The sequence below is a fragment of the Streptomyces sp. NPDC014733 genome (assembly GCF_043083385.1).
In the GTDB taxonomy this organism is placed as follows: Bacteria; Actinomycetota; Actinomycetes; order Streptomycetales; family Streptomycetaceae; genus Streptomyces.
This window is the reverse complement of sequence record NZ_JBIBYO010000007.1, coordinates 280,581-335,953: the sequence shown is the minus strand read 5'-3', so window position 1 is coordinate 335,953 and position 55,373 is coordinate 280,581. Positions and strand designations below refer to the sequence as shown.

55 protein-coding genes (2 of these 55 cut by a window edge) are annotated in these 55,373 nt (G+C 71.8%); 36 read left to right on the top strand and 19 right to left on the bottom strand.

Going from position 1 to position 55,373, the window contains the following annotated elements:
- Positions 1–652: the 3' portion of an NAD(P)H-dependent flavin oxidoreductase gene (locus tag ACF1BH_RS19220; RefSeq protein WP_391643635.1), read on the top strand. Its footprint begins 383 nt before the window's first position; only the last 652 of its 1,035 coding nucleotides appear in the window; its start codon lies off the left edge, out of view; its stop codon occupies positions 650–652.
- A gap of 394 nt (positions 653–1,046) precedes the next feature.
- Positions 1,047–3,020 carry an FAD/NAD(P)-binding protein gene (locus tag ACF1BH_RS19215; RefSeq protein WP_391643634.1) on the top strand — a complete coding sequence of 658 codons (1,974 nt, stop codon included), beginning with the start codon at positions 1,047–1,049 and terminating at the stop codon, positions 3,018–3,020.
- Positions 3,021–3,074: 54 nt separating this feature from the next.
- On the opposite strand, the gene ACF1BH_RS19210 is transcribed toward ACF1BH_RS19215, so the two are convergent.
- Positions 3,075–4,214 carry a YeiH family protein gene (locus ACF1BH_RS19210; RefSeq protein ID WP_391643633.1) on the bottom strand — a complete coding sequence of 380 codons (1,140 nt, stop codon included), beginning with the start codon at positions 4,212–4,214 and terminating at the stop codon, positions 3,075–3,077.
- Between the two features lie 70 nt (positions 4,215–4,284).
- Between ACF1BH_RS19210 and ACF1BH_RS19205 the strand changes: the two genes are divergently transcribed.
- Positions 4,285–5,265 (top strand): LysR family transcriptional regulator, encoded by a 981-nt coding sequence (locus ACF1BH_RS19205; RefSeq protein WP_391643632.1) that lies wholly within the window; start codon positions 4,285–4,287, stop codon positions 5,263–5,265.
- A gap of 84 nt (positions 5,266–5,349) precedes the next feature.
- Here the strand turns inward: ACF1BH_RS19205 and argS are convergent, their stop codons facing one another.
- Entirely contained in the window at positions 5,350–7,128 is a 1,779-nt protein-coding gene (gene argS / locus ACF1BH_RS19200; protein ID WP_391643631.1) for an arginine--tRNA ligase, read from the bottom strand.
- A gap of 179 nt (positions 7,129–7,307) precedes the next feature.
- Here argS and lysS point away from each other — a divergent pair, with 179 nt between their 5' ends.
- A complete protein-coding gene (lysS, locus tag ACF1BH_RS19195; RefSeq protein ID WP_391643630.1) occupies positions 7,308–9,062 on the top strand; it encodes a lysine--tRNA ligase in 1,755 nt (584 codons plus the stop codon).
- An 85-nt stretch (positions 9,063–9,147) separates the two neighbouring features.
- Here lysS and ACF1BH_RS19190 read toward each other — a convergent pair whose 3' ends face one another.
- Positions 9,148–9,996: a DUF3558 family protein gene (locus ACF1BH_RS19190; protein ID WP_391643629.1), complete on the bottom strand. Its 849-nt coding sequence runs from the start codon at positions 9,994–9,996 to the stop codon at positions 9,148–9,150.
- Positions 9,997–10,197: 201 nt separating this feature from the next.
- Positions 10,198–11,121, bottom strand: a complete 924-nt coding sequence (locus ACF1BH_RS19185) for a hypothetical protein (protein ID WP_391643628.1) — start codon at positions 11,119–11,121, stop codon at positions 10,198–10,200.
- Between the two features lie 170 nt (positions 11,122–11,291).
- On the opposite strand from ACF1BH_RS19185, the gene ACF1BH_RS19180 reads away from it, so the two are divergent.
- The 4 genes from ACF1BH_RS19180 (at position 11,292) to besB (ending at position 16,209) form a co-directional block, all read left to right on the top strand.
- Entirely contained in the window at positions 11,292–12,485 is a 1,194-nt protein-coding gene (locus ACF1BH_RS19180; RefSeq protein WP_391643627.1) for an RtcB family protein, read from the top strand.
- A 617-nt stretch (positions 12,486–13,102) separates the two neighbouring features.
- Positions 13,103–13,861, top strand: coding sequence for an L-lysine 4-chlorinase BesD (gene besD, locus ACF1BH_RS19175; protein WP_391643626.1), 759 nt, complete (start codon positions 13,103–13,105; stop codon positions 13,859–13,861).
- 39 nt (positions 13,862–13,900) lie between these two features.
- Positions 13,901–14,674, top strand: coding sequence for a 4-chloro-allylglycine synthase BesC (gene besC / locus ACF1BH_RS19170; RefSeq protein WP_391643625.1), 774 nt, complete (start codon positions 13,901–13,903; stop codon positions 14,672–14,674).
- A complete protein-coding gene (gene besB / locus ACF1BH_RS19165) occupies positions 14,671–16,209 on the top strand; it encodes an L-2-amino-4-chloropent-4-enoate dechlorinase/desaturase BesB (RefSeq protein WP_391643624.1) in 1,539 nt (512 codons plus the stop codon). The genes besC and besB overlap by 4 nt, the downstream gene beginning before the upstream one ends.
- Before the next feature lie 47 nt (positions 16,210–16,256).
- Here the strand turns inward: besB and besA are convergent, their stop codons facing one another.
- Positions 16,257–17,642 (bottom strand): L-propargylglycine--L-glutamate ligase BesA, encoded by a 1,386-nt coding sequence (gene besA / locus ACF1BH_RS19160; RefSeq protein WP_391643623.1) that lies wholly within the window; start codon positions 17,640–17,642, stop codon positions 16,257–16,259.
- Positions 17,643–18,460: 818 nt separating this feature from the next.
- On the opposite strand from besA, the gene ACF1BH_RS19155 reads away from it, so the two are divergent.
- Complete coding sequence (locus ACF1BH_RS19155) at positions 18,461–18,910, top strand: hypothetical protein (protein ID WP_391643622.1); 450 nt, start codon at positions 18,461–18,463, stop codon at positions 18,908–18,910.
- A 240-nt stretch (positions 18,911–19,150) separates the two neighbouring features.
- Positions 19,151–19,903, top strand: a complete 753-nt coding sequence (locus tag ACF1BH_RS19150; protein WP_391643621.1) for a PP2C family protein-serine/threonine phosphatase — start codon at positions 19,151–19,153, stop codon at positions 19,901–19,903.
- A 61-nt stretch (positions 19,904–19,964) separates the two neighbouring features.
- On the opposite strand, the gene ACF1BH_RS19145 is transcribed toward ACF1BH_RS19150, so the two are convergent.
- The 4 genes from ACF1BH_RS19145 to ACF1BH_RS19130 form a co-directional block, all read right to left on the bottom strand.
- Complete coding sequence (locus tag ACF1BH_RS19145; protein ID WP_391643620.1) at positions 19,965–20,384, bottom strand: peptidoglycan-binding protein; 420 nt, start codon at positions 20,382–20,384, stop codon at positions 19,965–19,967.
- 164 nt (positions 20,385–20,548) lie between these two features.
- Positions 20,549–21,313, bottom strand: a complete 765-nt coding sequence (locus ACF1BH_RS19140) for an SDR family oxidoreductase (protein WP_391643619.1) — start codon at positions 21,311–21,313, stop codon at positions 20,549–20,551.
- A gap of 210 nt (positions 21,314–21,523) precedes the next feature.
- Positions 21,524–21,859 (bottom strand): YnfA family protein, encoded by a 336-nt coding sequence (locus ACF1BH_RS19135; RefSeq protein ID WP_391643618.1) that lies wholly within the window; start codon positions 21,857–21,859, stop codon positions 21,524–21,526.
- 74 nt (positions 21,860–21,933) lie between these two features.
- Positions 21,934–22,485: a hypothetical protein gene (locus tag ACF1BH_RS19130; protein WP_391643617.1), complete on the bottom strand. Its 552-nt coding sequence runs from the start codon at positions 22,483–22,485 to the stop codon at positions 21,934–21,936.
- A gap of 325 nt (positions 22,486–22,810) precedes the next feature.
- On the opposite strand from ACF1BH_RS19130, the gene hemL reads away from it, so the two are divergent.
- The 8 genes from hemL to ACF1BH_RS19090 all read left to right on the top strand — a co-directional run bounded on the left by hemL (position 22,811) and on the right by ACF1BH_RS19090 (position 31,368).
- Complete coding sequence (hemL, locus tag ACF1BH_RS19125; protein ID WP_391643616.1) at positions 22,811–24,118, top strand: glutamate-1-semialdehyde 2,1-aminomutase; 1,308 nt, start codon at positions 22,811–22,813, stop codon at positions 24,116–24,118.
- A 100-nt stretch (positions 24,119–24,218) separates the two neighbouring features.
- A complete protein-coding gene (locus ACF1BH_RS19120; RefSeq protein ID WP_391643615.1) occupies positions 24,219–24,899 on the top strand; it encodes a histidine phosphatase family protein in 681 nt (226 codons plus the stop codon).
- 225 nt (positions 24,900–25,124) lie between these two features.
- Positions 25,125–26,345: a hypothetical protein gene (locus ACF1BH_RS19115; protein ID WP_391643614.1), complete on the top strand. Its 1,221-nt coding sequence runs from the start codon at positions 25,125–25,127 to the stop codon at positions 26,343–26,345.
- A 123-nt stretch (positions 26,346–26,468) separates the two neighbouring features.
- Entirely contained in the window at positions 26,469–27,080 is a 612-nt protein-coding gene (locus ACF1BH_RS19110; protein ID WP_391643613.1) for a TlpA family protein disulfide reductase, read from the top strand.
- A 4-nt stretch (positions 27,081–27,084) separates the two neighbouring features.
- Positions 27,085–27,843 carry a cytochrome c biogenesis CcdA family protein gene (locus ACF1BH_RS19105; protein WP_391643612.1) on the top strand — a complete coding sequence of 253 codons (759 nt, stop codon included), beginning with the start codon at positions 27,085–27,087 and terminating at the stop codon, positions 27,841–27,843.
- Between the two features lie 4 nt (positions 27,844–27,847).
- Positions 27,848–29,683, top strand: coding sequence for a cytochrome c biogenesis protein ResB (locus ACF1BH_RS19100; protein ID WP_391643611.1), 1,836 nt, complete (start codon positions 27,848–27,850; stop codon positions 29,681–29,683).
- A complete protein-coding gene (gene ccsB, locus ACF1BH_RS19095; RefSeq protein WP_391643610.1) occupies positions 29,680–30,834 on the top strand; it encodes a c-type cytochrome biogenesis protein CcsB in 1,155 nt (384 codons plus the stop codon). The genes ACF1BH_RS19100 and ccsB overlap by 4 nt, the downstream gene beginning before the upstream one ends.
- A gap of 102 nt (positions 30,835–30,936) precedes the next feature.
- Positions 30,937–31,368 (top strand): VOC family protein, encoded by a 432-nt coding sequence (locus tag ACF1BH_RS19090; protein WP_391643609.1) that lies wholly within the window; start codon positions 30,937–30,939, stop codon positions 31,366–31,368.
- Between the two features lie 19 nt (positions 31,369–31,387).
- Here the strand turns inward: ACF1BH_RS19090 and ACF1BH_RS19085 are convergent, their stop codons facing one another.
- Positions 31,388–32,008, bottom strand: coding sequence for a DUF4291 domain-containing protein (locus tag ACF1BH_RS19085; RefSeq protein WP_391643608.1), 621 nt, complete (start codon positions 32,006–32,008; stop codon positions 31,388–31,390).
- 90 nt (positions 32,009–32,098) lie between these two features.
- Here ACF1BH_RS19085 and ACF1BH_RS19080 point away from each other — a divergent pair, with 90 nt between their 5' ends.
- Positions 32,099–32,497 carry a GNAT family N-acetyltransferase gene (locus ACF1BH_RS19080; RefSeq protein ID WP_391643607.1) on the top strand — a complete coding sequence of 133 codons (399 nt, stop codon included), beginning with the start codon at positions 32,099–32,101 and terminating at the stop codon, positions 32,495–32,497.
- Positions 32,498–32,515: 18 nt separating this feature from the next.
- Here the strand turns inward: ACF1BH_RS19080 and ACF1BH_RS19075 are convergent, their stop codons facing one another.
- Both ACF1BH_RS19075 and ACF1BH_RS19070 read right to left on the bottom strand, forming a co-directional pair.
- On the bottom strand, positions 32,516–32,953 hold the full coding sequence (locus ACF1BH_RS19075) for a nucleoside deaminase (RefSeq protein WP_391643667.1): 438 nt from the start codon (positions 32,951–32,953) through the stop codon (positions 32,516–32,518).
- 147 nt (positions 32,954–33,100) lie between these two features.
- Positions 33,101–33,508, bottom strand: a complete 408-nt coding sequence (locus ACF1BH_RS19070) for a PLD nuclease N-terminal domain-containing protein (RefSeq protein WP_391643606.1) — start codon at positions 33,506–33,508, stop codon at positions 33,101–33,103.
- Between the two features lie 88 nt (positions 33,509–33,596).
- Here ACF1BH_RS19070 and ACF1BH_RS19065 point away from each other — a divergent pair, with 88 nt between their 5' ends.
- Entirely contained in the window at positions 33,597–35,054 is a 1,458-nt protein-coding gene (locus ACF1BH_RS19065) for a menaquinone biosynthesis decarboxylase (RefSeq protein WP_391643605.1), read from the top strand.
- 35 nt (positions 35,055–35,089) lie between these two features.
- A complete protein-coding gene (gene mqnP, locus ACF1BH_RS19060) occupies positions 35,090–35,983 on the top strand; it encodes a menaquinone biosynthesis prenyltransferase MqnP (protein WP_391643666.1) in 894 nt (297 codons plus the stop codon).
- 102 nt (positions 35,984–36,085) lie between these two features.
- On the opposite strand, the gene ACF1BH_RS19055 is transcribed toward mqnP, so the two are convergent.
- Both ACF1BH_RS19055 and ACF1BH_RS19050 read right to left on the bottom strand, forming a co-directional pair.
- On the bottom strand, positions 36,086–36,688 hold the full coding sequence (locus tag ACF1BH_RS19055) for a DUF4870 domain-containing protein (RefSeq protein ID WP_391643604.1): 603 nt from the start codon (positions 36,686–36,688) through the stop codon (positions 36,086–36,088).
- Between the two features lie 66 nt (positions 36,689–36,754).
- A complete protein-coding gene (locus tag ACF1BH_RS19050) occupies positions 36,755–37,342 on the bottom strand; it encodes a rhomboid family intramembrane serine protease (RefSeq protein WP_391643603.1) in 588 nt (195 codons plus the stop codon).
- A 101-nt stretch (positions 37,343–37,443) separates the two neighbouring features.
- Between ACF1BH_RS19050 and ACF1BH_RS19045 the strand changes: the two genes are divergently transcribed.
- Positions 37,444–38,184 (top strand): UbiX family flavin prenyltransferase, encoded by a 741-nt coding sequence (locus ACF1BH_RS19045; RefSeq protein ID WP_391643602.1) that lies wholly within the window; start codon positions 37,444–37,446, stop codon positions 38,182–38,184.
- A gap of 52 nt (positions 38,185–38,236) precedes the next feature.
- On the opposite strand, the gene ACF1BH_RS19040 is transcribed toward ACF1BH_RS19045, so the two are convergent.
- Positions 38,237–38,365, bottom strand: coding sequence for a hypothetical protein (locus ACF1BH_RS19040; protein WP_391643669.1), 129 nt, complete (start codon positions 38,363–38,365; stop codon positions 38,237–38,239).
- Positions 38,366–38,488: 123 nt separating this feature from the next.
- Between ACF1BH_RS19040 and ACF1BH_RS19035 the strand changes: the two genes are divergently transcribed.
- The 4 genes from ACF1BH_RS19035 (at position 38,489) to ACF1BH_RS19020 (ending at position 42,472) form a co-directional block, all read left to right on the top strand.
- On the top strand, positions 38,489–38,947 hold the full coding sequence (locus ACF1BH_RS19035; protein ID WP_391643601.1) for an Lrp/AsnC family transcriptional regulator: 459 nt from the start codon (positions 38,489–38,491) through the stop codon (positions 38,945–38,947).
- Positions 38,948–39,092: 145 nt separating this feature from the next.
- Complete coding sequence (mqnE, locus tag ACF1BH_RS19030; protein WP_030287665.1) at positions 39,093–40,256, top strand: aminofutalosine synthase MqnE; 1,164 nt, start codon at positions 39,093–39,095, stop codon at positions 40,254–40,256.
- A gap of 171 nt (positions 40,257–40,427) precedes the next feature.
- Entirely contained in the window at positions 40,428–40,718 is a 291-nt protein-coding gene (locus ACF1BH_RS19025; protein WP_391643600.1) for a DUF4229 domain-containing protein, read from the top strand.
- A 398-nt stretch (positions 40,719–41,116) separates the two neighbouring features.
- A complete protein-coding gene (locus ACF1BH_RS19020; protein ID WP_391643599.1) occupies positions 41,117–42,472 on the top strand; it encodes a dicarboxylate/amino acid:cation symporter in 1,356 nt (451 codons plus the stop codon).
- A gap of 97 nt (positions 42,473–42,569) precedes the next feature.
- Here the strand turns inward: ACF1BH_RS19020 and ACF1BH_RS19015 are convergent, their stop codons facing one another.
- Positions 42,570–43,445 (bottom strand): alpha/beta fold hydrolase, encoded by an 876-nt coding sequence (locus tag ACF1BH_RS19015; RefSeq protein ID WP_391643598.1) that lies wholly within the window; start codon positions 43,443–43,445, stop codon positions 42,570–42,572.
- A 257-nt stretch (positions 43,446–43,702) separates the two neighbouring features.
- Between ACF1BH_RS19015 and ACF1BH_RS19010 the strand changes: the two genes are divergently transcribed.
- The 6 genes from ACF1BH_RS19010 (at position 43,703) to ACF1BH_RS18985 (ending at position 49,622) form a co-directional block, all read left to right on the top strand.
- Positions 43,703–44,431: a TetR/AcrR family transcriptional regulator gene (locus ACF1BH_RS19010; protein WP_391643665.1), complete on the top strand. Its 729-nt coding sequence runs from the start codon at positions 43,703–43,705 to the stop codon at positions 44,429–44,431.
- 531 nt (positions 44,432–44,962) lie between these two features.
- The gene (locus tag ACF1BH_RS19005; RefSeq protein ID WP_391643597.1) at positions 44,963–46,882 is read left to right on the top strand and encodes an AMP-dependent synthetase/ligase; all 1,920 of its coding nucleotides are present in this window, start codon (positions 44,963–44,965) and stop codon (positions 46,880–46,882) included.
- 505 nt (positions 46,883–47,387) lie between these two features.
- Positions 47,388–47,888 carry a DUF5753 domain-containing protein gene (locus ACF1BH_RS19000; protein ID WP_391643596.1) on the top strand — a complete coding sequence of 167 codons (501 nt, stop codon included), beginning with the start codon at positions 47,388–47,390 and terminating at the stop codon, positions 47,886–47,888.
- Positions 47,813–48,025, top strand: coding sequence for a DUF397 domain-containing protein (locus ACF1BH_RS18995; RefSeq protein ID WP_391643595.1), 213 nt, complete (start codon positions 47,813–47,815; stop codon positions 48,023–48,025). The genes ACF1BH_RS19000 and ACF1BH_RS18995 overlap by 76 nt, the downstream gene beginning before the upstream one ends.
- Positions 48,026–48,291: 266 nt before the next feature.
- Entirely contained in the window at positions 48,292–48,789 is a 498-nt protein-coding gene (locus ACF1BH_RS18990) for a CchlQ (protein ID WP_391643594.1), read from the top strand.
- Positions 48,790–48,851: 62 nt separating this feature from the next.
- Positions 48,852–49,622 carry a class I SAM-dependent methyltransferase gene (locus ACF1BH_RS18985; protein WP_391643593.1) on the top strand — a complete coding sequence of 257 codons (771 nt, stop codon included), beginning with the start codon at positions 48,852–48,854 and terminating at the stop codon, positions 49,620–49,622.
- An 87-nt stretch (positions 49,623–49,709) separates the two neighbouring features.
- Here the strand turns inward: ACF1BH_RS18985 and lysA are convergent, their stop codons facing one another.
- Positions 49,710–51,044: a diaminopimelate decarboxylase gene (gene lysA, locus ACF1BH_RS18980; protein ID WP_391643592.1), complete on the bottom strand. Its 1,335-nt coding sequence runs from the start codon at positions 51,042–51,044 to the stop codon at positions 49,710–49,712.
- Positions 51,045–51,055: 11 nt separating this feature from the next.
- Positions 51,056–51,406 carry an SAV_915 family protein gene (locus ACF1BH_RS18975; RefSeq protein WP_391643591.1) on the bottom strand — a complete coding sequence of 117 codons (351 nt, stop codon included), beginning with the start codon at positions 51,404–51,406 and terminating at the stop codon, positions 51,056–51,058.
- Between the two features lie 261 nt (positions 51,407–51,667).
- On the opposite strand from ACF1BH_RS18975, the gene ACF1BH_RS18970 reads away from it, so the two are divergent.
- Positions 51,668–51,883: a superinfection immunity protein gene (locus ACF1BH_RS18970; protein ID WP_391643590.1), complete on the top strand. Its 216-nt coding sequence runs from the start codon at positions 51,668–51,670 to the stop codon at positions 51,881–51,883.
- 63 nt (positions 51,884–51,946) lie between these two features.
- Positions 51,947–52,171, top strand: coding sequence for a superinfection immunity protein (locus ACF1BH_RS18965; protein ID WP_391643589.1), 225 nt, complete (start codon positions 51,947–51,949; stop codon positions 52,169–52,171).
- A 508-nt stretch (positions 52,172–52,679) separates the two neighbouring features.
- On the opposite strand, the gene ACF1BH_RS18960 is transcribed toward ACF1BH_RS18965, so the two are convergent.
- Positions 52,680–52,883 carry a cold-shock protein gene (locus tag ACF1BH_RS18960; protein ID WP_030667277.1) on the bottom strand — a complete coding sequence of 68 codons (204 nt, stop codon included), beginning with the start codon at positions 52,881–52,883 and terminating at the stop codon, positions 52,680–52,682.
- Positions 52,884–53,154: 271 nt separating this feature from the next.
- Here ACF1BH_RS18960 and ACF1BH_RS18955 point away from each other — a divergent pair, with 271 nt between their 5' ends.
- Positions 53,155–54,045, top strand: a complete 891-nt coding sequence (locus ACF1BH_RS18955; RefSeq protein WP_391643588.1) for a menaquinone biosynthetic enzyme MqnA/MqnD family protein — start codon at positions 53,155–53,157, stop codon at positions 54,043–54,045.
- Between the two features lie 182 nt (positions 54,046–54,227).
- On the top strand, positions 54,228–55,373 hold the 5' portion of the coding sequence (gene mqnC, locus ACF1BH_RS18950) for a cyclic dehypoxanthinyl futalosine synthase (protein ID WP_391643587.1). The gene runs 102 nt beyond the window's last position; the window shows 1,146 of its 1,248 coding nt (coding positions 1–1,146); the start codon lies at positions 54,228–54,230; the stop codon falls past the right edge of the window.

Genomic DNA, 55,373 nt, shown 5'->3' with positions numbered 1-55,373 from the left:
CGCACCGCCCGCGGAGACCGTCGAGGCGCTGCGGCGGGTGGGCAGCCGGGTGGTCGCGACGGTCACCACCGTCGCCGAGGCGCGCGAGGCGGAGGCGCTGGGCGTCGACGCGCTCTGCGTACAGGGCCCGGAGGCGGGCGGACACCGGGGCACCTTCGACCCGTACGCCGAGCCCGACCCGACCCCGCTGGCCGAGCTGCTGGCGGCCGTCGCGGCGGGGACGCGGCTGCCGCTGATCGCGGCCGGCGGCCTGGCGACCGGCGCGGACATCGCGGGCGTCCTGAACGCCGGGGCGACGGCCGCGCAGCTGGGCACCGCGTATCTGCGGACCCCGGAGGCGGGGACCGCACCGGCGTACCAGGAGGCGCTGGCCCGGCCGGAGTTCGACACCACGGTCGTCACCCGGGCCTTCTCCGGCCGCTACGCGCGCGGGCTGCGCAACCGCTTCATCGAGGAGCACGACGCCGCCGCGCCGGTCGCCTACCCCCTCGTCAACCAGCTCACCAAGCCGCTGCGGGCGGCCGCCGCGGCCGCCGGCGACGCCCACGGCCTGAGCCTGTGGGCGGGCGTCAACTACCGCAAGGCGGAGCGCGTTCCGGCCGGGGAGCTGACGGAGCGGCTGTGGGCCGACGCCTCCGCCGCCCTGCACTAGGGGGTGTCTTTCCGCTCTTCGCGGGGTCGTGACGCCTGGCACCGCACCTCGCCGCGTTGTCGCCCCACCCACGGACACCCAGTCCGCGGGCAGGGCTCCGCCTTGCGATGCACGGCACCAGACGCCACGCCCTGACCCACGAAGAGCGGAAAGACACCCCTAGGACCGCTGACCGCCTCTCCGGTCCCGCTCGCCCGCCCCGCGGGCCGTACCACCGGCCCGCGGGCCACCGGGCGCACCGCTCGTACGACAGGCACCGCACGCACCACCGGCACGACAGCACGACACGCACCACCGGCACCACGTCCCCACAGTCCTCACGTGGGCCGTTCGCACCGTGTGATCCGTCCGATGTGAACCGTCCGATGTGAACCCGTCCGATCGGAGAAGCGGAATGACGAGCCGAACCGTCGCCGTCGTCGGGCTCGGCCCGCGGGGCCTTTCCGTCCTGGAGAGACTCGCGGAGAACGCCCGGCACGACGCCACCGAGCACCTCACCGTCCACCTCATCGACTCCCACGCCCTCGGCTCCGGCCGGGTCTGGCGGCCCGAGCAGTCGCCCGAGCTGCTGATGAACACCGTCGCCTCCCAGGTGACCCTCTTCACCGACGACAGCGTCAGCTGCGCGGGCCCGACAGTCCCCGGCCCGAGCCTGTACGAATGGGCCCGCAACGCCGTCCACCTCACCCAACTCCGCACCACCGCCCCGCACCTGGAGGCGGAGGCGGCCCGGCTCGGACCGGACGACTACCCGACCCGGGCGCTGTACGGCCGCTATCTCCAGTGGGTCCTGGAACACGTCTCGGCCCGGCTGCCCGCCACCGTGCACCTGGTGCCCCGGCACACCCGCGTCCGGGCGATCACCCGCGGGCCGGACGGGCGGCTGGTCCTGGAGACCTCCGACAGCGGGCGGATCAGCGCCGACCAGTGCGTGCTGACGCTGGGCCATCTGCCGGGCGCGCCCGGCCCCCGCGAGCAGGGGCTGCGCGACTTCGCCGCCCGCCACGGACTGCGCTACTACCCGATGGCCAACCCGGCCGATGTCGATCTGCGGGACATCGAGCCGGGCGAGGGCGTCCTCGTTACCGGCCTCGGCCTGAACTTCTTCGACTACCTCGCGCTGCTCACCACCGGGCGCGGCGGCCGTTTCGTGGAGACCGGCGATGGCCTGAAGTACCTGCCGTCCGGCGCCGAACCGTATCTGCACGCCGGTTCGCGCCGCGGTGTCCCGTACCACGCCCGCGGCCACAACCAGAAGGGCGTCACCGGCCGCCACCTGCCGCGCTTCCTCACGCCCGAGGTGATATCCGGCCTCCGGCGGCGCGCGGCCGGCGGCGGTCTCGACTTCGACCGCGACGTGTGGCCGCTGGTCTGCCGGGAGGTCGAGTACGTCTACTACCGGGCGCTGCGGGAGGAACGGGCCGGGTGGGCGGCCGGGGAGCGGACTGACGCGGGCGGGGCGGAGCGGCCCGACGCCGGGTGCGCCGCCGACGACGCCCTGCGCGCCGCGCTGGCGGGCGACCCCGCGGACAGGGCGCGCGCCCTCGCCGCCCTGGGGTTCACCGCGGACGACCACTGGGACTGGGCGGACGTCCGCACCCCGTACCGCGACGCCGCCTTCGCCGACCACGGCGCGTTCTCCGCCTGGCTGCTCGACCATCTGGCGCAGGACGTCCGGGACGCCGTCGGCGGCAACGTCCGCAATCCGCGCAAGGCGGCGCTGGACGCGCTGCGGGATCTGCGCAACGAGGTCCGGCAGGTCGTCGACCACGGCGGGATCCTGCCCGACTCGCACCGCGACGCCCTCGACGGCCACTACACCCCGCTCAACGCCTTCGTCTCCATCGGGCCGCCCGCCCGCCGGATCGAGGAGCTGATCGCGCTGATGAAGGCGGGCATCGTCACCATCGGCGGCCCCGGCTTCACCGTGGAGGCGCACCCGGACGGCCACTTCACCGGACACGCCCCGGGCCTGCCCGGCAGCCGCCGCGAGGCCCGCGTGCTGATCGAGGCGCGGCTGCCCCCGGCCGGTATCGCGCACACCGACGACCCGCTGACCGGCCAGCTCCTCACCGACGGCCTGGCCCGGCTGCACACCCTGCGGCACGGCGACGCCGTCCACACCACCGGCGCCCTGGAGGTCACCGGCCCGCCCTACCGCGTCGTCGACGCCACCGGCACCCCGCACCCGGACCTCTACGCGTTCGGCGTCCCCACCGAGGGCGTCCACTGGGCGACGGCGGCGGGCGTCCGCCCCGGCGTCGACTCCGTCATCCTCGGCGACGCGGACGCGGTGGCGCGGGCGGTGCTCACCGCACTGCGTACGTCCGACGGGGACCGGCGGCGGGAGCTGACGGCCCGGGCGTGACACGGCGGCGCGCCGCCCCGGACGGTTCCGGGGCGGCGCGCTCGTCCGCGGATGTCAGGTGAAGGCCAGGATCCCGGCCAGCGACAGCGCCCCCGCGAGGACCGTCGACCCGGCGCCGAGCGCCACCGGGCGCGCCCCCGTGCGGATCAGCGACATCAGGTGCACCGAGGTGCCGAGCCCGAAGAGCGCGCCCGCCAGCAGCAGGGTGGTCAGCGTCTGGGCGGCGGTCAGGACGGACGCCGGCAGCACGCCGGAGCTGCGGACCGCGACCATCGCGATGAAGCCGACGACGAAGAGCGGCACCAGCGGCGGGCGCTTGCCGGTGGCGTCGGCGGCTCCCTTGCGGCGCCGGACGATGCTGTAGCCGGCGATGAGCGGGGCGAGCAGCACGACACGGGTCAGCTTGACGACGGTGGCGACGGCGAGGGCGGCGGGACCGGCGACCGAGGCGGTGGCGACGACCTGCGCGACCTCGTGGACGCTGGCGCCGGACCAGACGCCGAAGGCGGTGTCGGACAGGCCCAGCGGGTGCTGGAGCAGCGGGAGCAGGACGATCGCCAGGCTGCCGAAGATCGTCACCAGCGCGACGCCGGTGGCGAGGTCCTCCTCGTCGCTGTCGCTGACCGCGTCCATCGCCGCGGCGGCCGAGGCGCCGCAGATGGAGAAGCCGGTCGAGACGAGGAGGGTGGTGCCGGGACGGATGCCCATCCGGCGGCCCAGCCACATCGTCCCGGCGAACGTCCCGGCGACGGTCACCGCGACCACCAGCAGGACACCCGGGTCGAGCTGGAGCACCTGGGAGAGCGCGAGCTGGAGTCCCAGCAGGACGACGCCGGTGCGCAGCAGCTTCTTCGTGGCAAGCTTCGCGCCGGGGAGCACCCGGTCGCCGAGCAGCCCGGTGTTCCGGGCCAGCGCGCCGAGCAGCACCGCGATCGTCAGGGCGCTGACCGCCGGGACGAGGCGGTTGAGCCCGTACGAGACGGCGACGCCCACCACGACCACGGCGAGGCCGGGCCCGTGGTGGGCGAGCCGGCCGGGGCCGTCGCCGCCGCCGTCGCCGGGCGCGGGCGGTCCGGAGGAGGGCGGCGCGGCGCTCTCCGCGGGGGCGTCCCCCGCGGTGTGGAGGAGGGGAGTGGCGGCCGGTTCCGGGTCGCTGCGGCGGTCGGGGCGGGCGGTCCCGTCAAGAGAGGGCATGTCCCGATCGTCCGATCGGGGGACAGTTCGCGGTAGCCACCAACCCCCTATGCACCCATAGACTTGTGCTATGGACGGCCAATACGCTATGAGGACGGATCTGCGGTCGCTGGAGATGCTGCTCGCGGTCGTCGACCAGGGCAGCATCGGCGGCGCCGCACGGGCCCTGCAGGTCGCGCAGCCCTCGGTCACCAACCGCATCAAACGGCTGGAGCGGCATCTCGGGCTGACCCTGATCGTCCGCTCCCCGCGCGGCTGCCGGCTCACCGACGAGGGCGTGGCGGTCGCCGACTGGGCGCGCGAAGTCCTCGGCGCCTCGGACCAGTTGGAGACCGGCGTCGCCGCGCTCCGCCGCAACCACGACTCCCAGCTGAGCGTGTCGGCGAGCCTGACCGTCGCGGAGTATCTGCTGCCCCGGTGGCTCGCCGATCTGCGGCTGCGCTCGCCGGAGACGGGCGTCGCGCTGCGGATGTGCAACTCCGAGCAGGCGGCCCAGGACGTCCTGCACGGCGCCGCCGACCTCGGCTTCATCGAGGGCCCGCGCACCACGAGCGGGCTGCACGCCCGGGTCGTCGCCGTCGACGACCTCGTCATCGTGGTGGCGCCGGGCCACCCCTGGTCGCGGCGGCGCCGCCCGCTGACCGTCGCCGAACTGGCCGCCACCCCGCTCATCGCCCGCGAGAAGGGTTCCGGCACCCGCGACACCCTCGACCACGCCCTCGCCCGCGCCGGTGCGGAGGGCGCCGCCGCACCCCGCCTCGAACTGGCCTCGACCGCCGCGATCCGCACGGCGGTGCTGACCGGGCAGGGCGTCGGCGTGCTCAGCCGGTTCGCGATCAGCGACGACATCCGGGGCGGGCGGCTGCGCGAGGTCGCCGTCGAGGACGTCGACCTGCGCCGCCGGCTGAGGGCCATCTGGCGCTCCGGCTCCCAGCTCTCCGGCCCCGCCGCCGACCTCACCCACTGCGCCCTCCAGTCGAGTTGGGGCCGCCCGGCCCAGGGGCGCACCCACCGCCCGGCCCGTACGAAGGCGGCGAAGGCGGCGGGCTGAACGACGGGCCCCGGCCCCGGATACGCGGACGGCCCCGGCGGGAAGCCGGGGCCGTACGGTGCGCCCGGGCGGGCGCGGGGTGGATCAGAGGCGCTCGGGGGTGCGGATGCCCAGCAGCGCCATGCCCTGGTGGAGGGTGCGGGCGGTCAGGTCGCAGAGGAAGAGGCGGTTCTCGACCTGCTCGGGCGTCTCCGCCTTCAGGACCGGGCACTGGTCGTAGAAGGTCGTGTAGAGCGACGCGAGCTGGTAGAGGTACGCGGTCACCTTGTGCGGCGCGTACTCGGCGGCGGCGTCCGCGACCGTCTCCGCGAACTGGTCCAGGTGCAGACCGAGCGCCCGCTCCGCCGGGGCCAGCCCCAGCTCCGGGTGGGCGACCGGCTTCGCGTCGCCCGCCTTGCGCAGGATCGACTTGATCCGGGCGTGCGCGTACTGGATGTAGACCGAGGTGTCGCCGTGCAGCGAGACCATCTGGTCCAGGTCGAACTTGTAGTCGCGGTTGGCGGACGTCGACAGGTCCGCGTACTTCACCGCGCCGATGCCGACCTGGCCGCCGCGCTCGGCGATCTCCGCCTCGGTCAGGTCCTGGGCCTTCTCCCGGACCACGGACGCCGCCCGGTCGATCGCCTCGTCGAGAAGGTCGACCAGCCGCACCGTCTCGCCCGCACGGGTCTTGAACGGCTTGCCGTCCGCGCCGAGCACCGTGCCGAACGCCAGCTGCTGGGCGGTGGTGCCGTCCTTCAGCCAGCCCGCCCGGCGCGCCGTCTCGAAGACCATCTTGAAGTGCAGCGACTGCCGGGCGTCGACGACGTACAGCAGGGTGTCCGCGCCGAGGTTGCCGACGCGGTCGCGGATGGCGGAGAGGTCGGTGGCGGCGTAGCCGAAGCCGCCGTCGGACTTCTGGACGATCAGCGGGGTCGGGTTGCCGTCCGGGCCCTTGATGTCGTCGAAGAAGACGCAGAGCGCGCCGTTGGAGCGGACCGCGACGCCCGACTCCTCCAGCAGGCGGCAGGTCTCGGCGAGCATGTCGTTGTAGCCCGACTCGCCGACCACGTCGGCGTCGTGGATCTCCATGTCGAGCTTGTTGAAGACGGAGTAGAAGTAGACCTTCGACTCGTCCACGAACTTCTGCCACAGCGCGAGGGTCTCCTCGTCACCGGCCTGGAGGTCGACGACCCGGCGGCGGGCGCGGTCCTTGAACTCCTCGTCGGAGTCGAAGAGCGCCCGGGACGCCTTGTAGAGGCGGTTGAGGTTGGACATCGCCGCCTCACCGGCCTGCTGCGACGCCTCCTCCAGCACCTCGCCGGCCTGGTGGTCCAGCTCCTGCGGGTGCTCGATGAGGTACTGGATGAGCATGCCGAACTGGGTGCCCCAGTCGCCGATGTGGTGGCGGCGGACCACCTTCTCGCCGGTGAACTCCAGGATCTGCACGACGGCGTCGCCGATCACCGCGGAGCGCAGGTGCCCGACGTGCATCTCCTTGGCGACGTTCGGCTGCGCGTAGTCGATCACCGTCGTGCCGGGCCGGTCGGCGTACGGGACGCCCAGCCGGTCGTCGGCGGCGCGGGCGGCCAGCGTCCGGACGATCGCCTCGTCGCTGAGGGTGATGTTGAGGAAGCCGGGCCCGGAGACCTCGATCTCCTGGATCAGCTCCGGCGCCGAGATGCCGTCCACGACCTTCCCGGCCAGCTCCCGGGGGTTGCCCTTCAGCTTCTTCGCGAGCGCCAGCATGCCGTTGGCCTGGAAGTCGGCCCGGTCGCTTCGTCGCAGCAGCGGGTCGGCGGCGCCGGCCTCCGGCAGAGCTGCCGAGAGGGCGTCCGCGACGCGCTGGTGGACCGTAGCTGCGAGGGAGGGGACCGAAGCCATGGAGTGCTGCCGTTCCGTTGAAGGCGATCAGAAAAGGTGAGGTACGGGGTAAGGGTTTGCCGTCAGTATTCCACGACGGTTCCATCGGTTTTTTCGTCTGGGAGAATGGGAACGCCGGGCGCGTGTCCCGGCACGGCAACCGTGAGCGAGCAGGCGCAGTGTGCTGCGCGGAGAGCGCCGTGAGCGCAGAAAAGGAAGGGCCGACCGTGGCTCAGAGCACCGAGACAGCCGACTGGGTCTCCCGTTACGCGGACGAGGTCATCGCCGAGTCGGAGCGTCGCGCGCCTGGCAAACCGGTCGTCGTCGCCTCCGGCCTCTCGCCCTCCGGCCCGATCCACCTCGGCAACCTCCGCGAGGTCATGACCCCGCACCTGGTCGCCGACGAGATCCGCCGCCGCGGCCACCAGGTCCGGCACCTGATCTCCTGGGACGACTACGACCGCTACCGCAAGGTCCCCGCGGGCGTCGACGGCGTCGACGAGTCCTGGGCCGAGCACATCGGCAAGCCGCTGACCTCCGTCCCGGCGCCGAAGGGCTCCGCCTTCCCGAACTGGGCCGAGCACTTCAAGGCCGCGATGACCGCCGCCCTCGCCGAGCTGGGCGTGGAGTACGACGGCATCAGCCAGACCGCGCAGTACACCTCGGGCGTCTACCGCGAGCAGATCCTGCACGCGATGAAGCACCGCGGCGACATCGACGCGATCCTGGCGCAGTACCGCACCAAGAAGGCGCCCGCCAAGAAGTCGCAGAAGCCCGTCGACGAGGCGGAACTGGAGGCGGCCGAGGGCTCCGGCGCCGCCGCCGAGGACGACGGCAGCGCCGGCGGCGCAGGCTACTTCCCGTACAAGCCGTACTGCGGCGCGTGCGGCAAGGACCTCACCACCGTCACCGCCTACGACGACGCCACCACCGAGCTGACGTACACCTGCGCCTGCGGCCACGGCGAAACGGTCAAGCTCAGCGAGTTCAACCGCGGCAAGCTGGTCTGGAAGGTCGACTGGCCGATGCGCTGGGCCTACGAGGGCGTGATCTTCGAGCCGTCCGGCGTCGACCACTCCTCGCCGGGCTCGTCGTTCCAGGTCGGCGGCCAGATCGTCGGGATCTTCGACGGTGCGCAGCCGATCGGCCCGATGTATGCCTTCGTCGGCATCAGCGGCATGGCCAAGATGTCGTCGTCGAAGGGCGGCGTGCCGACCCCGGGCGACGCGCTGAAGATCATGGAGCCGCAGCTGCTGCGCTGGCTCTACGCCCGCCGCCGTCCCAACCAGTCGTTCAAGATCGCCTTCGACCAGGAGATCCAGCGGCTGTACGACGAGTGGGACCGCCTCGGCGCCAAGGTCGCCGACGGCTCCGTGCTCCCCGCGGACGCCGCCGCGTACAGCCGCGCGGTCGGCACCGCCGCCGGTGAGCTGCCGAAGACGCCGCGCCCGCTGCCGTACCGCACGCTCGCCTCGGTCGCCGACATCACCGCAGGGCACGACGAGCAGACCCGCCGCATCCTCAGCGACCTGGACCCGGCCAACCCGGTCACCTCGCTCGACGAGGTCCGGCCCCGTCTGGACCGCGCCGAGCACTGGATCACCAGCCAGGTCCCGGCCGATCAGCGCACCGTCGTCCGCGCCGAGCCGGACGCCGAGCTGCTGGGCTCGCTGGACGACGCGGCGCGCGCCTCGCTGCGGCTGCTGCTCGACGGGCTGGAGACGCACTGGTCGCTGGACGGTCTGACGCACCTCGTCTACGGCGTGCCGAAGGTGCAGGCCGGGTTCGCGGCGGACGCCACGCCGAAGGAGCTGCCGCCGGAGATCAAGGTCGCCCAGCGGACGTTCTTCGCGCTCCTGTACCACCTGCTGGTCGGCAAGGACACCGGCCCGCGGCTGCCCACCCTGCTGCTCGCGGTCGGCGCCGACCGCGTCCGCACCCTGCTGGGCGGCTGACGCCGGGCCCGCGGCCGGAGAGACGACTGCGCCCGCCCTCCCCTCGGGGATGGCGGGCGCAGTCGCGTACGGGACCGGTACGGGATCAGCTCTTGGCGTCCTTCGGGTCGGCGTCCTTGCCGTCCTTCGCGCTCTTGTCGTCGGACTTGCCGTCGGACGCGCCGTCCTTCTTGGCCTCGTCGGTCGCCTTGCCGGAGGGGCTCTTCGAGGCGTCCGGGCCGGCGGGCTTGCCGGTGGCCGCCTCGACGGCCTCCTTCACGGCCTTCTCGGCGTCCTTGAGGAGGTCGCTGCTGTCGGGGGTGGAGCCGCCGGCGAGACCCGCGCCGTTGTAGTTCAGCGTCACCACGATGTTGTCGGCCCGGACCACGACCGTCTGGTTGCGGTAGTCGTTGCCCTTGCTCTTCATGTTGTACGTGACCCAGGTCGCGGCATCGCCCACGCCGTCGACCGCACCGGACTTCACCTTCGTGGCGTCCTTGGTGGCCTTCGCCAGGTCGACCTGCTTCGCGTAGAACTCCTCGGCGCGCTTCTCGCCGGTGGCGTTCACCGCCGCCTCGGAGTCGTACCGCTTGAAGCTGACGTCCAGCCAGCGGAACTGGCTGCCGTCCACGCCCTCGGACTTCGAGCTGTACCAGGAGCAGGTGGCGCTGGCGTTCGGGTCGGAGGTCTTGCCCTTCTCACCGGCGCTGCTCTTCGGCTTGGGCAGCAGCTGCTTGAGGGTGCCGTTGGCGAACACCGTGCACGGGTCGGGCAGCTTCGCGTACTTCGCCGGGGCCAGGCTGGGCGACGGCTTCGCGGCGGAGGAGGCGGGGGCCGAGGGGTCCGACGCGTCGGCGGCGTCCTTCGAGCCGGATTCGGAGCAACCGGCGACGAGCATCACCGGTACGGCCGCGCAGGCGAGAATGCTGGCGAGTCGCTTGGATGAACGGTGCATGGTTCCTTCGCTGTTCGTCGTTGTTCCGGCACGTCAGGGCCGTTCCGGTGCGCCGGAACGTACGGCACCGACGGGGGCCCGGACCAGGCGTACGGCGACAGACCCTACGCGGCGCGCGGACGATTCGCCCCGGAGATCACCGGCCGAAACGGACTGTTCGCCGACAACCCGACAGAAGGATCATTTGCCGCGAAAGGCGCATTACTCGCTGAGGGAGTCGGCCAGCTCCTCGGCCAGCGCATGCGCCTTGTCCTGCAGTTCCTGGCTTTCCGGCACCCGCGTCTTGTCGGTCGACCACTGGTCGTAGGTGACCGTCACGACCACGTTCGACGTGCGAAACACCACAGTGATGTCGCGGTGCACCCCGGAGTCCGCGGTGGCCAGCGCGTCCTGGAGGAAACCCGCGTCGCCGAGGTCGTCCAGGGTGTGCGCGGTGGTCCCGGCCGACGGCGCGCCGCTCGGCGTACCGCCCTTGCCGCCCTTGCCGCCGTCCTTGCCCTTCCCGCCGGTCTTGCCGTCCGCCGTGAGCGCGTCCGTGGCGTCGCCCGCCGTCCGCCGTGCCTCGGTGTCCCCGGCGCCGCCCTTGCCGTCCTTACCGTCCTTGCCGCCCTTGCCCGGCTTGGCCGACGCGCTCGGCTCGTCGCTCGGCGGCGCGGACTCCGCGCCCTCCTGCGGCACCCCCGCGGCCTGCGCCCGCTCCCCGTAGATCTGCCGCGCCCGGTCCTCGTCGCTGACCTTCGTGTCGTACGAGACGACCCGCTGGATGTCGAGCGTCAGATGCCGGGTGCCGGCGGTGGTCTCCCGCTTCCAGCGGCAGCCGACGCGGCGGTCGGTGTCGTACGTGATGTCGGCCTGCCCGCGGTAGACCTGCGCGGCCTCGTCGCCCGACAGGCGCTTGCCGTCGCCGGGGAGCATGCCGCGCACGGTCGAGCCGGAGGGCAGCCGGCAGGCGTCCGGGAGCGAGGAGTAGCGGCCCGGCTCGCCGGACTGCGCCAGCGCCGGTTCACCGCCCTTGGCGTCGCCGCCGCCCGTGGCGGAGGTGCCGCCCGAGCAGCCGGCGAGGCCGACGGTCAGCGCCGCGGCGGCCGCCAACGCGGCAGTGGGGACGAACGACCTGCGCTGCATCGTCCGGGGCTCCTTCCTGCGAATGCCCGGGAAATCCGGTTGCCGCCGGGAGGCGGGCGATGGACACAATGTCTACCGCACGTCTCACCGCAGGCGCCGGTCGACCGTCCCGCATCGCATGGATGGTCCGCGTTTTGCGTTCTATGTCTTTTCGGGGGAATGAGGAAGGTATGTCGTACACCGAGCTGCCCGGTGCGCAGGTGCCGATCCGGATGTGGGCGGATCCGTCGACCGTCGAGGACGTCGCGATGCAGCAGCTCCGCAACGTCGCCACCCTGCCGTGGATCAAGGGCCTCGCCGTGATGCCCGACGTCCACTACGGCAAGGGCGCCACCGTCGGCTCGGTGATCGCCATGCACGGCGCGGTCTGCCCCGCCGCCGTCGGCGTCGACATCGGCTGCGGCATGTCCGCCGTCAAGACCTCCCTCACCGCCGCCGACCTGCCCGACGACCTCTCCCACCTGCGCTCCCGCATCGAGCAGGTCATCCCCGTCGGCCGCGGGATGCACGACGACCCGGTCGACCCCGGCGCCCTGCACGGCTACCCCACCGCCGGATGGGCCGACTTCTGGTCCCGCTTCGACGGCGTCGCCGAGGCCGTCCACTTCCGCCAGGACCGCGCCACCAAGCAGATGGGCTCTCTCGGCTCCGGCAACCACTTCATCGAGTGCTGCCTCGACGAGGACGGCGCCGTCTGGCTGATGCTCCACTCCGGCTCCCGCAACATCGGCAAGGAGCTGGCCGACTTCCACATCGGCCAGGCCCGCAAGCTCCCGCACAACCAGGGCCTCGTCGACCGCGACCTCGCCGTCTTCATCGCCGACACCCCGCAGATGGCCGCGTACCGCCACGACCTCTTCTGGGCCCAGGAGTACGCCAAGCACAACCGCGCCGTGATGATGGCCCTCTTCCAGGACGTCGTCCGCAAGGAGTTCCGCAAGGCCCGCCCGGTCTTCGAGCCGGTGATCAGCTGCCACCACAACTACGTCAGCGAGGAGCGGTACGAGGGCCTGGATCTGCTCGTGACCCGCAAGGGCGCGATCAGCGCGCGGGGCGGCGAGTACGGCATCATCCCCGGCTCCATGGGCACCGAGTCGTACATCGTCCGCGGTCTGGGCAATGAGAAGTCCTTCAACTCCGCCTCCCACGGCGCCGGCCGCCGGATGAGCCGGAACGCCGCGAAGAAGCGCTTCTCGACGCGGGACCTGGAGCAGCAGACGGCGGGCGTGGAGTGCCGTAAGGACTCCGGCGTGGTGGACGAGATCCCGGGCGCGTACAAGCCGATCGGCAAGGTCATCGAGCAGCAGCGGGATCTGGTGCAGGTGGTCGCGAAGCTGAAGCAGGTTGTTTGCGTGAAGGGCTGAGACGGCCGCTTCACGCGGCGGACCGCCCCTGGCCCGGGGAGATGAACCCGCGGGCTGCCGGCGGCGCCCCCCCCCGCAGGGCCTGGGCGGGGGCGCCGCGAACCGTCTCCGGCGGTCCCCGCGCAAGAGCCGGTCAGCAGGCGGGGCGGATCCCGTTCGGAGTAATGCGAGTTACGGGAGTTGCGGGAGAGTTTTATCGAGGTTGGCCGGCAATTCTGTACGCATACGGATCGGCGCGCCGGTGTGGCCGGTAAGTGCCCCGTTGAAAGTGACAGATGAAAGCTTCCTTCACGTAATTCACGCCACACCTGGAAATAGCTCCCGGTGAGAGAATCCGGAAGATCTATTGTGGCGCTCGGTCCGCACTCACCTGCCCGGATATAGGGAAGAGATCCATCCGTTTCTGGTCGTGCGGCTCCCTTTGCATTCCGCCAACTCGCCATATTGGGTGATGATTACCTCTCCCGGGCTGGCCAGAATTTACGCGCCCTTCCGCTTGTCCGGTTGATCAGAGCCGAGAAGTGCACCTACCGTCCTGCGGTGAGCTTTCCGCAGCGCACCGCATCTGAACGTCGCACCCGGTCCCGCATTCAGCAGCCGAGCATCGGAGACTCTTCGTGAGCGGTAACGGATCTGCACCCGAGAACATCTGCGCCTCGCTGGAGAACGACGAAATCCGTCGTCTGTCACACCAGTACCACCGGTACGGCATCGTCACCGTGACCGACCTGATCACAGCCCCCACCCGCCAGGTGGTGCGCGCCGAGGCGGAACGCCTCCTCGACAAACACGCCGAGCGGCGCGACCTGCGTCTCAAGACCACCGCCTACACCCGCCGTTCCATGTCGGTGGTGCCCAGCGAGATGATCGCGGCCAACAGCGAACTGGTGACCTCGATCTACGCCCATCCCGAGCTCATACGGTCTCTCGAAGCCATCGCCGGCGAGAAGCTGCACCCGTGCCCCAAGGCCGACGAGGAATTCCTGATCACCCGCCAGGAACAGCGCGGTGACACGCACGGATGGCACTGGGGCGACTTCAGTTTCGCCCTGATCTGGGTGCTCCAGGCCCCACCGATCGACATCGGCGGCCTGCTGCAGTGCGTACCCCACACGACGTGGGACAAGGCGTCGCCGAGGATCAACAACTTCCTCGCCGAGAACCCCATCAACACCTACCACTTCGCCTCGGGGGACGTGTACTTCCTCCGGACCGACACCACGCTGCACCGCACGATCCCGCTGCGCGAGGACGCCACCCGCATCATCCTCAACATGACGTGGGCCGGCAGCCGTGACCTGAAGCAGGAGTTCGACGCGGATGACCGGTGGTGGGACGACGCCAACGTCTCGGCCGCATCCGCCCTCAAGAAGTGACGTACCTGAGTTCGGTTCCGTACCCGGAAAGAGGTCACCATGACTGAGCTGAGCACCTCGGACTCCACCGGCACAGCGGTGTGGGATCACTTCGACAACGTAGAGCCGGGCATCCGCCGCCGTATCGCCGTCCAAGATCCGGCGATCAAGGAATACCTGGACGGGATGCTGGCCCGGATCGCCGCACACCGTGGCGTCGAGCACCCCTACCTGAACGCGTACCGGACCACTCGGCTCACCCCCGAGCAGGAACGCCTCATGTACAGCGAGTGCCACTACTTCTTCCGCCATCTCCCCTTCTACATCACCGGAATGGCGATCAAGACCCGGGACGAGATGATCCTTCGCGAGATCATCCTGAACGTCGCCGACGAGGTGGGCGGCGAGGTCACGCACTCCACCCTCTTCGGGAATTTCCTCGCCGGAATCGGCATCGAGAAGGAACACCTCGACGGCTACGAGCCGCTGGAGGTCACCAAGCGCCTGAACGACGGAATCCGGGTTCTCTACACCGAATCCCCGATCCACAAGTCACTCGGCGCGCTGTACGCCGACGAGACCATGTCGTCCGTCATGGTCTCGAAGATCAACGACGGTCTGGCCAACCAGGGCTACGGCAAGGACCTGCGCCACTTCTGGCAACTCCACATCGACGTCGAGGTCGGGCACAGCAACTCCGTCTTCAACGCGATCGCGCCCTACGTGGGGTCGGAGGCCACCCGGGCGGAGTTCGAGGAGGGCGCCTTCGAGTTCCTCCGTCTCGTGGAGGACTACTGGGACGGGGTGGAGCAGCTCGTGGGGCTCAAGGCATGACGCTCAGCGTCCCCGAGGACATCGGGCCGGCCTGCGGTCTGCGACACATCGCCGCAGGCGGGCTCGTGCCCGGCTCCATCCACTCGGTATCCGTCTCGATCCCCGATGTCGCGTCGGTCATCGGATTCGAATCGGGCGATGCGGCCACCCTGCGCCGCATCGCGTGGGGCTACCCGCGCTTCCGTACCCATCCGTATGTGACCCGGGTGGCCGGGCTCCTCGCGCAGGACGGCACCGGGCCGGCCGAAGGGCTTCTCCTGACCCGCTCGGCGCGTGCCGCGTACGCCGCCGCGGCGTACGCGGGGCTCCCCCCGGCCGCGGCGTTCACCGGCCGCGGCGTGCACGGGGTACGGCTCGCCGGCAGCGGCCCCTCGGCCGCCCGGGCCCGCGCGTACGTCCAGCACACCGGCAGTCATCTGTCCTCGCGCGAGGCGGAGGACGTGCTGCTGGACGCCGGTCTGATCGAGGGGCGCCAGGCCGAGGCCGCGGTGGACGACGGCCCCGAGGAGGCCGTCAAGGCCGTCCTCGCCGATGCCTACGGTGCGAGGGACCCGGCGGATGTCTCGCTGCACAACAGCGGCATGAACGCCGTTGCGGCGGCCGTCGCGGCGGTCACCGATGTCCAGCGCGAGCACGGGCGGCGCCGGTGGCTCCAGCTCGGGTGGATCTTCTTCGACACCGTGAGTCTGCTGGAGAAGCGCCTCATCAACGTCGAACACACCACGGTTCCCGACCCGTTCGACCTGGCGGAGGTCGCCCGGGTCGTGGAGGCGTCCGCCGGGGAGTTCGCCGGGATCATCGCGGAGGTGCCGAGCAATCCGAGCCTGCGTACCCCGGACATCCCGGCGCTGCGGGAGATCGCGGACCGGGCGGGGTGCGCGCTGGTGATCGATGCGACGATCGCCACGCCCCACAACGTCGATGTGCTTCCCTACGCCGACGTGGTTTGCGAGAGCCTCACCAAGTACGCCACCGGTTCGGCCGACGTCCTGATGGGCGCGGCCGTCGTCAATCCGGATTCCTCCCGTGCGGCGGAGCTCCGCGCGGGGCTCCGCCGTCACGGCGACGCTCCCTATCACCGCGACGCGGCGCGCGTGGCCGCCCGTATCCGGGGCTACGCGGAGCGCATGGACCGGGTGAACGCCAACACCCTCGCCCTCGCCGAACGGCTCGTACGCCACGACCGGGTCGTCCGGCGCGTCGACTGGGCGTACGACGACCGCTCCGAGGGCAACTACCGCAAGATCGCGCGGCGCCCCGACGCGCCGGGGGGCCTGCTCATGGTGGACCTCAAGGTGCCGCTGGAGCGGATCTACGATCGCCTCGCGGTCGCCAAGGGGCCCAGTTTCGGCGCCGAGTTCACCATGGCGTCACCGCAGATCTTCATCGCCCACCACGACCTGCTGACGACGCCCGAGGGGCGGGCCACCCTGCGTGCCAGGGGGCTTCACCGTGACATGTTGCGGATCTCGGTCGGTACCGAGGAGCCGGAGCGGATCACGGAGACCTTCGAGCAGGCCCTGCGTCCCGACTGAGCGGAGTGGGCCGCCCCGGCACCACGGGCGGCCCACCCGTGCGGAACTCACTCATGCAGCAAGGACGCCTCCGCGGCCTTGAAGTACGCGTCGGCGGCCTCGAAGGTGGGCGCCAGAGCGGTCAGCTCCACGAACCCGCAGGTGGTCAGGGCGCCCAGCACATGCAGAGCCACGCCCTCGCCCTTGTCCTGCCGGTAGAGCAGCCCCTCCGCACGCAGCCGCTCCACCGCGGACTTCGGGTCCATCGTGCCGAGCGTGTCCGGTTCGTGCAGCCGTCCGTGCACGTAGCGCACCTGCCGCCCGTCGCTCCGCCGCAGCAGTCCGTCGTCCCCGAGCTGTTCGCCGACGAGCGCCTCGGCGTACCGCAGGACGTGGCTGGGGCCCACCTTGCGGAGGTTGATCTCCACCGCGAGCGGCCCGCGGTCCCCCGCGACCACGAAGTCGATGCCGAACGTGCCGCGGTGGCCGAGCTCGGCCAGCACCGTGCCCGTACGCGCGACCGCTTCGCCGATCGCGGGCCGCCACCGTTCCTCCGCCGGGAACCGGCACCCCCAGTACTGGCCGCCGGACAGCACCTGGTCGTGGCTGGCGACGACCTTGACCGTGCCGTCCGCGCCGATGTGTCCGAGCCCGCTGGGGGACGAGGTGATGCCTGCGAGGAACTCCTCCACGATCGCCCCGCCTCCGGCCAGTTCGCGGTGGAAGTCGTCGGCGGGCATCCGGATCACCTCGGCCGAACCGAGGAGATCGCCCGTGCGGCCGAGCTTTTCGCAGTCGATCAGCACATTGCCGATCGACGCGGCGTAGGAGTGCGAGCTCAGCTTCACCATGGCGTGGCGTGCGCGCCGCGGGCCCGCGGCGAGCCGCTCGATCGCCCGGATCACGGCCTGCTCGGTGTGCAGCTCCTCCGCCGACCCGTCGGGCACCGCGACGCCCGCCCGCAGGAGGATCTCCTTGCCCCCGGCCTTGCTGCCCCAGCGGGTGACGAAGGGCTGGTTGCCTTCTTCGAGGCCGGCGCCCAACGTACCGGCGAGCTGGTCGAGGGAGTCGGAGGCCATGAAGTGGACGATGGTTGTCCGGTCGCTGTCCCGCGCGGCGTTCCGCAGCGCGTCCACGGTCCGGTCGTCGGCGAGGACCAGGTCGTCGAGCGCACGTGGCAGGTGGGAGCCCGGGGTCAGAAAGGTCAGTCGCTCCCGGACGCTTTCGACCATGCGGTCGTCGAACCGGAAGACATCACGGAAGTGATACTCAAGCGTGTAAGGATCGACCGGTTCCGATGTGACGACAACGGCCTGCACTGCCGGGTCCCGGAGGTCCGACAGGAAACAGAGGCTCCGCTCCGCCGAGTACCGAAGGTAGGACACCTCTTCCAGCAGGCGCTCGGCGTAGCTGAATGCGTAGATCAGAATCCGAGTCGAGTCGAAATTAGCCATAAGAAAGCGATCTGCCTCACTTCTCAAGATTTTGGCGGACGATCTCCACGGCTCCGTGCGAGCCGGGCGCTCCACGCGAGACTAACGACTTCGAGGCTCTGAAGTTCGGGTTATGGATCGGCAGGGTGATCGGCAGGCACCCCGGGCCGGTGCCGTCCGGTGGCCGCGTCACCTGCCGGGCTCTGGCGACAGGTCCATTCGAACGCGGCGGCGGCCGGCCCCGGAGGCCGGGGCGGAGGAACTGGCGGGTGCCGAAGCGATGGGCGACGTCGAAGGGGGACGGCCGGGCCGAACCGAGGTCCGGCTCACGCTCGCCGTCGGCACCCTGTACGGGGCGCCGGCGCCGCGCCGCGGTGACCCGCCCGGAACGCCGCCTCACGGGCTCCCGGAACGGTGCCCCGTACGAACTCAGGGCGCGGGGGAGAGAAAAGCGGCTGACCGCATGCGGCCCGTACGGTTCGCGGCGAGCGCCTTCCCTTTACGGAAAGAAGCCGGACAACCCTGGCGGGAAGGGTGAGCCGGCCGGCGCCGCGAGGAAAAGGATGCGGATGGGGGAAATCGTCACTGCCCGGTGCGTCGAGGGCAAGAAAAGTCACCGCAACGATCGGCAAAGGCTTTCCGGACGACACCGGATGTGCGGCCGCCGGAGAAAGCGCCCGGGAGTTGAGGAAAACACCGCGATCCGCCCGTGATCCGGTGCTCCCGACCGGAATATGATCCGGTAGTCTTGCCCGGCGGTGGGTGGGCCGTATCCACCGCCGGGCGCTTCCCGCCCACGCGCCGTCGGGCGCACGGAGCAGGTGACACGAGGAGGGCAGATGCTGACAGCCCGGAAGAGCGCGACGCCGGCGGCGCAGCCCCGCGGGGCCAAGCGGAAGAGCAGCCGCTTCCTCCTCCCGCTCGGTCTCGCCGTGTTCGCGGCGTGGATCGCCGTCGTGGTCGTCGGCATCGCACGGGAGCCCGACCCCGGAGCCGCCTCGTACGGGAAACTCGCCTCCGGTGTGGCGGAGAATCTGCACAAGGGCGATGCGGAAAGTCTGGCCCGTTATGTCAACGGCGACGGCGCGGAGGAATACGCCAAAAGTCTCGTCGGCAAGGTGAAGGATTCCGGGGCCGCCGGAAAGATTTCGGTTTCCCGGGTGAGCGGGGAGCAGGTGCAGCTGAGTGCGCCGCATCTCTGTCTGACATGGGATGTCGAGAAGAGCGACGGCCGTTTCTTTCTCGACCCCGTTCCGCCGCTGACGCCGGCGGCGTGCCCCGCACCCTGACCCGCTGAATTCAGGGAACTCCCCGCGCCCTTCCGGACCGCGAGTTCCTCGAAAAGCCCCCCGCACTCTTCCGGGCTGCGCCTTCCCGAAAGCCCCGCCGCGTCCCGTCCCACCCCGTCCCATCGGGCGCGGGCGCCGGGCCCGGGCACACAATGGAGGGGAGGCGCGCGGCAGCGCGTCTCGGGGCAGCAGCCGACGTCGAGGCAGCCCGGACGGGGGCGGGCGGCGGGGAGTGTGCCGATGCGGTACGTCACCGTGACCGCGCTCAGCCACACGGGGCTGGTCCGTGAGCAGAACGAGGACAGTCTGGTGGCCGGCCCCTGGACGCTCTGCGGCACGGTCACCGAGAACCCGCAGACCCTGGTCTTCCCGCTCGGCCATCCGCTGGTCGTGGCGGTCGCCGACGGCATCGGCGGCCAGCCGGGCGGCGAGGTCGCCAGCGAGCTGACCGTCCGCCAACTCTCCCTGGCCTGCCCCTCACTGACCTCCGAGGAGGCGCTGCGGGACGCCCTCGCCGTCTGCAACCGCGCGGTCTACGACGCCGCCGACCGCAACCGCGCCCTGGCCACCATGGGCACCACCGTCGCCGGGGTGGTCGCCCTGGCGGACTCCGTCCTCGCCTTCAACGTCGGCGACAGCCGGGTGATCGACGCCGGACCGGACGGTGCGCGGCGGCTCAGCGTGGACGACAACCCGCCGCTCACCCAGGGGCGCCGCACCACCTCGCTCCTCACCCAGTCCCTGGGCGGCGGGCTGCGCTTCACCCCCGTCGTCCCGCATGTCGTGGACCTCCCGCACACCTCGGGCGCGCGGTACCTGATCTGCACCGACGGCCTCACCGACCCCGTACCGGAGGAGGAGATCGACGACGTGCTGCGGCGGTACGAGGACGACAACAGCAAGGCCGCGTTCGCCCTGTGGAAGGCCGCGATCGAGGCGGGCGGGCCGGACAACATCACCCTGGCGCTGGTCGGGATCGGCGGCCTGGACTGACGGCCCCGGACAGCCGTGAGGGCCGTCCGGGGACGGCCCTCACGGGTGGGACGGGAGAAGGTCAGGCGCCGACGGTACCGGCGTGGTACAGCGCGTTCCAGGTCTCGGGGGTCACGGCGCCGTCCGGCACCAGACCGTAGTTCCGCTGGAAGTTGACGATGGCCACGAGGGTGGGGGCGTCGAACGTGCCGCTGAGGTGGTTCCAGCCCAGGTACTTGCGGTTGGCGAGCAGGCACTGGATCTGCGAGACGCGGTCGCCCTGGTCACCGAAGGAGGTGGTCTGGCGGCCCTCGTAGAACGCGCAGGCGGCAGGACCGTCCACGAGGTTGTCGCCCATGGCGGCGAAGGCCGGGCCGGCCGAGAGGCCGGTGGTCAGCGCGCCCGCGGCGACGGTCAGTACGACGGCGCGCTTGAGGGCGCGGCCGGAGCGGCGGATACGGGGGAGGGGGACACGGGGGAGGGGGATACGGAAGGTACTCACGCCTGTCCCCGTTCCCCGCGACGCGCATTCCATGTGGCCCGGCGGGCCAAGATGTTGATCTTCAAGGTGATCTTTCTGTGGGTGATGTGCGGACGGTGTGAGCGGCCGCCGCGGCGGCCCCGGAACCCTCCCGGCGGTGCGCCGGAGCGGCCCCGCCGGTGGCCTCAGGAGGTGCGGTGGACCTTGGAGTTGGACGCCTGGGCGCGCGGGCGGACCACCAGCAGATCGATGTTGACGTGGGACGGGCGGGAGACGGCCCAGGCGATCGTCTCGGCGATGTCGTCGGCGTCGAGCGGCTCGGCCACGCCCTCGTAGACCTTCGCCGCCTTCGCGGTGTCGCCGCGGAACCGGGTGGTGGCGAACTCCTCGGTCTTCACCATGCCGGGCGCGATCTCGATGACCCGGACGGGTTGCCCGCACAGCTCCAGCCGGAGCGTCTCGGCGAGGACGTGCTCCCCGTGCTTGGCGGCCACGTACCCGCCGCCGCCCTCGTACGTACCGTGCCCGGCGGTGGACGACACGACCACGACGGTGCCGTCGCCGGACGCGGTGAGCGCGGGCAGCAGCGCCTGGGTGATGTGGAGCGTGCCGAGGACGTTGACCTCGTACATGGCGCGCCATTCGGCCGGGTCGCCGGTGGCCACCGGGTCGGCGCCGAGCGCGCCCCCGGCGTTGTTGACGAGGACGTCGCAGCGGTCGAGGGAGGCGGCGAACGCGTCGACGGCGGCCCGGTCGGTGACGTCGAGGACGTACGCCTCGGCGTTCGGCAGCGCGGCGGCCAGCTTCTCGATGCGGTCCCGGCGGCGCGCGGTGAGCACGACGCGGTACCCGGCGTCGGCCAGCTGCCGCGCGGTCGCGGCGCCGATCCCGCTGCTGGCTCCGGTGACGACGGCGGTACGGGCGCCGACGGCGCGTTCCTCGGCGGTCATGCGCACTCCTCAAGGCGGGACGGCTGCACCCGTTGCGACGACGGGCGCACGGTGGGTGGTCCAGGATAGGCACGGCGATCTTGCGCCCGCGGACCCCGGCCGAGGGGTGAGACGCGGCCGCCGGCCGGTCACCGGGCCTGCCTGGGCGGAGTGTTGGGCCGACGGCGGGCTCCGCCTCCGGGCCCGGGCGCGCGGCGCTTCCGGGCGAGGTCAGCGGCCCCGGGGCGCGTACATGATCACGGCCATGCCGGCCAGGCAGATGAGGGCGCCGGTGACATCCCAGCGGTCGGGGCGGTAGCCGTCGGCGACCATGCCCCAGGCGAGCGAGCCCGCCACGAAGACCCCGCCGTACGCGGCCAGGATCCGGCCGAACTCGGCGTCCGGCTGGAGGGTGGCGGCGAAACCGTAGACCCCCAGCGCGATGACGCCCGCGCCGATCCACAGCCAGCCCTTGTGCTCCCGCACGCCCTGCCAGACGAGCCAAGCCCCGCCGATCTCGAAGAGCGCGGCGAGGACGAACAGCAGCACGGAACGGGCGATGACCATGCGCATCAGCGTAGAAGCCGCCCGCGCCGGGCCGGGACGGGCCCACCGGCCCCGCGGTTACGGCCGCGGCGGGATCACGGCCACACCAGGCAGTACGCCTGGTGGCCCGCCTCGTGGAGGCGGTGGCTGAAGTCCTGCCACTCGTGGAGCAGCTGGTAGACGGTGTAGGCGTCGCGCGGGCCACCGCGGTCGGGGACGGTGGACCATATGAACGCGGCGGCGCCGACGGTCTCCTCGCCGATGCCGCGCAGCGGGTCGACGACCGTCATCGGCAGCTTGACGACCGCGTAGTCGGGGTGGAGGACGACGAGTTCGAGCGGCGGGACCTTGTGGAGCGGGACGCCCTCGATGCCGGTGAGGACCATGGCGGCCATGGTCTCCGGCTTGATCTTGGTGAACATGCCGCCCATGCCCAGCTCGTCGCCGCCGAGCTCCTCGGGACGCATCGAGATCGGCACGCGGGCAGCGGTGGCGCCGTTGGGCGCGCCGAAGTACTTGTACGTCACCCCCATGCGGCCGCCTCTGCTGTCCCCACCCTTGATCCCGTCGCGTCGGTGGCGGCCGCGCCGGGCGCGCTCGGGGCCCCGGTCATCGGTCCCCTCGCCCAGTTCGCCACCGCGATGCATATCTCCCACCCGACCACTCGCGGCCTCAGCCGCGCAACCCGATCATCGTCTCAGAATCTCCCCCGTCACGGGCGCGCGAAACCGCCCCGCCGCACGCCCCCGCGCGCCTCTGAGACCATGGATGGCGTGACCCATTCGTACGATGCCCCAGTTTCGCAGACGCGCGGGGGCTGACGCCCGGCCGAGAACGGGAGGATTCCGAAGGGGCAGATAAGGGACGGCGAGGGCCGTACCGGTCGTGCGCCAGGGTCTCCCGCACCGTTGTCAGCCGGGCCGTGTCCGTGTGGCGCCGTCCTTCCCCCCGTATATGCAGGTCAGGATCGCTGTGACTTTTCCTTATGAAGCCCCTGTTTCGCAGTCGCTGTTCGACCGTGCGTCCCAGGTGACGCCCGGTGGCGTGAATTCGCCGGTGCGGGCCTTCCGGGCCGTGGGTGGTACGCCCCGGTTCATGGTGTCCGGTACCGGTCCGTATCTGACGGACGCCGACGGTCGCGAGTACGTCGACCTCGTGTGCTCCTGGGGACCGATGATCCTCGGACATTCCCATCCCGAGGTGATCGCGGCGGTCCAGGAGGCGGTCGCGCGCGGTACGTCCTTCGGTACGCCCGGCGCCGGTGAGGTGGAGCTGGCGGAGGAGATCGTCGCCCGGATCGCGCCGGTCGAGCAGGTGCGGCTGGTGTCGTCCGGCACCGAGGCGACGATGTCCGCGATCCGGCTGGCGCGCGGCTACACCGGCCGGGCCAAGGTCGTGAAGTTCGCCGGCTGCTACCACGGCCACGTGGACGCGCTGCTGGCCGCGGCCGGTTCGGGCGTGGCGACCTTCGGTCTGCCGGACACCCCGGGCGTGACGGGCGCGCAGGCGGGCGACACGCTCGTGCTGCCGTACAACGACATCGAGGCGGTCCGGGCGGCGTTCGCGGCGCACCCGGGCGAGATCGCCTGTGTGATCACCGAGGCGTCCGCGGGCAACATGGGCGTCATCCCGCCGCTGCCCGGCTTCAACCAGGGTCTGAAGGACCTCTGCGCGGACAACGGCGCGCTCTACATCTCCGACGAGGTGATGACCGGCTTCCGTGTCTCGAAGGCCGGTTGGTACGGCATCGACGGGGTCACCCCGGACCTGATGACGTTCGGCAAGGTGATGGGCGGCGGGTTCCCGGCCGCGGCGTTCGGCGGGCGCGCCGACGTGATGGCGCACCTGGCGCCGGTCGGCCCCGTCTACCAGGCGGGGACGCTGTCCGGTAACCCGATCGCGACCGCGGCGGGCGTCGCGCAGCTGCGGCTGCTGGACGACGCGGCGTACGAGAAGGTCGACGCGGTCTCCGCCGAGGTGCGGGCGCTGGTCGGCGCGGCGCTGACCAAGGAGGGCGTGGCCCACCGCGTCTCGGTGGCGGGCAACATGTTCTCGGTGTTCTTCACGGACACCGAGGTGACGAACTACGACGAGGCGAAGGCGCAGGAGTCGTTCCGCTTCACCGCGTTCTTCCACTCGATGCTCTCCCAGGGCGTCTACCTCCCGCCGTCCGCGTTCGAGTCGTGGTTCGTCTCGACCGCGCACGACGCCGCCGCGGTGGAGCGGATCGCCGCCGCGCTGCCGGCCGCGGCCCGTGCCGCCGCCGAGGCGACCGCCTGAGCCGGAGCGCGAGGTGCGGCCGGCCGGCGCGTACCGGCCGGCCGCACGCCCCCCGGCGGAGCGGCGCATCCACGGACCGACGACTGAATGAATGGGTGACATGAGCAGCGAAGACTTCACCGTCGTGCATCTGATGCGGCACGGCGAGGTGCACAACCCGGAGGGGGTGCTCTACGGGCGGCGCCCCGGGTACCACCTCTCGGATCTGGGCCGGAAGATGGCCGACCGGGTCGCCGAGCACCTGGCGGACCGCGACATCACGCATGTCGTCGCCTCGCCGCTGGAGCGTGCGCAGGAGACGGCGGCGCCGATCGCGGCGGCGCTGGGGCTGGAGACGGCGACCGACGAGCGGCTGATCGAGGCGGCCAATGTCTTCGAGGGGAAGACGTTCGGGGTCGGCGACGGCGCGCTGAAGAAGCCGGGCAACTGGAAGTACCTGACGAATCCGTTCCGCCCGTCCTGGGGCGAGCCGTACATCGAGCAGGTCGTCCGGATGATGGCGGCGCTCGGCGCGGCGCGGGACGCGGCGCGCGGGCACGAGGCGGTGGCGGTCAGTCATCAGCTGCCGATCTGGATCGTGCGCAGCTTCGCGGAGCGGCGGCGGCTGTGGCACGACCCGCGCAAGCGGCAGTGCACGCTGGCGTCCCTGACGTCCTTCACGTTCCAGGGCGACAAGATTATTTCCGTCGGTTACAGCGAACCGGCACGGGATCTCGTCCCGTCTCATCTGTTGGCGGGCGCCAAGCCGGTCAAGGGGAAGGCCAAGGCGTTCGGCGCGTGACCGGAGCGCGGGTGCTCGGGGCGGCCCCGCCGGGGCCGCCCCGTCGCCGTTCGCGGGGCAGGCGCCCCGGGCGGGCTGACGGCTTGTCAAGGATGACTCGCCGGACGTGTCAAAAGTCATGAGAAATAACCGAATAGCACGGAACCCCCTTGTTCGTCGGGCCATCTAACCGATTGTCCATTTATATGGATATTGAAATCGGCGAGCACGGATGGGGACGACGCTATGCGCGCAATCAGTCGGCGGAACCTGCTGGGAATGGGTATCGGGGCGGCCGCGGCGCTGGGCGTCGCCGGCTGCTCGACCGGCACGGACACCGCCTCCGACAAACAACGGGCGAAGAACGCGATCCAGGCGCGGCCGAAGCTCATCGGCGACGGCTCGACCGCCGACTACGGACGCCAGCCCCACCAGCCCAAGGCACCGGAACGATTGGAACCGGGCCAGACACCACCACAGTTCGTGATCTTCTCCTGGGACGGCGCCGGCGAGGTCGGCAACGGGCTCTTCCCGCGCTTCCTGCAACTTGCCCGGGACCACGGTGCCGCCATGACCTTCTTCCTCTCCGGGCTCTACCTCCTGCCGGAGAGCAAGAAGCACCTCTACCTCCCGCCCAACAACGCACCCGGCGCCTCCGACATCGGCTACCTCACCGACGAGCACATCAAGGTGACCCTCAGGAACGTCCGCCAGGCGTGGCTCGACGGGCACGAGATCGGCACCCACTTCAACGGCCACTTCTGCTCCGGGTCCGGCACGGTCAAGAACTGGACGCCCGACCAGTGGCGCTCCGAGATCGACCAGGCCGTCGACTTCGTGACGAAGTGGCGGACGAACACCGGCTTCACCGACATGGAGCCGCTCCCCTTCGACTACCGCAAGGAGCTGGTCGGCGGCCGCACCCCCTGCCTCCTGGGGCAGGAGAACCTGCTGCCCACCGCCGAGAAGCTCGGCTGGCGCTACGACGCCAGCTCGCCCGGCGGCCTCCAGATGTGGCCCCGTAAGAAGGGGAACATCTGGGACTACCCGCTCCAGCAGATCCCGTTCCCCGGCCACACCTTCGAGGTGCTGTCGATGGACTACAACATCCTCGCCAACCAGTCGAAGAACTCCACCCGCGCCCCGTCCGCCAACTACCCGGGCTGGCGCCGCCAGGCCACCGACTCGTACATCTCCGGCTTCCAGCGGGCGTACGAGACCAACCGGGCGCCGTTCTTCATCGGCAACCACTTCGAGGAGTGGAACGGCGGCCTCTACATGGACGCCGTCGAGGAGGCGCTCAAGCACATCGCCAACGAGCAGAACAAGGATGTGCGGATGGTCTCCTTCCGGCAGTTCACCGACTGGCTCGACGCACAGGACCCCGCGATCCTCGCCAAGCTCCAGGCGCTCCAGGTCGGCCAGCAGCCGGCCGGCGGGTGGAAGACGTACCTCGGCGCGGCCTGACGCGGTCGCCGCGCGGCCCGTCCCGGCGGGCCGCGCACGGTCGTGACATGGCCTTTCGTGGCCGGATCGGTCCGGTGAGGGGGGCGCCAAAGATCCGGAATCCGCCCATGCGAAACTTTTCACATGAGTGGATGCCGCGCCCCACGCCGCCTCACCGGCCGCCGTCGCCTCGCCCTGCTCGCCGCGGGGACGGCGCTCGCGTCGCTGACGCTGAGCGCCTGCGGTGAGGGGACCTCGGGCGGCTCCTCGCAGACCCGGTTCGTCCAGGGCAAGAACGGCATCGCCCGGGTCGACGCGGCCGACCGGCAGAAGGTGCCGGACATCTCGGGCGAGACCACCACCGGCAAGCAGCTCGACCTCTCCGCCTACAAGGGCAAGATCGTCGTCCTCAACGTCTGGGGCTCGTGGTGCGGCCCGTGCATCGCGGAGGCGCCGAACTTCGCGAAGGTCGCCAAGGACACCGAGAAGCAGGGCGTCCAGTTCGTCGGGATCAACACCCGCGACAACAAGACGCAGGCGACCAGCTTCGAGGACCAGCACAAGATGCCGTACCCGAGTCTCTTCGACCCGACCGGCAAGCTGATGCTCCGCTTCCCCAAGGGCAGCCTCAACCCGCAGTCCATCCCGTCGACCATCGCCATCGACCGGCACGGGAAGATCGCCGCGCGCTCCCTCGGCCCGCTCGCCGAGGACGATCTGCGCGCGATGCTCAAGCCGCTGATCGCCGAGAAGTGACCCCGTGATCACCCTCGCCGCCGCTTACAACGACACCGTCATGTCCGGCGCCCTGCTGGCGGCGGTACCGCTCGCCCTCCTCGGCGGGCTGGTCTCCTTCTTCTCCCCCTGCGTACTGCCGCTCGTCCCGGGCTACATGTCGTACGTCACCGGCGTCACCGGCACCGACCTCGCGGAGGCCAAGCGCGGCCGGATGTTCGCCGGGGCGCTCCTCTTCGTCCTCGGCTTCACCGCCGTCTTCGTCTCCGGCGGCGCGCTCTTCGGCTACTTCGGGCAGCGCCTCCAGGAGAACAAGGAGATCATCTCCCGGGTCCTCGGCGTCCTGATGATCCTGCTCGGGCTGGCCTTCGCCGGTGTCCTCAAGCGGTTCGGCCAGCGCGAGCTGCGCTTCCACAAGAAGCCCGCGATGGGGCTGGCCGGCGCGCCGCTGCTCGGCGCGCTCTTCGGCGTCGGCTGGACGCCGTGCCTGGGCCCCACCCTCACCGCCGTCAACACCCTCGCCTTCAGCCAGGCGAGCGCCCCGCGCGGCGCGCTGCTCACCGTCGTCTACTGCCTGGGCCTGGGCCTGCCGTTCATCGCCGTGGCGCTGGCGTTCCGCCGGATGCTCGGCGCGTTCGGCTGGGTCAAGCGGCACTACGTGTGGGTGATGCGGATCGGCGGCGGCATGATGGTCGTCCTCGGCATCCTCCTGGTCACCGGCGTCTGGGACGGAATGATGTCCGGGCTGCAGAGCTGGACGCAAAGCTCCACCGTTGGGATCTGAACCGATGTCCACCACGACCGACACCTCTCGCGACGCGGAGTCCGGCGCCCCGCGCGACGGCGACGCGGGCTCCGATCTCGGCGCGGCCGGATCGCAGCTCTCCACCGCCCCCAAGGAGGAGATCAGCTTCCCCTCGCTCGGCCCGATCGGCTGGGTGCGGTGGTTCTGGCGCCAGCTCACCTCGATGCGGGTGGCGCTGCTGCTGCTCTTCCTGCTGTCGATCGGCGCCATCCCCGGTTCGCTGATCCCGCAGACCTCCATCGACCCCGTCAAGGTCGACACCTTCAAGGCCGACCACCCCTCGCTCGGCGGCATCTACGACAAGCTCGGGATGTTCCACGTCTACAGCTCGGTGTGGTTCTCCGCGATCTACCTGCTGCTCTTCATCTCCCTCATCGGCTGCATCGTGCCGCGCACCTGGCAGTTCGTCGGCCAGCTCCGCGGCCGCCCGCCGGGCGCGCCGCGCCGGCTGACCCGGCTGCCCGCCTATGCGACGTGGCGTACGGAGGCGGAGCCGGAGGCGGTGCTCGACGCGGCGCAGCGGCTGCTGAAGAAGCGGCGGTTCCGGGTCCACCGGGCAGGTACGGCGGTGGCGTCCGAGAAGGGGTACCTGCGGGAGCTGGGCAACCTCGTCTTCCATGTCGCGCTGATCGTGATGCTGGTGGCGTTCGCCGTCGGCAGCCTGTGGAAGTCCGAGGGCGGCAAGCTCATCACCGAGGGCGACGGCTTCGCCAACAACCTCACGCAGTACGACGACTTCAAGTCCGGCCCGTTCTACGACCCGGACGCGATGGAGCCCTTCGGCTTCACCCTCAACAGCTTCGACGCGACGTACGAGCGCACCGGCCCGGAGCGCGGCACGCCGCGGACCTTCCGCGCCAACGTCACGTACTACACCGGTGCGGACGGCACGGAACACCGCACCAAGATCGAGGTCAACGAACCGCTCGACATCGCCGGCTCGCGGGTCTACCTCCTCAGCCACGGCTACGCCCCGCAGGTCAAGGTCAAGGACGGCCGCGGCAAGGTCGTCTACGACGGTGCGGTGCCGTTCCTGACGCAGGACCCGAAGAACTTCACCTCCACCGGTGTGGTGAAGGTGCCCGCCGCGCAGACCAAGGACGGCAAGCGCAATCAGCTCGGCTTCCAGGGCTTCTTCGTGCCGACCTTCGGCGGCAAGGGCTCCGGCTCGATGTTCTCGACGTTCCCGGCGCTGGACTACCCGGTCCTCACGCTCACCGCGTACCACGGTGACCTCGGTCTGGACTCCGGGCTCTCGCAGAGCGTCTACCAGCTCGACCAGAAGCACCTCAAGCAGTACAAGGTCAAGGACCGCAAGCTCGCGCAGATGATGCTGCCGGGCGAGACGATGAAGCTGCCGAACGGCGACGGCTCCATCACCTTCACCGGCGTCAAGACCTGGGCCAGCTTCAAGATCACCCACCAGCCGGGCAACGGTCTCGCGCTGACCGGCGCGGTGGCGGCGCTGCTGGGCCTGGCGGCCTCGCTCTTCGTCCAGCGCCGCCGGGTGTGGGTCCGCGCCGAGCCGGGCCCGGACGGCACCACCGTCGTCGAGATCGCCGGTCTGGGCCGCAGCGAGTCGGCCCGGCTCCCGGAGGAGCTGGCCGATCTGGCCGCCGCCCTGACCCCGGACGCGCCGGTCGCCCCGGACGCGGAGCCGGGCGACGCCCCCGGCCCGGACGCCCCGGCCCCCGGCGAGGCCGAGGCCCCCGGCGAGGCGGCGACCCCCGACGAGGCGGCCCCCGCAGGCCCCGAAGACCCGGCGCAGCCCACCGACTCCGCCGACCCCGCTGATCCCTCCGAAGGAGCGCGCGCGTGAACATCGCGGCCGCAGCCAACGAGACACTGGCGCACAACAGCAATCTGCTGGTCTACGGTGCGATGGCCGTCTACACCCTGGCCTTCCTCGCGCACATGGCCGAGTGGGTGTTCGGCAGCCGCAGCAAGGTGGGCCGCACGGCCGCCGCGCTGACCGCCGAGGCGGCGCAGCCCGCCACAGTCACCGTCCGCGCGTCGGCCAAGGGCGGCACCACGGTGCTGGAGCGGCCCGCGGTCGTCACCCGCTCCGCGCCCGGCAGCCGGGACGTCCCCGACGGCCCCGGCGCGGCCGGCGGCACCGAGAAGGGCGACCTCTACGGCCGGATCGCCATCTCCCTGACGGTGCTGGCCTGGGCGCTGCACGTCGGCGGTGTGATCACCCGCGCCCTGTCCGTGCAGCGCGCCCCCTGGGGCAACATGTACGAGTTCTCGACGACGTTCGCCGCCGTCGCGGTCTCCGTGTACCTGATCCTGCTGGTCCTCAAGAAGAAGGTCCGCTGGCTCGGCCTGCCGCTGGTCACCACCGTCCTGCTCGACCTCGGCCTCGCGGTCTCGGTCCTCTACACCGCCAGCGACCAGCTCGTCCCGGCGCTCCACTCGTACTGGCTGTGGATCCACGTCAGCTGCGCCATCATCTCCGGCGCGGTCCTCTACATGGGCGCCGTCGCCACGCTGCTCTTCCTCTTCCGCGACCGCTACGAGGACCGGGTCGCCGACGGCCGGGTCGCCGCGCTGCACGAGCGGCTGGACACCCTGTGCCGCTCCGGCAAGGACAAGCAGGAGTCGACGTTCTGGCTGCGGGTCCGGATCGGCGGCAACGACGTGATGTCCCGGCTGCCCGCCGCCGCCTCGCTCGACAAGTTCGCCTACCGGGTCAACGCCACGGTCTTCCCGCTGTGGACGTTCACCATCATCGCGGGCGCCATCTGGGCAGAGGCCGCCTGGGGCCGCTACTGGGGCTGGGACCCCAAGGAGGTCTGGTCCTTCATCACCTGGGTCGCGTACGCCACCTACCTGCACGCCCGCGCCACCGCCGGCTGGAAGGGCCGCAAGGCCGCCTGGCTGGGCCTGATCGCCTTCGCCTGCTACCTCTTCAACTACTACGGCGTGAACATCTTCGTCACCGGCCTGCACTCGTACGCCGGGGTCTGACACACCCGTACGCACACATCGGAGGCGGTCCCGTCACGGGGCCGCCTCCGGGCGTTTCCGGGAACCCGCGCGGCGGGCCGGGCGCCGTCCTACGGTGGGCGCATGGAGCAACGCATCACCCTGATCACGCTGGGCGTCACCGACCTCGCCCGCGCCAAGCAGTTCTACGAGGCCCTGGGCTGGCGCGGCCAGGAGGTCGAGGAGACCGTGTTCTTCCAGGCCGGCGGGCTCGGGCTGGTCCTGTGGGGCCGGGAGAAACTGGCCGCGGACGCCGGGCTGGCCCCCGGGACACCCGGTGGCTCCGGTGGCATCGCCCTGGCCCACAACGTCCGCTCCGACGCCGAGGTCGATGCGCTGCTGACGGCGGCGGAGCAGGCCGGCGCCACGATCACCAAGCCCGCGGCCGTCAACCCGATCGGCTTCTACGCCGGCGTCTTCACCGACCCGGACGGCCACATCTGGGAGATCGCGCACAACCCGGGCTTCCCGCTGGCGGCGGACGGGACGGTGACGCTCCCGGACTTCGGGGCCTGATGCGGCGCCCGGTCCGCCCTCACGCCGGGGACAGCGCGGGCGTCTCCGGCGGCGCCGGGTAGGGCCGCTCCTCCGGCAGCAGCGCGGTGGCCGCGGCGGTGTCGCCCGCGCGCACCAGCGCGTGGACCTCGCGGGCCAGCGGCGTGACGTCGGTGATGGCGACCGTCCACGCGTCGGCGTAGCGCCGGGCCGCCTCGCCGGACAGGCCCAGCTGGAGCGAGCGGTACGGCAGCGGGCGGAGCGCGAGGTCCCGCTCCGGGTCCCACTGGAGCCGCACCGGCGACGCCGCCAACTGCTGCCGCCAGGCGTCGCGGTCGGGGTGGACGCGCGGGTCGTGGTGGGAGAGGCAGGCGGTGCGGAGCGCGTCGTCGAAGCCCGCGCGGTCGATCTCGACGGCGAGGACCGTCTCCTGACCGGGCTTGGTGGCCCAGCCGCAGCGGTACATCATCCACAGGAACGACGGCTTGATCCACGTCATGCGGTCCCGCTTCCAGGCCGCCGGGAACCGCCCGTCCCGCGCGGCCGGTCCGCCGAGCGACGGGTCGTACGCCTGATAGACGGTGACGGTGTGTGCGGTGTGCCGGGCCCGGACGCGACGCGCCGGCTCCTCGGCGGCGGACCGCGCGGCGGAGAGTTCCATGGGGCCAGGGTGGCCCGGTGGGGCGGGCGGGGTCCAGCGGGTTTCGGTGCGGCCCGGTCCTGCCGCACCGTCCCGCCTACGCTGCGCCCCATGACGTTCACCTACGAATGGCGCGGCGACTTCGGCAACGCGGCCGTCGAGGCCCTGCACGCGGAGGCGTTCGGCCACGGACCGACGGCCACCGACTGGCACGCCCGGCTCCACCGCCACAGCCTCGGCTGGGTCTGCGCGTACCGGGACGGCCGACTGGTCGGGTTCGTCAACGTCGCCTGGGACGGCGGCGTCCACGCCTTCCTCCTCGACACGATGGTCGCCCGGGAGGTGCGCGCGGCCGGGGTCGGCACCGCGCTGGTGGCCGCCGCCGCCAGGGGCGCCCGCGCCGCGCACTGCGACTGGCTCCACGTCGACTTCGAGGAGCAACTGCGCCCCTTCTACCTCGACGCCTGCGGCTTCCGGCCGACGGCCGCGGGCCTCCTCGCCCTGCGCTGACGACGTCCGTCCGGCCCCTCACTCCGCCCCGGCGCCCCCGATGTCCTCCCGCCACAGCTCCGGCCGCTCCTGGGTGAACTCCCGCATCAGCCGGGCGCACTCCGGATCGTCCAGCACCACGATGCGGACGCCGTGGCGGGCCAGCCAGTCGTGGCCGCCGTGGAAGGTGCGGGCCTCGCCGACGACGAGCCGGGAGATGCCGAACTGCCGCACCAGACCGCTGCAGTACCAGCACGGCGAGAGGGTGGTGACCATCGTGGTGCCGTGGTAGCCGGGGCGGCGGCCGGCCGCGCGGAAGGCGGCGGTCTCGGCGTGGGCGGACGGATCGCCGTCCTGGACGCGGCGGTTGCGGCCGCGCCCCCAGAGCGTGCCGTCCGGGCCGTAGAGCGCCGCACCGATCGGCACGCCGCCCTCGTCCCGCCCGGCGCGCGCCTCGGCCAGCGCGGTCGCCAGCATCGCCCGGGCCTGCTCCTGGAGGTGGCGCGGGTCGCCCGGCAGCTCGCGGGCGGGGCGGTCGTCCGTGCCGTCGCGCATCAGCGCGTCACGGTCGCGCGCCCATTCCCGGCGGCCGGAGTCCGAAGGGTCGTCCATGCCGCCAGAGTGTCAGTCCTTCGGCGGCGGCGGGGTCTGGCCGGGGCCGTTCGGAGTGCCGTCGTCGTCGCGGCGGCGCAGCTCCTCCTCGCGGCGGCGCAGATCGGCCTCCCAGTCCTTGAGCCGCGCCTCGTCCTCCGCGTCCGCCTTCTCGCTCTTGAGGGAGTTGAGGAACTCGGGGTTGTCGTCGGGCGCCACCCAGGTGGCCCGGCCGCGCGGCGCGCCGCCGGCGGTCTCGCGGACCTTGCCCGCGACGAGCCAGGCGACCGGCCCGACCAGCACCTCGCCGAAGAGCAGGATGATGAGCACCCAGATGACCTTGGGCAGGCCGCGGATCTGCGATTCGGGGGTGTTCACGCAGTCGATGAAGGCGTAGATCCACAGCGCCAGGATCAGAAGGAACGGCAGATACCTGAGCATGGTGGAGGCGGCCCCCTGGACGCGGCGGCGGGCCCGCTCCGGGGCCCGGTGACCCGTCCAGGGTAGTGCGTACCCGATACTGGGACGTATGGCTTATGACGATCTTCGCTCGTTTCTGCGCGCGCTCGACCGGGAGGGCGACCTCAAGCGCATCAAGGCCGAGGTCGACCCCCATCTGGAGGTCGGCGAGATCGTTGACCGGGTCCAGAAGGCGGGCGGCCCCGCGCTCCTCTTCGAGAACGTCAAGGGCGCGGCGATGCCGCTGGCCATGAACGTCTACGGCACCGACCGCCGCCTGCTGAAGGCCCTCGGACTGACGTCGTACGGCGACATCAGCGACAAGATCGGCGGACTGCTGCGGCCCGAGCTGCCGCAGGGCTTCGTCGGGATGCGCGAGGCGTTCGGCAAGCTCGCCGGGATGACGCACGTCCCGCCGAAGAAGGTCAAGGGCGACGACGCGCCCGTGCAGGAGGTCGTGCTCCGCGGCGACGACGTCGACCTGGACGCGCTCCCGGCGCTCTTCACCTGGCCGAAGGACGGCGGTTCCTTCTTCAACCTGGGCCTGACGCACACCAAGGACCCCGAGACCGGCATCCGTAACCTCGGTCTCTACCGCCTCCAGCGTCACGACAAGCGCACCATCGGGATGCACTGGCAGATCCACAAGGACAGCCGGAACCACTACCAGGTCGCCGCCCGCCGCGGTGAGAAGCTGCCGGTCGCCATCGCCTTCGGCTGTCCCCCGGCCGTGACGTACGCGTCGACCGCGCCGCTCCCCGGCGACATCGACGAGTACCTCTTCGCCGGGTTCCTCCAGGGCAAGCGGGTCGAGATGGTCGACTGCAAGACCGTCCCGCTCCAGGTCCCGGCGCAGGCGGAGGTCGTCATCGAGGGCTGGCTGGAGCCCGGCGAGATGCTGCCGGAGGGCCCGTTCGGCGACCACACCGGCTTCTACACGCCGCAGGAGCCGTTCCCGGCGCTGACGATCGACTGCGTGACGATGCGGAAGCGGCCGCTGCTCCAGTCGATCGTGGTGGGCCGCCCGCCGACGGAGGACGGGCCGCTGGGCCGGGCGACGGAACGCTTCTTCCTGCCGCTGCTGAAGATCATCGTCCCGGACATCGTCGACTACCACCTGCCCGAGTCCGGCGGCTTCCACAACTGCGCGATCGTCTCGATCGACAAGAAGTACCCCAAGCACGCGCAGAAGGTCATGCACGCCATCTGGGGCGCCCACATGATGTCGCTGACCAAGCTGATCGTCGTCGTCGACGCCGACTGCGACGTCCACAACCTCCACGAGGTCTCCTGGCGCGCCCTCGGCAACACCGACTACGCCCGCGACCTGACCGTCGTCGAGGGCCCGGTCGACCACCTCGACCACGCCTCCTACCAGCAGTTCTGGGGCGGTAAGGCGGGTATCGACGCGACGAAGAAGTGGCCCGAGGAGGGCTACACCCGCGACGGCGGCTGGCCGGACATGGTCGAGTCGGACGCCCGGACGGCGGCGCTGGTCGACCGCCGGTGGAAGGAGTACGGCCTGTGAGCAGCGAAGCCCTCCCCGGCGACGGCGGCACGCCGCTGCCCGCCGCGCCCCCGCGGCCCGGCCGGACCAAAGCGTTCCTGCGCCTGGTGATGATCGAGCACTCGGTCTTCGCGCTGCCCTTCGCCTACATCGCGGCGCTGACCGCGATGTACGAGGGGGACCGGAGCATCCACTGGGGCCGGCTGCTGCTGGTGACGGTGGCGATGGTCGGGCTGCGGACGTTCGCGATGGCCGCCAACCGCATCATCGACCGTGAGATCGACGCCCGGAACCCGCGCACCGCCGGCCGTGAGCTGGTGACCGGCGCGGTGTCGGTCCGCTCGGCGTGGACCGGCGCGCTGATCGCCGTCGTCGTCTTCCTGGGCGCGGCGGCGCTGCTCAACCCGCTGTGCCTGGCGCTGGCGCCGGTCGCGGTGGTGCCGATGGTGGTCTATCCGTACGGCAAGCGGTTCACCAACTTCCCGCACGCGATCCTCGGGCTGGCGCAGGCCATGGGGCCGGTCGGGGCGTGGCTGGCGATCACCGGGAGCTGGTCGTGGGACGCGGTGATCCTGGGCCTGGCGGTCGGGGTGTGGATCGGCGGCTTCGACCTGATCTTCGCCTGCCAGGACGTGCAGGCCGACCGGGCGCACGGCGTGAAGTCCGTCCCGGCCCGCTTCGGCATCCCGGCGGCGCTGCACGGCGCCCGCGTCTGTCACGCCGTCACCACCGCGCTGCTGGTCTGGTTCGCCCTGTCCACCGGCGCCGGGGTGTTCTTCTGGGCCGGCCTGGTGATCGTCGCCGGGGCGTTCCTCTACGAGCACACGATCGTCCGGCCGCACGACCTGTCGCGGCTGAACCGCGCGTTCTTCAGCGTCAACGGCTTCATCGGCATCGCGCTCTTCGTCTGCGCCCTGGCCGACCTGGTGGTCCGCGGCCTGACGGTGTGACGGGACGGGAACGGCGTACGGCCCGGAGCAGTTGGCTCCGGGCCGTACGTGTGTCCGCGGGCGGCCGGCCCGTCCGTCACCGCAGGGGCGGCCGGGCGGGGCTCACGGCTTGAGCATCGGCCAGGCGACCAGGCGGGGGTAGGACCACCACTCGCCGCGGTTGGCCTTCGTCGTGGCGATGATCGAGCAGATGACGCTGCTGAGGCCGTAGCCGCCCATCATCACGACCACCGTCAGCATCGGGATGGCGAGCCCGGAGGAATCCAGCTGCTCCGGGGTGGCCACCATGCCGTAGACGATCATCGTGCTGAAGTAGAGCACGGCGCCGATGACCGCCATGATCGCCTGGGTGAGCCCGAAGTTCAGCGCCTCGGTGGTGTGGTGGCGCAGGTACGGGTCGTGCTTGTTGCGGGAGTCGTTGCGCATCGACATCGGGCCGATCCAGCCGAGGAACGCGCCGATCCCGCAGCAGATCGCCGATCCGGCGGTGACCGTCAGCAGCGCGCTCAGATGCGCCCACATCGCGGTGGAGTGGGACGGCGCGGACGGTGGCTGCGGCGCGTATCCCGGGCTCGGGTACGGCCCGGCGGACGGATAGCCGTAGCCGCCGGGCGGGGCGGACGGCTGCTGCCATCCCTGGGCGCCGTAGGGCTGCTGCGGCGGGCCCTGCGGGCCGTAGCCGTAGCCGGGCTGCTGGTCGGACATCTGCTCACCCCGTCGAACTGCGGCCGGGCGGTCGTCCCCGCCCGGCGCTCTGCCTCTACCGAGAGATTACGGGACGGGTCCGACAGCGGGACGGGCGGTGCGCTGCGGCAGGGCGCGCAGCAGGAACGCGGCGAGCACCCCGCCGGCCAGTCCGAAGAGGTGGCCCTGCCAGCTGACGTCCCCGGCGCCGGGCAGCACGCCCCACAGCAGCGAGCCGTAGACGACCAGGACGCCGAGACCGATGAGGACGTCGGGCAGGGAGCGGTCGGTGAAGCCGCGGACGAGGAGGAAGCCGAGGATGCCGAAGATGACGCCGGAGGCGCCCGCGGTGTTGCTGTGCGGAAAGGCGGTCAGCCAGACGCCGAGTCCGCTGACGACGGTGATCAGCGCGACGACCTGGAGGAAGCGGCGGACACCGAGGCGGAGCGCGGCGAGGAAGCCGAGGACGAAGAGCGGCAGGGTGTTGGCGGCGAGGTGGTCGAAGCCGAAGTGGAGGAAGGCGGCGGGCACGATGTCGGCCAGCTCGGACAGCTCCCGTGGCCGGATCCCGAAGGTGTCGAGGGCGTGGCCGCTGACGGTGTCGGCGATCTCCAGGATCCACAGGAGGGCGGTCCAGCCCAGCATCAGGAAGAGCGCGGGCTTCGCTCGGCTCATCGTCCGGCCTCCTCGGTGCGGTGGCCCGCCCGGGCGGCGGGGGTTCTCCGGGGAGAACGGCCGTGACGGGGCCGGTGGTTCCGCCGGATAGGGTCGATGTCGTGGAGTTCACGCCCAGCGACACCAGTTCATCCGGCGCCCCGGAGCCGGCTCCCGGCCCGCGCCGCCCGTGGGTCGTCGGGGTCTCCGGCGCCTCCGGCACGCCGTTCGCCGCCTCGGTGCTACGCGCATTGCTCGCCGCGGGGGAGGCGGTGGATCTGGTGGTGAGCCGGGCGTCCCGGCTGACGCTGCTGGACGAGACCGGCATCGCCTTCCGCGACGCGCACTGGAAGGCGGACCTGCGGCAGTGGCTGGCGCGCGGTGCCGACGGCGGGCCGGAGACGTTCCCGGTGACCGAGGCGGACCTGGCGGATGTGCGGTGCTGGCCGGCCGGGGATCTGGCGGCGGGCCCGTCGTCGGGTTCGTATCCGGCGAAGGGGATGCTGATCGTCCCGGCGAGCACGGCGTGCGTCGCCGGGGTGGCGCTCGGACTCTCGAAGGATCTGCTGCAGCGGACGGCGAGCGTGACGCTCAAGGAGCGGCGGCCGCTGGTGGTCGCGGTGCGGGAGACCCCGCTGAGCGGACCGACGCTGAAGCAGCTGGTGGCGCTGGACGAGGCGGGCGCCGTGGTGCTGCCCGCCTCTCCGGCGTTCTACGCGGGGGCGACGCACATCCAGGATCTGGTGGACTTCGTCGCCGGCCGGGTGCTCGATGCGGCGGGTGTGCCGCACGGCCTGTACCGGCGCTGGGAGGGGGAACTGGGGCGGGCCTCCCGCGAGGAGGGCCCCGGTGTCCGTCGGTGAGGGGTCCGCGGGGGTCGGTCCGGCCGGTGGCGCGGCGCCCGCGGGGCGCGGATCAGCGCTTCTTGGCGGCGCGCAGCGTACGGCGCCGGGCCCGCTGGGCGGCGGGCTGGTGAGCACGGGAACGATTGGCCCGGTCCTGCAGCTCGCGCATGCGGGCGTAGGCCATCTCGATCGAGTACACGGTGACAACTCCTGTGAAGATCGTCCTTGATCATTTGAGAGAATCACAGGGCATCGGGCCCTGTATGCCTTAGATTCTACATGCAGGACTCGAAAATTCATAAAGATTGGAAGGCTTGAGGGCATGGACGCGGTGGATAGGCAGCTCATCCAGGCACTTCGCGAAAACGGGCGGGCCTCGTACGCGGAGCTGGGCCGGCTCGTCGGCCTCTCCGGGCCCAGCGTCACGGACCGCATCAACCGTCTGGAGGCGGCCGGAGTGATCACCGGCTACCGCGCGACGATCGACGCCAAGTCCCTCGGGCTCGGCGTCACCGCGCTGGTCGGTATCTCCCTCTCGGACGCCGCCGACCACGAGGACGTGGCCCAGCGGCTGCGCGACCTGGAGGAGATCGAGGACTGCTGGTTCATCGCCGGGGACGACTCCTACATGCTCAAGGTCCGCGTCGGCGACGTCGACGGCCTGGAGACCACGATCCGGCGGCTCTCCGGCACCAAGGGCGTCTCCCGTACGCGCACCACGATCGTGCTCTCCACCAAGTGGGAGAACCGCGTCGGCGAGCTGCCCGAGGAGACCGCGTAGCAGACACCGGGAGGGCGGCGGGCCGTCAGGGGTCTCCGCCCTCGCCGGGGCCGGGGGAGTAGGCTCGGTCCGGCTCGTTCGCAGGGCCGGAACGGGACAGACACGGACACGGCAGGGACTGGGAGGCGACCGGATGGCTGCGTCGATGGATGCGGGGCTCAAGCGCGAGCTGGAGGCGAAGGTCCACGCCGGCGAGCGGCTGACCCGCGAGGACGGCATCGCCCTCTACGAGTCCGACGATCTGGCGTGGCTGGGCGGTCTCGCCCACGAGGTGCGCACCCGTAAGAACGGCGACGTCGTCCACTTCAACGTCAACCGCCACCTCAACATGACGAACGTGTGCACCGCGTCGTGCGCCTACTGCTCGTTCCAGCGCAAGCCGGGCGAGAAGGACGCGTACACCATGCGCATCGAGGAGGCCGTCCGCCTCGCCAAGGCGATGGAGAACGACAATCTCACCGAGCTGCACATCGTCAACGGCCTGCACCCGAACCTGCCGTGGCGCTACTACCCGCGCTCCCTCAGCGAGCTGAAGAAGGCGCTGCCGAACGTCTCGCTGAAGGCGTTCACCGCCACCGAGATCCACCACTTCGAGACCATCTCCGGGCTCTCCGCCTCCGAGATCCTCGACGAGCTGATCGAGGCGGGCCTGGAGTCGCTGACCGGCGGCGGCGCGGAGATCTTCGACTGGGAGGTCCGGCAGCACATCGTCGACCACCGCACCCACTGGGAGGACTGGTCGCGCATCCACCGCCTCGCGCACGAGAAGGGTCTCAAGACCCCGTGCACGATGCTCTACGGCCACATCGAGGAGCCGCGCCACCGCGTCGACCACGTGCTGCGGCTGCGTGAGCTCCAGGACGAGACCGGCGGCTTCCAGGTCTTCATCCCGCTCCGCTACCAGCACGACTTCGTCGACATGCAGGACGGCAAGGTCCGCAACAAGCTCCAGGCGCGGACGACGATGGCCACCGGCGCCGAGGCGCTGAAGACCTTCGCCGTCTCCCGGCTGCTCTTCGACAACGTCCCGCACGTCAAGTGCTTCTGGGTGATGCACGGCCTCCAGACCACCCAGCTGGCGCTCCAGCACGGTGCGGACGACATGGACGGCTCGGTCGTCGAGTACAAGATCACGCACGACGCGGACAACTACGGCACGCCCAACAAGCTGACCCGTGAGGACCTCCTCGACCTGATCCGCGACGCCGGCTTCCGCCCCGTCGAGCGCAACACCCGCTACGAGGCGATCCGCGAGTACCCGGGCCCGGACCCGGACCGCCGTGAGTCGCCGCAGGCGATGCGCGTCTGACGTCGTTCACCGACAACGCCCCCCGGCTCCGGCCGGGGGGCGTTGTCCGTGGTCAGCGGCGTGCGGCCCGGGGTGCGGCAACGGCCGCCGGGGCCACGGAAGATCGTCCCTGGCGCTGTGCTTGACTGGTTGGCGACCCTTTGGTTGCCGTTGAGAAGAAGGTTCCGCACCGTGAGCAGCCCCAAGTACGCCACACTCCGCTACACCGCGCTCCGCCTCGGCCTCTTCCTCGCCTGCTTCGTGGTGGCCTGGGGGCTCGCCTGGCTCGGGGTCATCCCGCTCGCGACCAAGGGTTCGCAGGTGATCTGGCTGCTGCTGGTCGCCATCGTGGTCTCCGCGCCGCTCAGCCTGGTGCTGCTGCGCAAGCAGCGGGACGCGATGTCCGTGCAGATCGTCGACAAGGTCGACCGGCAGCGGGAGCGGCTGGCCGCCAACCGCAGCCAGGAGGACGGTCTCCTCTGAAGCCGCCGGGCCGCCCGCCGGCCCGTCCGCCGCGGGTGTCGGACACCTCACACCCGCCCGCGCCGTCCCGGACGCCCCGCCTCGGAATTTCCTTTCCGTGGCGGGGCGTTCGGCTTGTGTGACCGGTTCCGTGGGCGACGAGACCAAAGATTTTCTTTGGGTTCCTCAAAGCTTGAGTGTTAACGTAATCGACATGAAGACAGCAGCCGCGCACACGTTCCCGCCGGGCATCCGGCTCGTGGCGCGCCTGCACGTCGATCTTTGCCGCCGTGTCTCCGCGGCCTGTTGCCGCCGCTGACCTCTGAGCGGCCGGAGATCCGCGTACGGACCTCCGGGCGGCCTGACGCCCCTTCACCTCTGCACCTCACCCAAGCCTGACCTGCCCAGGAGTGTGTCCGTTGTCCACGCCTTCCCCGTCTTCCGAGACCGCCGCACCCGCGAGATCCCGCATACCGAAGATCCCGTTCTGGGTCCAGATCCTGGCCGGTCTGGTCCTCGGCGTCCTGCTCGGCTGGGTCGCCAAGAGCGGTGACGTCGCCTGGCTGAAGTCCACGCTGGAGCACGTCGGCGACCTCTTCGTACAGCTGCTGAAGCTCGTCGTCGCCCCGCTGGTCTTCTTCGCGATCCTGGTGTCGATCACCAACCTGCGGCAGGTCAACAACGCCGCCCGGCTCGCCACCCGCACCCTGCTGTGGTTCATGGTCACCTCGCTGATCGCCGTCGCCATCGGCCTCGCGATCGGCCTGCTGACCAACCCCGGCGCCGGCACCGGCCTCACGCCGAAGGACGGGCAGGCGCCCGAGCACGCCGGTTCCTGGATCGACTTCCTGACCGGCATCATCCCCACCGACGTCATCACGCCGTTCACCGAGCTGAACGTCATGCAGATCGTCTTCATGGCCGCCGTCGCCGGTATCGCCGCCCTCCAGCTCGGTGAGAAGGCCGACCCGGTCCTCAAGATCAGCCGCTCCGGGCTGGAGCTGCTGCAGAAGGCCCTGTGGTGGGTCATCCGCCTCGCCCCGATCGGCACCGTCGGCCTCATCGGCAACGCCATCGCGGCGTACGGCTGGAACCTCATCGGCAAGTACGCGACGTTCACCGTCGACATCTACGTCGGCTGCGCCCTCGTGCTCTTCGGCGTCTACCCGCTGCTGCTGTCGACGGTCGCCAAGGTCAACCCGGTCCAGTTCTTCAAGGGCGCCTGGCCCGCGATCCAGCTGGCCTTCGTCTCCCGCTCCTCGGTCGGCACCATGCCGGTCACCCAGAAGGTCACCGAGCGCCTCGGCGTGCCCAAGGAGTACGCGTCGTTCGCGGTGCCCTTCGGCTCGACGACCAAGATGGACGGCTGCGCCTCGATCTACCCGGCCATCGCCGCGATCTTCATCGCCCAGATCTTCGATGTGCCGCTGGGCATCGGCGACTACGTCCTGATCGCCTTCGTCTCCGTCATCGGCTCGGCGGCCACCGCCGGTCTGACCGGCGCCACGGTCATGCTGACCCTGACGCTGTCCACCCTGGGCCTGCCGCTGGAGGGCGTGGGCCTGCTGATGGCGATCGACCCGATCGTCGACATGATGCGCACCGCCACCAACGTCGCGGGCCAGTCGGCGATCCCGATCATCGTCGCCGCCAAGGAGAAGATCCTCGACCGCGAGGCGTACGCGACCGCCCACGGCAGCACGCTGGAGGCGGACGCGGGGAACGTCGCCGCCGAGCAGCCCGCCCCGGTGCCCGCCGCGGCAGCCGCGAGCTGATCCGCCCGCGCGGGCCGTCCGTCCCCCGGCCCGCGCGCGAAACCGGCGCCCCCGGAACCCCACGGTTCCGGGGGCGCCGTCGTCGTACGGGCGCGGCTCAGGCCACCGCCCCGGTGTGCGCCAGTATCGCCGCGGCGAGCGGGCCCTGGACGGCCGGCGGCAGGGCGTGGCCCATCCCGGGGATCTCCGTGACCCGCACGGCGTTGAGGCACTGCGCGAGGTGCTGCGGATGCGGCGGCGGGAACACCGGCTCGGCCGGGGCCACGATCGCCTGCACCGGGACGCGGTTGGCGGCCAGCTCCTCGGTGCGCAGCAGTCCGTCGGGGTTCGCGCGGGAGTGCGCGCTCGGCGGGGTGTACGTCCCGGTGTGCGCGATGATCCGCCGCTCCAGCTCCCGGTACCACTCCGGGTCGAAGGGCAGCTGCCCGCCGGCGAGCAGCCGCCAGTGCTCGACGCGCCGGTCCAGTTCGGCCGCCTCGCCCAGGTCCTCGACCGGCCGCGCCCAGAACTCCAGAATCTCCGGTGCGATGGCCGGCAGCTCCTCGGCGGGCGTTTCGGTGCCGTCCGGCGCGGTGTACGGGCGGGTGCTGAGCGCGTTGGTGCCCATCAGGGTGGCGGAGGCGACCCGGTCGGGGTGGTCGGCGAGGACGAGCTGACTCAGCATCCCGCCGAGGGAGAGCCCGGCGAGGTGGGCGCGGGCGATGCCCAGTCCGTCGAGGACGGCGACGACGTCCTCGGCGAGGACGGAGACCGGATACGGATCGGTGTCGAACGACCAGGTGGAGCGGCCGGTGTCGCGGTGGTCGTAGCGGATCACGCGGTGGTGTTCGGCGAGCGCGTCGACGAACGGCTCGGGCCAGCCGATGCCGGACGCCTGCGCGCCCATGACCAGCAGCAGCGGCGGCGCGTCGGCCGGACCGCGCTGCTCGGTCCACAGGCGGATGCCGGGGGCGGCTTCGACGTACTGCTGCATGGGGGACCTCCGGGGTCGGATGCGGGAAACGGGTGTGCGGGCCCGTCCGCAGGCAGGGTGCGGCGGCGCCAGGCGAGACGTGGCGTCTCGCTTCGCGACGAGACGTATCGTCTCGTTAAGTGGAGAAGGCGTCAAGGGAATGGGTGTGCGAGCCGAAGATCGTAAACTTCGGTGCGGTCGAGGGGTGGGACGGAAGGGTGTTCGGCGTGGGTGCGGTGAAGGGGAAGCGGGTGCCGCGTGCGGTCCGCGAGCAGCAGATGCTGGACGCGGCGGTGATCACCTTCGCCCGGCACGGCTACCGCGCCGCCTCGATGGACGGCATCGCGGAGCTGGCCGGCGTCTCCAAACCGCTCGTCTACCTCTATCTGCACTCCAAGGAGGAGCTGTTCAGCGCGGTCATCCGGCGGGAGGCGGCGGCGCTGGTCGCCGCGGTGACGGCGGCGGTCGAGCCGCACGCGCCGGCCGACCGCCAGCTGTGGAGCGGCCTGACCGGTTTCTTCGCGCACACCGCGGCGCACCCCGACAGCTGGGCGGTGCTCCACCAGCAGGCGCGCACGCAGGGGGAGCCGTTCGCGCACGAGGTGGCCGCGATGCGCGCCGGGCTGGTCGACTTCGTGGCCGACCTGATCGGCGCCGCGGCCCGCGAGTCGGAGTGCGCCGCCGAACTGCCCGAGCGCGAGGTGGCCGGCCTCGCCCACGCCCTGGTCGGCGCGGCGGAGTCACTGGCCGAATGGGCCAACGTCCCTCCGCAGGGCGCGGGTCCGGACGGTGCCGCCCCGGCGGACCCGCGGGCGGCGGCGGAGCGCACGGCCGCCACGCTGATGAACTTCGCCTGGACCGGGCTGCACCGGATGATGGCGGGGGAGCGGTGGGGGGCTGCGGCCGGAGCTGGAGCCGAGGCCCGAGCCGGAGCCGAGGCCGGAGCCGGAGCCGAGGCCGGGGCCGGAGCCGAGGCCGGGGAGCGACGGCCGGGCGCCGACGGCTGAGGGGTGCCGGGTGCCCCGGCGCGTGCGGGGAGTTGAAGAGTCGCCGGGCCTGTCGGGAATCCGCCGGGTATCTGCGGTTGCCCCGCCGGCGAGCCCGGTGAGCCACCGGCCCTGCCGGGAATCCGTACACGAAGGCGGTCGCCAGGCATTGGCCCGCGCGTCGACCTCACGTAAATTTACCGAGAAGTAAGGTTACCGGCCGGTCGGTGCGGCGGTGATCGGTGCGATGCTGCCCGGAGGCGGCGCCGAGACCGGCATCGGCCTCGCCGACTCCCCGGAAGCGGAGGGGAAGGGGCGCCTCCCGGCCGCCCTGCCACGGGAGCCGAACCGGCACCACGCGCACCCCCTCCGCCCCACCCGACCGCCCCGCTCCCCGCACACATCCCCCGCATCCCCACCCCTCGCACCACCCCTCCCCACGTAGCGCACCCGGCCACGTCCCGCGTTCGTCCCCGCGTACGCGGTGGTGGCCGCCGCCCGTCGGGTCCGTCCGTGCCCGGCGGCGACTCCACCACCGACGAGGAGCCGCCCGTGTCCAGCCAGGATTCCGCCCCGCCCCCGACCGCCGAGCCCGCGTTGACGGTCCACGACGGCACCGTCCGCGAAGTCGCGCTGCCCCCGCTGGTGGCGCCGCCCGCCCGCGGTTCCCTGGGCGACCTGCCGTTCGTCAACGCCGCCCAGGCGCCCGGGGCGGTCGCGCTGGCCCGGCGGCAGGCCGACGGCGGCTGGTCCGACCTGACCTGCGCGGCGTTCGCGGACGAGGTACGGGCCGTCGCCAAGGGCCTGATCGCCCACGGGCTGCGCCGCGGCGACCGGCTGGCCCTCATGGCCCGTACCACCTACGAGTGGACCCTCATCGACTGCGCCGCCTGGGCCGCCGGACTGATCACCGTCCCCGTGCACCCCACCGCCTCCGCCCACCAGGTGGCGTGGATCCTCCACGACTCCGGGGCCGCCGCCTGCGTCGTGGAGAGCGTCACGGAGACCCGGCTGATCACCGGCGTCCGCGGCGGACTGCCCGGCCTCGTCCACCTCTGGCAGTTCGACACCGGCGCCGTCGCCCAACTCGTCGCCGCCGGGCGGGAGCTGCCCGACTCGCTGGTCGACGAGCGGCGCGCCGCCACCGGCCCGTCGGACCTCGCCACCCTCGTCTACACCTCCGGCACCACCGGCCGCCCCAAGGGCTGTGCGCTGACCCACGGCAACGTCCACGCCGAGATCGACAACGCGGTGGCGCTGCTGGGCCCCGTCCTCCGCCCCGACGGTGCCGAACCGGCGTCCACCCTCCTCTTCCTCCCCCTCTCCCACGTCTTCGGCCGGATGGCCGCGCTCGTCTGCCTGCGCGCCCGGGTGCGCCTCGGCCACGCGCCCAGCCTCCGGACCGCCGACCTCCTCGCCGACCTGACGCACTTCCGCCCGACGTTCCTCTACGCCATCCCGTACGTTCTGGAGAAGGTCTGCCGCACCGGGCGGGCCGCCGCCGAGGCCGCGGGCCGGGCCGCCGCCTTCGACCGGGCGGTCCGTGTCGCCCGCGCCTACGGGGAGGCCGTCGCCGCCCGCGACCGGGGCACCGGAAAAGGGCCGGGTCCCGGCCTGAAAGCGGCCCGCCGCCTCTACGAGCCGGTGGCCTACCGCCCCTTCCGTGACGCCCTGGGCGGCCGCGTCCGCCATGTGATCTGCGGCGGCGCCCCGCTGGACCGCGGCCTCGCCGGCTTCTGCGCCGGCGCCGGCGTCGCGATCCTGGAGGGCTACGGCCTGGCCGAGACCTGCGGCGCCACGACCGCCACCGCACCGCTGCGGCCGCGCCCCGGCACCGTCGGACAGCCGCTGCCCGGCAGCGCCGTACGGATCGCGGACGACGGTGAGGTGCTGGTGCGCGGCGGCCAGATCTTCGCCGGTTACTGGGAGGCGTCCCGCGCCGCGGCCGTCCCCGCCACCGACGGCTGGTTCGCCACCGGCGACCTCGGCGCCCTGGACCCGGACGGCCACCTCACCCTCACCGGCCGCAAGACGGACATGATCGTGACCACCGGCGGCAGGCGGATCGCCCCGGCGCCCCTGGAGGACCGCGTCCGGGCACACCCCCTGATCGCCCACTGCCTGGTCACCGGCGACAACCGCCCCTACGTCACCGCGCTCCTCACCCTGGACCCCGAGGCCCTGCCCCACTGGCGCCGCACCGCGCGGAAGCCGGACCTCCCGCTCGCCGCCCTCGCCGGCGACCCGGACCTCCGCGCCACCCTCCAACGCGCCGTCGACGACGCCAACCGCCTCGTCTCCCGCCCGGAGTCGATCCGCCGCTTCGCGGTCCTCCCCGTCGAGTTCACCGAACGCGCCGGCCATCTGACACCGTCCCGCAAGCTCCGCCGCGCGGCGGTGACGCAGCAATTCGCCGACCGCATCGAGGAGTTGTACGAGGAGCCGTACGAGGAGGGGCCTGGGCCTGGCTGACCCCCGGGGCGGCCCGGCGCGGCCCCTGCGGCCCGGGCGCGCCCCGTACGCCCCGGTCGGGCGGCCCGCGCGAGCCACCCGGAGTGACCCACGCGACCTGACTCCTCCGTAAGAAACCCGCTACCCCCTATGGAGCCATTCCGCGCGGCGCGTCAGACTGGAACCCCGTGTCACTTCTGTGGGGGAGGTGGCACGGGGCTTTCTGTGGCGCTGGAGGGACGGGACATCCCCCACCCGCCCCCGCGTCCCCGCACCCGTCCCCCAGGTGGCGCCGCAACTCCCGCCGCACACTGCGGACTGCCCCCGGCACGGCCAGCAGCTCCAGCAACAGCGTCGTCCTCACCGCACCGCGGCCTTCAGCAGCGCGGCGGCGAGCCGGAGCGCAGTCGTGCTGTTGCACCGCCCGAGCGCGACCAGCGGCATGTGGTGGGCCCCCGCGAACGCCACCAGATCCACTAGGGCCAGCCGGGCCGGTCTTCCTCGCTACTACGCCAACATCCCGGAGTTGGAGAAGAACGCGGCGACGGTCGAGGACTGGGCGCCTTCCGTCTTTCCCGGCCTGCTGCAGACCGAGGCGTACGCGCGAAAGCTCAGCGCGACGGCGATGCCGTGGGAGGAGGACGAGGAGATCGAGGCCAAGGTCAGTGCCCGGATCGGGCGTGCGGCCTTCTGGAAGCAGCAGGATCGCCCTGCGTACTGGGCGATCCTGCACGAGGGGTTGATCCGTCGGCCGTTGGTCACGCCCGGGGAGATGGCCGAGCAACTGGATCACATCGTCGACGTCATCCGGGCCAGCAAGAGCGTTGTCCAGATCCTTCCGGAAACGCTGGTCGCACATCCGCTGATGATGGCCATGGCCAAGCTTCTGACGACGCCGCCCACTGGCGGAAGAGCAGCCACAGCAACGGTGATGGCGGCCACTGCGTCGAGGTGGCAGACGGATTCCTCGGGGCCGCCCACTGGCGTAAGAGCACCTACAGCAACGGCGACGGCGCCGACTGCGTAGAGATCGCCGACAACCTCCCCGGCATCGTCCCCGTTCGCGACTCCAAGGCGGCACCGGGTGGGCCCGCGCTGGTGATCCCGGCGGGCGCCTGGCACCGGTTCGTCACGGCGGTGAAGGGCGACGGGTTCGGCGCGTAGGGCCGACCGGTGAGGTGCCGCCGATCGAGGTGGCGCTCTGGCTGACGAAACCGGCCCGCCAGGTGCGGGCCACACCTGGCGTGACGTGTTCGCCGAACCGGGCGCGGAGCGATCTGCCCTGTCCGCTGCGGGGCCCGGCGGTCGCAGGGGATTCCCCGCTGCCCCGGCCCTGAGTAGATTCGCCCCGATGTTCTGATCATTTACGGGGGCGGGGCGGTATGGACTGGGGGACGCTCGCGGGGGCGGTCAGTGGTGGGGCGTTGGCGATGGCGGGGACCGTGCTCGCCGATCGGCTGCGGCACCGGTACGAGGCCGATCGGGGGACCGGGGAGCGGCGCCGGGCCGTGTATCTGGAGTTCATCACGGCGGCGGAGGCGTGCCATACGCGGTTGCGGGCGCTCGCCAAGGATGCCGGGGCCGGCGATCCGGAGGCGGCCGGGCGGGCGGCGCTGAGCGAGGCGGGGATCTACGAGGCGCGGGAGCGGCTCTTCCTGGAGGCGACCACCGGGGTGGCCGGTGCCGGGCAGGCGATGTTCGAGCGGCTGCGGGCGGTGCAACGCGCGGTGTCGGGCGGCGCCGGGACGGACTCGGCCGCCTTCCACGACGCCCACCACCCCTACATCGGCGCGGTGTGGGCCTACCGCGTCGCCGTACGCGAAGAGTTGGAGGGGCAACCGCTCGCGCCCGCCGATTTCGGCTGGGGCCGGTGGGACGGTACGGACCGGTGCCCGAGGTGCCGGGAGGCAGCCGCGGCGGGGGCGTGAACGGGGGCGCGTCGTACGGGAATTCCGGCCCGTGGCGCCGGGCGGCGGGGGATGCTGGGGCGATGAACGAGGTGACCGGCCGGGAGCGTTCCCAGGCGTTCGAGGCGGATGCCGTCCACTATGCGGCGAGCAGGCCGTCGTATCCGCCCGCGCTGCTCGACTTCGTGGCGGAGTGCCTGGGCCGTTCCTTGGCGGGCGCCCGGGTCGCCGATGTCGGGGCGGGCACCGGGATCGCGACCGCGTTGCTGCGGGAGCGCGGCGCCGAGGTGATCGCGGTGGAGCCGGGGGCGGCGATGGCGGCGGAGCTGCGGCGGGCGTTGCCGGAGGTGCCGTTGGTGCGGGGCGACGGCAATGCGCTGCCGCTCGCGGATGCGAGCTGTGATCTCGTGACGTATGCGCAGTCCTGGCAGTGGACCGACACCGCGCGGTCCGTACCGGAGGCGCGGCGGGTGGTGCGGCCGGGCGGGGCGCTGGCGGTCTGGTGGAACACCACCGCCTTCGACGTGCCGTGGCTGGCCGCGCAGCACGAGCGGATCGCCCGGCACTGCGGGACGGTCCCGCGGTCCGCGGCCCGCCCCGACGACGCGACGGCGGTCCGGCTGGCGGGCCTCGCGGGACTGCGCGTCGCCCGGCGGCTGCTCCCCTGGGGGCGGACCGTGGCGCTCGACACGCACCTCTCCAACATCGGCAGCCGCTCGGCCCTCCTCGTCCTCGAACCGGCCGCGCGCCGCGCTTTCCTCGCCGCGGAGCGCGCGCGGTTGGACGCGGAATTCCCCGGCGGGGCGGTCGAGGAGCGGTACGTGGTGGATGTGCTGGTGGCGCGGGAGCGGTGAAGGGCGGAACGCGCCGGGCGAGGGACGGCACGGCGCCGGGGCCCGGCACCGCACCGCACCGCCCCCGGCGCCGGGCGGCGGCCCCCGCTACACCCCCACATCCCTCCGCTGCACGTCCTCCAGGGACTCCCGCCGCACCAGCAGCCGGGCCTCGCCCTCGCGGACCGCGATCACCGGGGGGCGTCCGACGAGGTTGTACCCGGAGGCCATCGAGAGCTGGTACGCCCCGGCGACGGGGACGGCCAGCAGGTCGCCGGGGTGGATGTCGGCGGGCAGCGGGACATCGGCGGCGAGGATGTCGCCCGCCTCGCAGTGCCGGCCGACGACCGTGGTGGGCCGTACGGCGGCCTCGGGGCGGCGCCCGACCAGCCGTGGCGCGTACCGCACGCCGTACAGCGCCGGGCGCGGGTTGTCGCTCATCCCGCCGTCGACGGCGACGAAGGCCCGGCCGCCGGTGTCCTTGACGGCGAGGACGCGGTAGAGCGCGACGCCCGCGGGCCCGGCGACGGCCCGGCCCGGTTCGATGAGCAGGCGGGGCACGGTCAGTCCGGCGACCGCGCAGCTCTCGACGAGTTCGGCGCGCAGCCGCCGGGCCAGCGTGGTCAGGTCGAGCGCCGGGTCGCCGGGGCGGTAGGCGATGCCGTGACCGCCGCCCATGTCCAGCTCCGGCAGGGCCACGCCGTGGGCGTCGCGGACCCGGGCCATCAGGCCGACGACGCGGCGCAGCGCCGCGAGGTAGGGCCGCACGGAGGTGATCTGGGAGCCGATGTGGCAGTGCAGGCCGGTCAGTTCGAGCTGCGGTTGGCCGAGGATCCGGGCGATGGCGTGCTGTGCGGAGCCGTCGGTGAGGGAGAGGCCGAACTTCTGGCCGTCGGTGCCGGTGCGGATCTTCTCGTGGCCGCCGGCGGAGATGCCGGGGACGACCCGCACCATCACCTTCTGGCGGCCCTTGGGCCCGACGAGGGCGGCGAGGCGGGCGATCTCGGACGGGCTGTCGATGACGATCCGGCCGACGCCGAGCCGTAGCGCGCTGTCGAGGTCGCGGGGCGATTTGGCGTTGCCGTGCAGCACGATGCGGTGCGGGGCGAAGCCGGCGGCGACGGCGAGTTCCAGCTCTCCGGCCGAGCAGACGTCCAGGCCGAGCCCTTCCTCGTCGATCCAGCGGACCAGGGCGCGGCAGAGGAACGCCTTGGCGGCGTAGTGGACGTCGGCGTCGGGGAACGCGTCGCGGTAGGTGCGGCAGCGGGACCGGACCTCCGCCTCGTCGAGGACGTAGACGGGGGTGTCGAAGCGGCGGGCCGCTTCGGTGAGGGGGACGCCGCCGACGGTGAGGTCGCCGTCGGGCAGGCGGGTGGTGGTGGACGGCCAGACGGACAGGTCGTCGGCGTCGGCGGGGAGGAAGGGGAGGGCCGCGGTGGTCATGGCGGCGCCTCTCAGACGGTCCGGGCGGCGCGGCGGGCGGGCTGCGGCGGGACGCTCGCGCAGGCGCGTGGGATGGCGCGGGGCGCGGTGAACGTCGGGTCGACGGTCAGTCGCGGGGTGCCGGACGGGGCGGTGAGGGCGCGCAGCGCGGACTCGGAGAGCCGGATCCAGGGCTGGGTGGCGCCGAGGGTGGCGGCCAGCCGGGCGGGGCTGGTGAAGCCGACGGCGGTCCGGGCGCCGAGCGGGGTGCGGAACAGGCGGAGTGCGGGCCCGGTTGCTCCCGGCCGGACGGGGACGCAGAGCAGTCCGGCCGGGGACGGTTCGTGCGGCTCGGCGTCGTCTTCGTACGAGTACAGGCACATGCGTCGGTCCTCCGAGGTGTCGGGTGGCCCCGGACGCGGGGAGGCCGCCGGGGCGCATCGAAGGTATCCCCGGGCGCGGCGGCCAACGGCCCTGTCCTGACGCGTCCTTGACGGTGGGTGGCCCGGCTCTTGCGGATCGCTGACGGGGGCGGGAGACGGCAGGTGACCGGGGGCGCTTCCTGGAAGCCCGTGTTAAGACCCGGCCGGTACGGTGTGCTCACGTCAAGAGCAGGTCAGCGAGTGGGAAGAGTGGTGCACAAGGTGTTCAGCGACGTAGGGCCCTTGCTGGCCGTTGTGCTCGCGGTGGTGGCGTTGGTGATCTTCCTGATCCCGACGTACGTCGCCTTCCACCGCAAGGTGGAGAACCGCTGGCTGGTGCTGGGGATCAACGTGGTGTTCGGCGGCACGCTGGTGGGCTGGGCGGCCGCCCTGGCCCTGGCGACACGGAAGCCGGCCGTGCAGCAGCAGGCCGCGTGAGGGTGTGACCGGGGCGCCGGTGCGCCCACGGGCAAGTGGTACGAACCGGAAGTGTGAGGCGAAATGATCGACCATCTGCGGGCTCTGACGCCCTTCATGGCCATAGTGCTCGCGGTGCTGGCGTTGCTGGTCTACCTGCTGCCGACGTACGTGGCCTTCCACCGCAAGGCGGAGAACCGCTGGCTGGTGCTGGCGATCAATGTGCTGCTCGGCAGCTCCCTGGTGGGCTGGGTGATCGCCCTCGTCCTGGCGACACGGAAGCCGGCCGTGCAGCAGCAGGCGGCGTGACGGTGTGAGCGGGGCGCGGGTCCCTGCCGGAGGGGCGTGACGGCTCCGCCCCGGGGCGCCCGCCCGGCGTCGCCCGTGGGGCCCGCCCGGTGGCGTCGGCCGGCCGGAATCATGACGGAACCCTGACAGAAAGGCCCGGCGGAAGAACTGCGGCCGAGGGGGCCGCCCGGAAGATTCCGCGGAACGCGGAACGGGTTCCGGGAACTCACGGAATTCCGGTGGGCGCGGGCGTCGGCTGACTCGGGAGTCAGGAAATCCTCCGCCGTCGGGCCGACGGATGCAGATCCGTTTCCGCGCCCGATTCCCCGGCTGTTTCCGTCCGGTACATGCCCGGTTTGTGCGCCGTATGTCGCCGTGTCGGCACGGGGAATCGGAAATCTCGTACCGGCCGGTGGAAAAACCGAAAAAAGCAGGAGCCCCACTCTCCGCCGAAGGGGCGGGGCGGGGCTCCTTGGGTACTGCTCTTGAGAACTCCTACCAATGGCCGTTACCGGCCGACCCGGGCAACTCAGGCCGGGGTGACGTTCTCCGCCTGCGGGCCCTTCGGGCCCTGCGTGACGTCGAAGGTCACCTGCTGGTTCTCCTCCAGGGAGCGGAAACCAGAGGCGTTGATCGCGGAGTAGTGGACGAAGACATCCGGGCCGCCGCCGTCCTGGGCGATGAAGCCGAAGCCCTTTTCAGCGTTGAACCACTTGACGGTTCCGGTAGCCATAAGCCCTCCTTGGGCCAAAGGGTTGCCCTGCTCCAGAACCTGCAAACAAGTCTGAAAACGACAAAAGCCTGCGGGTTACATGCTCCGCAGGCTCTGTACTGCAAGGGAAACCAAACTGCAACTTGCGCTGAGCGTAGCATGGTGCGCTCGTGCGGTGGAAGAGCCAAAGATCACGTTTACCCGAAGGGGTCAGGAGCACCCATCCGGCGCCCGGGGAGCCATATGCGCCCCCGCCGTGCCGGTTCCCGACCCACGGGTCTAGCCTCCGCATGTGGACAATTCAACCTTTGGAGACGCCCCCGCCGAAGCCGCTGCCGAGGCCCGTCGCAGCCGGCCGCGGGTGGGCCACATCCAGTTCCTGAACTGCCTGCCCCTTTATTGGGGCCTCGCCCGTACGGGCACGCTGCTGGATCTGGAGCTGACCAAGGACACCCCGGAGAAGCTCAGCGAGCAGCTGGTCCGAGGGGAGCTGGACATCGCTCCGGTCACCCTCGTGGAGTTCCTGCGCGCCGCCGACGACCTCGTGGCCTTCCCGGACCTCGCGGTCGGCTGCGACGGCTCGGTGATGTCCTGCGTGATCGTCTCGCAGAAGCCGCTGGACCAGCTGGACGGCGCCCGGGTGGCCCTCGGGTCGACGTCGCGCACCTCGGTGCGGCTGGCGCAGCTGCTCCTCGCCGAGCGGATCGGCGTCACGCCGGACTACTTCACCTGCCCGCCGGACCTGGGCCTGATGATGCAGGAGGCGGACGCCGCCGTCCTGATCGGGGACGCCGCGCTCCGCGCCAACCTCCACGACGGGCCCCGGCTCGGCCTTCAGGTCCACGACCTGGGGCAGATGTGGAAGGAGTGGACGGGGCTGCCGTTCGTCTTCGCCGTCTGGGCCACCCGCCGCGACTACCTGGCGCGCGAGCCGGAGGTCGTGGAGAAGGTCCACGAGGCGTTCCTCGCCTCCCGGGACCTGTCGCTGGAGGAGGTCACCAAGGTCGCCGAGCAGGCCGCCCGCTGGGAGTCCTTCGACGAGACGGTCCTGGAGAAGTACTTCACGACGCTGGACTTCCGCTTCGGCCCGGACCAGCTGCGCGGCGTCACCGAGTTCGCCCGCAGGGTCGGTCCGACCACCGGTTTCCCCGCCGATGTGACGGTGGACCTCCTGGGCCGCTGACCGCCCGGCCGCCCGGCGCGCGCCGCACCGCCGCGCGCCCCTGACGTCACCGGGACGCGCCCCTGACGTCCGCCGCCCGGCCCGCCTCCCGCCGTCCGCCCGGCGGGAGGCCCCCGGGCCGCCCCGGACCCCTGGCGTAGGCTGGGCCGGTCCGTCAATACCCCTCCGAAAGGGACGCTCCGGTGACCGAGAACGCCGACCTCCAGTCCGTACTCGACCGCGCCGCCGAGGGCGGCCGCATCACGCCGGAGGAGGCGCTCGACCTCTACCGTTCCGCGCCGCTGCACGCCCTCGGCCGCGCCGCCGACGCCGTACGCCGCCGCCGCTACGCCGGCAGTGAGCACATCGCGACGTACATCATCGAGCGGAACATCAACTACACCAACGTCTGCGTGACGGCCTGCAAGTTCTGCGCGTTCTACGCGGCGCCGAAGGACACCAGGAAGGGCTGGACCCGCGACCTCGACGACATCCTGCGCCGCTGCGCGGAGACCGTCGAGCTGGGCGGCACCCAGATCATGTTCCAGGGCGGCCACCACCCGGACTACGGCGTCGAGTACTACGAGGAACACTTCTCGGCGATCAAGAAGGCGTTCCCGCAGCTGGTCATCCACTCCCTCGGCGCCTCCGAGATCGAGCACATGGCCCGTATCTCCGGGGTGTCGGTCGACGAGGCGATCCGCCGGATCCACGCCGCCGGTCTCGACTCGTTCGCCGGTGCCGGCGCCGAGCTGCTGCCGGAGCGGCCCCGTAAGGCCATCGCGCCGCTGAAGGAGTCCGGCGAGCGCTGGCTGGAGATCATGGAGATCGCCCACAACCTGGGCGTGGAGTCCACCTCCACCATGCTGATGGGCACCGGCGAGACCAACGCCGAGCGGATCGAGCACCTGCGGATGATCCGGGACGTCCAGGACCGTACGGGCGGCTTCCGCGCCTTCATCCCGTACACCTACCAGCCGGAGAACAACCACCTGAAGGGCCGGACGCAGGCGACGCTCTTCGAGTACCTGCGGATGATCGCCATCGCGCGGATCTTCCTCGACAACGTCGCGCACATCCAGGGCTCCTGGCTGACCACCGGCAAGGAGGTCGGCCAGCTGTCGCTGCACTACGGCGCCGACGACCTCGGTTCGATCATGCTGGAGGAGAACGTCGTCTCCTCCGCCGGTGCCAGGCACCGCTCCAACCGCCAGGAGATCATCGACCTGATCCGCAAGGCCGGCCGCGTCCCCGCGCAGCGCGCCACGACCTACGAGCACCTCGCCGTGCACGAGGACCCGGCGAACGACCCGGTCGACGAGCGGGTCGCCTCCCACATCTCCTCGACG

What these genes read in the sequence shown, in the direction of transcription:
- ACF1BH_RS19180 (WP_391643627.1), top strand. Translation starts at nt 11,292, where the DNA reads ATGTCGTACACCGAGCTGCCCGGTGCGCAGGTGCCGATCCGGATGTGG.
- ACF1BH_RS18990 (WP_391643594.1), top strand. Translation starts at nt 48,292, where the DNA reads ATGGCGGGGACCGTGCTCGCCGATCGGCTGCGGCACCGGTACGAGGCC.
- argS (WP_391643631.1), bottom strand. Translation starts at nt 7,128, where the DNA reads ATGGCTTCGGTCCCCTCCCTCGCAGCTACGGTCCACCAGCGCGTCGCG.
- besA (WP_391643623.1), bottom strand. Translation starts at nt 17,642, where the DNA reads ATGGCTAATTTCGACTCGACTCGGATTCTGATCTACGCATTCAGCTAC.
- besB (WP_391643624.1), top strand. Translation starts at nt 14,671, where the DNA reads ATGACGCTCAGCGTCCCCGAGGACATCGGGCCGGCCTGCGGTCTGCGA.
- ACF1BH_RS19205 (WP_391643632.1), top strand. Translation starts at nt 4,285, where the DNA reads ATGGACGGCCAATACGCTATGAGGACGGATCTGCGGTCGCTGGAGATG.
- ACF1BH_RS19015 (WP_391643598.1), bottom strand. Translation starts at nt 43,445, where the DNA reads ATGCAGCAGTACGTCGAAGCCGCCCCCGGCATCCGCCTGTGGACCGAG.
- ACF1BH_RS18965 (WP_391643589.1), top strand. Translation starts at nt 51,947, where the DNA reads ATGATCGACCATCTGCGGGCTCTGACGCCCTTCATGGCCATAGTGCTC.
- ACF1BH_RS19130 (WP_391643617.1), bottom strand. Translation starts at nt 22,485, where the DNA reads ATGCATCGCGGTGGCGAACTGGGCGAGGGGACCGATGACCGGGGCCCC.
- ACF1BH_RS18975 (WP_391643591.1), bottom strand. Translation starts at nt 51,406, where the DNA reads ATGTGCCTGTACTCGTACGAAGACGACGCCGAGCCGCACGAACCGTCC.
- ACF1BH_RS19085 (WP_391643608.1), bottom strand. Translation starts at nt 32,008, where the DNA reads ATGGAACTCTCCGCCGCGCGGTCCGCCGCCGAGGAGCCGGCGCGTCGC.
- ACF1BH_RS19120 (WP_391643615.1), top strand. Translation starts at nt 24,219, where the DNA reads ATGAGCAGCGAAGACTTCACCGTCGTGCATCTGATGCGGCACGGCGAG.
- ACF1BH_RS19155 (WP_391643622.1), top strand. Translation starts at nt 18,461, where the DNA reads ATGCTGACAGCCCGGAAGAGCGCGACGCCGGCGGCGCAGCCCCGCGGG.
- ACF1BH_RS19115 (WP_391643614.1), top strand. Translation starts at nt 25,125, where the DNA reads ATGCGCGCAATCAGTCGGCGGAACCTGCTGGGAATGGGTATCGGGGCG.
- ACF1BH_RS19080 (WP_391643607.1), top strand. Translation starts at nt 32,099, where the DNA reads ATGACGTTCACCTACGAATGGCGCGGCGACTTCGGCAACGCGGCCGTC.
- ACF1BH_RS19215 (WP_391643634.1), top strand. Translation starts at nt 1,047, where the DNA reads ATGACGAGCCGAACCGTCGCCGTCGTCGGGCTCGGCCCGCGGGGCCTT.
- ACF1BH_RS19185 (WP_391643628.1), bottom strand. Translation starts at nt 11,121, where the DNA reads ATGCAGCGCAGGTCGTTCGTCCCCACTGCCGCGTTGGCGGCCGCCGCG.
- ACF1BH_RS19190 (WP_391643629.1), bottom strand. Translation starts at nt 9,996, where the DNA reads ATGCACCGTTCATCCAAGCGACTCGCCAGCATTCTCGCCTGCGCGGCC.
- ACF1BH_RS19140 (WP_391643619.1), bottom strand. Translation starts at nt 21,313, where the DNA reads ATGACCGCCGAGGAACGCGCCGTCGGCGCCCGTACCGCCGTCGTCACC.
- ACF1BH_RS19210 (WP_391643633.1), bottom strand. Translation starts at nt 4,214, where the DNA reads ATGCCCTCTCTTGACGGGACCGCCCGCCCCGACCGCCGCAGCGACCCG.
- besC (WP_391643625.1), top strand. Translation starts at nt 13,901, where the DNA reads ATGACTGAGCTGAGCACCTCGGACTCCACCGGCACAGCGGTGTGGGAT.
- ACF1BH_RS19100 (WP_391643611.1), top strand. Translation starts at nt 27,848, where the DNA reads ATGTCCACCACGACCGACACCTCTCGCGACGCGGAGTCCGGCGCCCCG.
- ACF1BH_RS19135 (WP_391643618.1), bottom strand. Translation starts at nt 21,859, where the DNA reads ATGGTCATCGCCCGTTCCGTGCTGCTGTTCGTCCTCGCCGCGCTCTTC.
- ACF1BH_RS19150 (WP_391643621.1), top strand. Translation starts at nt 19,151, where the DNA reads ATGCGGTACGTCACCGTGACCGCGCTCAGCCACACGGGGCTGGTCCGT.
- ACF1BH_RS19010 (WP_391643665.1), top strand. Translation starts at nt 43,703, where the DNA reads ATGCTGGACGCGGCGGTGATCACCTTCGCCCGGCACGGCTACCGCGCC.
- ACF1BH_RS18985 (WP_391643593.1), top strand. Translation starts at nt 48,852, where the DNA reads ATGAACGAGGTGACCGGCCGGGAGCGTTCCCAGGCGTTCGAGGCGGAT.
- ACF1BH_RS19075 (WP_391643667.1), bottom strand. Translation starts at nt 32,953, where the DNA reads ATGCTGGCGACCGCGCTGGCCGAGGCGCGCGCCGGGCGGGACGAGGGC.
- ACF1BH_RS19090 (WP_391643609.1), top strand. Translation starts at nt 30,937, where the DNA reads ATGGAGCAACGCATCACCCTGATCACGCTGGGCGTCACCGACCTCGCC.
- ACF1BH_RS19050 (WP_391643603.1), bottom strand. Translation starts at nt 37,342, where the DNA reads ATGAGCCGAGCGAAGCCCGCGCTCTTCCTGATGCTGGGCTGGACCGCC.
- ACF1BH_RS19110 (WP_391643613.1), top strand. Translation starts at nt 26,469, where the DNA reads ATGAGTGGATGCCGCGCCCCACGCCGCCTCACCGGCCGCCGTCGCCTC.
- ACF1BH_RS18960 (WP_030667277.1), bottom strand. Translation starts at nt 52,883, where the DNA reads ATGGCTACCGGAACCGTCAAGTGGTTCAACGCTGAAAAGGGCTTCGGC.
- ACF1BH_RS19035 (WP_391643601.1), top strand. Translation starts at nt 38,489, where the DNA reads ATGGACGCGGTGGATAGGCAGCTCATCCAGGCACTTCGCGAAAACGGG.
- ACF1BH_RS19065 (WP_391643605.1), top strand. Translation starts at nt 33,597, where the DNA reads ATGGCTTATGACGATCTTCGCTCGTTTCTGCGCGCGCTCGACCGGGAG.
- mqnE (WP_030287665.1), top strand. Translation starts at nt 39,093, where the DNA reads ATGGATGCGGGGCTCAAGCGCGAGCTGGAGGCGAAGGTCCACGCCGGC.
- ACF1BH_RS19055 (WP_391643604.1), bottom strand. Translation starts at nt 36,688, where the DNA reads ATGTCCGACCAGCAGCCCGGCTACGGCTACGGCCCGCAGGGCCCGCCG.
- ACF1BH_RS19070 (WP_391643606.1), bottom strand. Translation starts at nt 33,508, where the DNA reads ATGCTCAGGTATCTGCCGTTCCTTCTGATCCTGGCGCTGTGGATCTAC.
- lysA (WP_391643592.1), bottom strand. Translation starts at nt 51,044, where the DNA reads ATGACCACCGCGGCCCTCCCCTTCCTCCCCGCCGACGCCGACGACCTG.